The 45836-nt window shown below is 53.7% G+C and carries 40 protein-coding genes (1 of these 40 running past the window's edge); 19 read left to right on the top strand and 21 right to left on the bottom strand.

The window, feature by feature from the left end:
* Window positions 1-178 precede the first annotated feature (178 nt).
* On the top strand, window positions 179-1417 hold the full coding sequence (gene icd, locus EV680_RS00910) for an NADP-dependent isocitrate dehydrogenase (RefSeq protein WP_132952229.1): 1239 nt from the start codon (window positions 179-181) through the stop codon (window positions 1415-1417).
* Between the two features lie 299 nt (window positions 1418-1716).
* On the opposite strand, the gene trmB is transcribed toward icd, so the two are convergent.
* The 3 genes from trmB to EV680_RS00895 form a co-directional block, all read right to left on the bottom strand.
* Window positions 1717-2427, bottom strand: a complete 711-nt coding sequence (gene trmB, locus EV680_RS00905; RefSeq protein WP_132952227.1) for a tRNA (guanosine(46)-N7)-methyltransferase TrmB — start codon at window positions 2425-2427, stop codon at window positions 1717-1719.
* 118 nt (window positions 2428-2545) lie between these two features.
* Window positions 2546-3232 (bottom strand): DUF2062 domain-containing protein, encoded by a 687-nt coding sequence (locus EV680_RS12205; RefSeq protein WP_424580103.1) that lies wholly within the window; start codon window positions 3230-3232, stop codon window positions 2546-2548.
* Window positions 3233-3376: 144 nt separating this feature from the next.
* Window positions 3377-3733, bottom strand: a complete 357-nt coding sequence (locus tag EV680_RS00895) for a RidA family protein (protein ID WP_132952225.1) — start codon at window positions 3731-3733, stop codon at window positions 3377-3379.
* Between the two features lie 132 nt (window positions 3734-3865).
* Here EV680_RS00895 and ybaK point away from each other — a divergent pair, with 132 nt between their 5' ends.
* From ybaK to EV680_RS00875, 4 genes are all read left to right on the top strand, one after another.
* Window positions 3866-4351, top strand: coding sequence for a Cys-tRNA(Pro) deacylase (gene ybaK, locus EV680_RS00890; RefSeq protein WP_132952267.1), 486 nt, complete (start codon window positions 3866-3868; stop codon window positions 4349-4351).
* A gap of 27 nt (window positions 4352-4378) precedes the next feature.
* Entirely contained in the window at window positions 4379-4741 is a 363-nt protein-coding gene (locus EV680_RS00885; protein WP_132952223.1) for a DUF4870 family protein, read from the top strand.
* Between the two features lie 79 nt (window positions 4742-4820).
* Window positions 4821-5696, top strand: a complete 876-nt coding sequence (locus EV680_RS00880; RefSeq protein ID WP_132952221.1) for a DMT family transporter — start codon at window positions 4821-4823, stop codon at window positions 5694-5696.
* A 31-nt stretch (window positions 5697-5727) separates the two neighbouring features.
* Entirely contained in the window at window positions 5728-6837 is a 1110-nt protein-coding gene (locus EV680_RS00875) for a hypothetical protein (RefSeq protein WP_132952219.1), read from the top strand.
* Between the two features lie 296 nt (window positions 6838-7133).
* Here EV680_RS00875 and EV680_RS00870 read toward each other — a convergent pair whose 3' ends face one another.
* From EV680_RS00870 to EV680_RS00860, 3 genes are all read right to left on the bottom strand, one after another.
* Window positions 7134-8492, bottom strand: a complete 1359-nt coding sequence (locus EV680_RS00870; RefSeq protein ID WP_132952217.1) for a sodium-dependent transporter — start codon at window positions 8490-8492, stop codon at window positions 7134-7136.
* 237 nt (window positions 8493-8729) lie between these two features.
* Entirely contained in the window at window positions 8730-10205 is a 1476-nt protein-coding gene (gene trpE / locus EV680_RS00865) for an anthranilate synthase component I (protein WP_132952215.1), read from the bottom strand.
* A gap of 230 nt (window positions 10206-10435) precedes the next feature.
* Window positions 10436-11614: an acetyl-CoA C-acetyltransferase gene (locus tag EV680_RS00860; protein WP_132952213.1), complete on the bottom strand. Its 1179-nt coding sequence runs from the start codon at window positions 11612-11614 to the stop codon at window positions 10436-10438.
* A 296-nt stretch (window positions 11615-11910) separates the two neighbouring features.
* Between EV680_RS00860 and leuC the strand changes: the two genes are divergently transcribed.
* The 5 genes from leuC (at window position 11911) to leuD (ending at window position 14816) form a co-directional block, all read left to right on the top strand.
* Entirely contained in the window at window positions 11911-13320 is a 1410-nt protein-coding gene (gene leuC, locus EV680_RS00855) for a 3-isopropylmalate dehydratase large subunit (protein WP_132952211.1), read from the top strand.
* A gap of 141 nt (window positions 13321-13461) precedes the next feature.
* Complete coding sequence (locus tag EV680_RS00850) at window positions 13462-13605, top strand: entericidin A/B family lipoprotein (RefSeq protein WP_424580102.1); 144 nt, start codon at window positions 13462-13464, stop codon at window positions 13603-13605.
* A gap of 218 nt (window positions 13606-13823) precedes the next feature.
* The gene (locus EV680_RS00845) at window positions 13824-13946 is read left to right on the top strand and encodes an entericidin A/B family lipoprotein (protein ID WP_132952209.1); all 123 of its coding nucleotides are present in this window, start codon (window positions 13824-13826) and stop codon (window positions 13944-13946) included.
* A gap of 27 nt (window positions 13947-13973) precedes the next feature.
* Entirely contained in the window at window positions 13974-14114 is a 141-nt protein-coding gene (locus EV680_RS00840; protein ID WP_207894258.1) for an entericidin A/B family lipoprotein, read from the top strand.
* Window positions 14115-14171: 57 nt separating this feature from the next.
* Window positions 14172-14816, top strand: coding sequence for a 3-isopropylmalate dehydratase small subunit (gene leuD, locus EV680_RS00835; RefSeq protein WP_132952207.1), 645 nt, complete (start codon window positions 14172-14174; stop codon window positions 14814-14816).
* A 714-nt stretch (window positions 14817-15530) separates the two neighbouring features.
* Here leuD and putP read toward each other — a convergent pair.
* From putP to EV680_RS00810, 5 genes are all read right to left on the bottom strand, one after another.
* A complete protein-coding gene (putP, locus tag EV680_RS00830; protein ID WP_132952205.1) occupies window positions 15531-17024 on the bottom strand; it encodes a sodium/proline symporter PutP in 1494 nt (497 codons plus the stop codon).
* Window positions 17025-17270: 246 nt separating this feature from the next.
* Window positions 17271-19130 carry a monovalent cation:proton antiporter-2 (CPA2) family protein gene (locus tag EV680_RS00825; RefSeq protein ID WP_132952203.1) on the bottom strand — a complete coding sequence of 620 codons (1860 nt, stop codon included), beginning with the start codon at window positions 19128-19130 and terminating at the stop codon, window positions 17271-17273.
* A gap of 149 nt (window positions 19131-19279) precedes the next feature.
* Entirely contained in the window at window positions 19280-20578 is a 1299-nt protein-coding gene (locus EV680_RS00820) for an adenylosuccinate synthase (RefSeq protein ID WP_132952201.1), read from the bottom strand.
* 54 nt (window positions 20579-20632) lie between these two features.
* Window positions 20633-21787 (bottom strand): ATP phosphoribosyltransferase regulatory subunit, encoded by a 1155-nt coding sequence (locus EV680_RS00815; protein WP_132952199.1) that lies wholly within the window; start codon window positions 21785-21787, stop codon window positions 20633-20635.
* A gap of 24 nt (window positions 21788-21811) precedes the next feature.
* Window positions 21812-22120, bottom strand: a complete 309-nt coding sequence (locus EV680_RS00810; RefSeq protein ID WP_132952197.1) for a hypothetical protein — start codon at window positions 22118-22120, stop codon at window positions 21812-21814.
* Between EV680_RS00810 and gshA the strand changes: the two genes are divergently transcribed.
* Together gshA and EV680_RS00800 are read left to right on the top strand one after the other, a co-directional pair.
* A complete protein-coding gene (gshA, locus tag EV680_RS00805) occupies window positions 22119-23465 on the top strand; it encodes a glutamate--cysteine ligase (protein ID WP_132952195.1) in 1347 nt (448 codons plus the stop codon). The genes EV680_RS00810 and gshA overlap by 2 nt on opposite strands.
* A gap of 104 nt (window positions 23466-23569) precedes the next feature.
* Window positions 23570-24403, top strand: a complete 834-nt coding sequence (locus EV680_RS00800) for a DUF1444 domain-containing protein (protein WP_132952192.1) — start codon at window positions 23570-23572, stop codon at window positions 24401-24403.
* A gap of 273 nt (window positions 24404-24676) precedes the next feature.
* Here EV680_RS00800 and EV680_RS00795 read toward each other — a convergent pair whose 3' ends face one another.
* From EV680_RS00795 to ilvA, 4 genes are all read right to left on the bottom strand, one after another.
* The gene (locus EV680_RS00795) at window positions 24677-25873 is read right to left on the bottom strand and encodes an acetate kinase (protein ID WP_132952190.1); all 1197 of its coding nucleotides are present in this window, start codon (window positions 25871-25873) and stop codon (window positions 24677-24679) included.
* Between the two features lie 165 nt (window positions 25874-26038).
* The gene (locus tag EV680_RS00790; protein WP_132952188.1) at window positions 26039-26560 is read right to left on the bottom strand and encodes a C40 family peptidase; all 522 of its coding nucleotides are present in this window, start codon (window positions 26558-26560) and stop codon (window positions 26039-26041) included.
* Window positions 26561-26875: 315 nt separating this feature from the next.
* Window positions 26876-28390, bottom strand: coding sequence for a phospholipase D family protein (locus EV680_RS00785; protein WP_132952186.1), 1515 nt, complete (start codon window positions 28388-28390; stop codon window positions 26876-26878).
* Between the two features lie 199 nt (window positions 28391-28589).
* Window positions 28590-30113 (bottom strand): threonine ammonia-lyase, biosynthetic, encoded by a 1524-nt coding sequence (ilvA, locus tag EV680_RS00780; RefSeq protein WP_132952184.1) that lies wholly within the window; start codon window positions 30111-30113, stop codon window positions 28590-28592.
* 233 nt (window positions 30114-30346) lie between these two features.
* Here ilvA and EV680_RS00775 point away from each other — a divergent pair, with 233 nt between their 5' ends.
* On the top strand, window positions 30347-31579 hold the full coding sequence (locus tag EV680_RS00775) for a D-alanyl-D-alanine carboxypeptidase family protein (protein WP_132952261.1): 1233 nt from the start codon (window positions 30347-30349) through the stop codon (window positions 31577-31579).
* A gap of 255 nt (window positions 31580-31834) precedes the next feature.
* Window positions 31835-32992 (top strand): alpha-hydroxy acid oxidase, encoded by a 1158-nt coding sequence (locus tag EV680_RS00770; protein ID WP_132952182.1) that lies wholly within the window; start codon window positions 31835-31837, stop codon window positions 32990-32992.
* Between the two features lie 84 nt (window positions 32993-33076).
* Here EV680_RS00770 and ppsR read toward each other — a convergent pair whose 3' ends face one another.
* Window positions 33077-33895, bottom strand: coding sequence for a posphoenolpyruvate synthetase regulatory kinase/phosphorylase PpsR (gene ppsR, locus EV680_RS00765; protein ID WP_132952180.1), 819 nt, complete (start codon window positions 33893-33895; stop codon window positions 33077-33079).
* A gap of 461 nt (window positions 33896-34356) precedes the next feature.
* Between ppsR and ppsA the strand changes: the two genes are divergently transcribed.
* Together ppsA and EV680_RS00755 are read left to right on the top strand one after the other, a co-directional pair.
* Complete coding sequence (gene ppsA, locus EV680_RS00760; protein WP_132952178.1) at window positions 34357-36744, top strand: phosphoenolpyruvate synthase; 2388 nt, start codon at window positions 34357-34359, stop codon at window positions 36742-36744.
* A gap of 345 nt (window positions 36745-37089) precedes the next feature.
* A complete protein-coding gene (locus tag EV680_RS00755; protein ID WP_132952176.1) occupies window positions 37090-37878 on the top strand; it encodes a formate/nitrite transporter family protein in 789 nt (262 codons plus the stop codon).
* Between the two features lie 64 nt (window positions 37879-37942).
* On the opposite strand, the gene crcB is transcribed toward EV680_RS00755, so the two are convergent.
* A complete protein-coding gene (crcB, locus tag EV680_RS00750) occupies window positions 37943-38323 on the bottom strand; it encodes a fluoride efflux transporter CrcB (RefSeq protein WP_132952174.1) in 381 nt (126 codons plus the stop codon).
* 18 nt (window positions 38324-38341) lie between these two features.
* Window positions 38342-39031, bottom strand: a complete 690-nt coding sequence (locus tag EV680_RS00745) for an energy-coupling factor ABC transporter permease (protein WP_132952172.1) — start codon at window positions 39029-39031, stop codon at window positions 38342-38344.
* 207 nt (window positions 39032-39238) lie between these two features.
* Between EV680_RS00745 and EV680_RS00740 the strand changes: the two genes are divergently transcribed.
* A complete protein-coding gene (locus tag EV680_RS00740) occupies window positions 39239-42424 on the top strand; it encodes a DNA translocase FtsK (RefSeq protein WP_132952170.1) in 3186 nt (1061 codons plus the stop codon).
* A gap of 339 nt (window positions 42425-42763) precedes the next feature.
* Here the strand turns inward: EV680_RS00740 and EV680_RS00735 are convergent, their stop codons facing one another.
* Window positions 42764-43216 (bottom strand): DUF3465 domain-containing protein, encoded by a 453-nt coding sequence (locus tag EV680_RS00735; RefSeq protein WP_243650313.1) that lies wholly within the window; start codon window positions 43214-43216, stop codon window positions 42764-42766.
* Window positions 43217-43243: 27 nt separating this feature from the next.
* Complete coding sequence (locus EV680_RS00730) at window positions 43244-44035, bottom strand: hypothetical protein (protein WP_132952168.1); 792 nt, start codon at window positions 44033-44035, stop codon at window positions 43244-43246.
* A gap of 90 nt (window positions 44036-44125) precedes the next feature.
* Here EV680_RS00730 and EV680_RS00725 point away from each other — a divergent pair, with 90 nt between their 5' ends.
* Window positions 44126-44377, top strand: coding sequence for an NGO1151 family protein (locus tag EV680_RS00725; protein WP_132952166.1), 252 nt, complete (start codon window positions 44126-44128; stop codon window positions 44375-44377).
* Window positions 44378-44472: 95 nt separating this feature from the next.
* Window positions 44473-45264: a basic amino acid ABC transporter substrate-binding protein gene (locus EV680_RS00720; RefSeq protein WP_132952164.1), complete on the top strand. Its 792-nt coding sequence runs from the start codon at window positions 44473-44475 to the stop codon at window positions 45262-45264.
* A 554-nt stretch (window positions 45265-45818) separates the two neighbouring features.
* Here EV680_RS00720 and EV680_RS00715 read toward each other — a convergent pair.
* Window positions 45819-45836 carry the 3' portion of an amino acid aminotransferase gene (locus tag EV680_RS00715; protein ID WP_132952162.1) on the bottom strand. Its footprint extends 1173 nt past the window's final position, so 18 of the gene's 1191 nt are visible here — the last part of the coding sequence; its start codon lies off the right edge, out of view; it ends in the stop codon at window positions 45819-45821.

Genomic DNA, 45836 nt, shown 5'->3' with positions numbered 1-45836 from the left:
GCAAGGTGTCCAACCTTGCTGCGCTTTTCGCCTTGCAAGCGCGCTTTTGCGCTCAAAATCTTACGCACGGATGAAATGTGAACAGACCCTAGCGCAAACACTCAAAATCAAGCATAATCACCAAGGTTACGCGGCGGCCTGCCGCCAAAGAAAAACAGACCCGAAAACAGGAGACACCATGAGTCACATTCAAGCGCCCGCAGAGGGCCAAAAAATTGTAGCCGGCAAAGCCGTGCCGAACAACCCGATTATTCCGTTTATCGAAGGCGACGGCATCGGCGTGGACATCACGCCGGTGATGAAAGACGTAATCGATGCAGCGGTGGCCAAGGCTTATGGTGGCGAGAAGAAAATCCACTGGATGGAAGTGTTTGCCGGTGAAAAAGCCACCCGTGTGTATGGCGACAATGTTTGGCTGCCGGAAGAAACTTTGGCGGCACTGAAAGACTATGTGGTGTCTATCAAAGGCCCGATGACCACGCCCGTGGGCGGCGGCATCCGCTCGCTCAACGTGGCCTTGCGCCAAGAGCTCGATTTATACCAATGCGTGCGCCCGGTGCGTTATTTCAACGGTGTGCCCTCGCCCTTGAAAGACCCGAGCAAAACCAATATGGTGATTTTCCGTGAAAACACCGAAGACATTTATGCCGGCATTGAGTGGGAAGCTGAAAGCGATGCTGCCAAGAAAATCATTGCTTTTCTGCAAAACGAAATGGGCGTGAATAAAATCCGCTTCCCCGAAACTTCAGGCATCGGCATCAAGCCCGTGTCTAAAGAGGGCACTCAGCGCTTGGTGCGCGCGGCCATCCAATATGCAATCGACAACGACCGCAGCAGCGTGACCTTGGTGCACAAGGGCAACATCATGAAGTTTACCGAGGGCGGTTTCCGCGATTGGGGCTATGAGCTGGCGCAAAAAGAATTCGGCGCCGAATTGCTCGATGGCGGCCCGTGGTGCAAGTTTAAAAACCCGAAAACCGGCAAAGACATCATCGTGAAAGATGCGATTGCCGATGCTTTCTTGCAGCAAATCGTGTTGCGTCCGGCCGAATATGACGTAATCGCCACGCTGAACCTCAACGGCGACTACATTTCCGATGCGCTGGCCGCGCAAGTGGGCGGCATCGGCATTGCGCCGGGTGCGAATATTTCCGACAATTACGCTGTGTTTGAAGCCACGCACGGCACTGCGCCGAAATACGCCGGTCAAGACAAAGTAAACCCCGGCTCGCTGATTTTGTCTGCCGAAATGATGTTGCGCCATCTGGGCTGGAAAGAAGCGGCCGATTTGGTGATTTCATCGATGGAAAAAGCCATTGGCGACAAACAGGTTACTTACGATTTCGCCCGCTTGATGGACGATGCCAACGAGGTTTCCTGCTCGGAATTCGGCAAAGCCATGATTGAGCGTATGTAATCATCATAAGCTGATAAAAACCCGTGCCTGAAGGCACGGGTTTTTATTGGGTGTGGCTTCTGATTTGATAAGGCCGTCTGATACCCATTCGAAAAAATAACCTTACAAAACAAAAGCAGTTCGGCAGCATCATCCGCGTAGGTCGGATTCTCGAATCAGACGTTTGGCCATCGGCCAAAGCGATGTGCGTGTCTTGTTCTGCGAACAAGTGTCGGATTCGAGAATCCGACCTACAGGCTGCCTGTTTGTATATTATTTTTTTGAATGGGTATCAGACGGCCTTTGCGCTTGTGGCGGCATTATTTTTTCACAAACACCACATCCCACACGCCGTGCCCCAGCCGCTTGCCGCGCGCTTCGAATTTGGTTTCGGGGCGGTAGGCCGGTGTGGGCGCGTAATCAGCGGCGGTGTTTTGTAGCTGCTCAAAGCCGCGCAACACGTCAAGCATCTGCACGGCGTATTCTTCCCAATCGGTGGCTAAGTGGATATAGCCGCCGGTTTTTAATTTGGGCAAAAGCTTGGCGATAAAAGGCGCTTGCACGAGGCGGCGTTTGTTGTGGCGTTTTTTGTGCCAAGGGTCGGGAAAGAAAATGTGGATACCGCCGAGGCTGCCATCGGCGAGCATGTTTTCCACCACTTCCACCGCATCGTGGCGCATCACGCGGATGTTGTTTACATTTTCTTCTTCCATCAGCTTGAGCAGGTTGCCCACGCCCGGGCCGTGCACGTCGATGGCGAGGAAATCTTTTTGGGGCAGGCGCTTGGCGATTTCCACCGTGGCCACGCCCATGCCGAAGCCGATTTCGAGCACTTTATCGCTGTCGCGGCCGAAGCATGCGTTTAAATCGAGTGGCGCGGCTTGGTAATCCACGCCGAAATCCGGCCACAAAGTGTCGATGGCGCGCTGCTGCGCGGCGGTCATGTGGCCTTGGCGCAAAACAAAGCTGCGGATGCTGCGCGGGTGGGTTTCGGCAGCGCTGTTTTCAGAAGAGGGATTTTGCTCGGTCATATTTGCCCAATAGTAAGAATCGGTAAGGAAATCAATCAGCAGGCCGTCTGAATATGTTCAGACGGCCTTTTTAAGCGCTTGTTCAGCATTCATTTGGCGGCCATGTCGGCTCTAAATCTTATTCGCGGATGAAGTGTGCACAAACCTTATGGATTTGCGCATTATACCGCAGCGGCGGCATGGCGCGAAGATGGGGCTTGTTTGCATTTTGTCTGCATCTGGGTGTTAAACGTTGCGGCTTTCTTTTCGGCGCTGCCGGCGTTTGCGCCGGGCTTGCTTGCGGTTGATGCGCCAGCGCCAGATGATTTGCACCAGCGCATAGCCGGCGAGGGCAAAGGTAGTGCCCATGATGAGTATGCCGAAGGCCAGCGGCTGGCCGAATTGGAGCGTCCAGCGGCTGGCCGAATTGGAGCGTCCAGCGGCCGGCATCGGCCCAAAAGCCGGGCTCGCCCAGCGCGGGCATCACCAATTCGGCCTGAGCGGCGGTGCCGTAGAGCAGGCGACTGCCGAGCTTGTAGGCGGCTACATAAAGCGGAATCAGTGTGAGCGGGTTGGTGTAGAGCGTGCTGAAAAGGGCAATGGGCAATTGTGTGCGCAGAAGATAAGCCATCATCAGCGCGGAGAAAAATTGCGTTGGCGCGGGCAGCATGCCGCAAAAAAGGCCGATGGCCACGGAAAGTGCCACTTTGTCGCGCTTGAAGGCCCAATATTCGGGCTTATCAAACAAATGGGCGAAAGGTTTGAACCAGCGTGAGGCGAAAATTTTTTCGCGGGTGGGCAGTTTGTGTTTCCAGTTGTCGAACATAAGCGGGTGTGAGCAGCGGCGTTGTTATTGTGTGGCTGTATCTTATCGTATAAATGGTTGTGTAGGCGCTTGTGTGCGCGTGAAAATCGGCAAAAGGCCGTCTGAAAACACAAAGAGGGTTCAGACGGCCTGCGGATGAAGCTTTTATTTTTGAATCTGCACGGCCGAGAGCTTGATTTCCACTTTCCATTCGGGTTTGGCCAAGCGCGCTTCCACGCAGGCGCGGGCGGGCGCGTGGCCGGGCGCTACCCATTCGTCCCAAGCGATATTCATGGCATCGTAATCGGCCAGATCGGGCAGGTAGATGGTGGCTTCGAGAATGTGTTGTTTGCTTGAGCCGCATTGGGCCAGCCAATAATCGATTTGTGCCAACACATCGCGGGTTTGGGCGGTGGCGTCGGCATCGGTGTTTTCCGGCACCATGCCGGCCAGAAACACCAGGCCGTTGGCGGTAACGGCTTCGGAGAGGCGCGCGTTTTGGCCGTGATATTGAATGCTCATGTTTGCTCCTGAATCATGTTTGGGCGGGCGCTTATGGTAACATATCGCGAAATCGCCACAAAGCCGCACGGGGCTTTGGCGGCAACTTTATTTCAACCGGCTTCAGACGGCCTTTTTAAATACCAATCCGATATGAGCAAACCCGATTATCCTATCACCGCCGCCATCCGCTTTTTGCGTGCGCACAAAATCGATTACACGCCGCGGCTTTATCCTTATGTCGAGCACGGCGGCACGGCGCATTCTGCTGCCAGCTTGGGCGTGGGCGAGCATGAAGTGATTAAAACCATTGTGCTGCAAAACGAAGCGCGCCAAGGGCTGATTGTGCTGATGCACGGCGATAAGCAGATTTCCACCCGCAATTTAGCCCGAACGCTGGGCATGAAACACATCGAGCCGGCCGATCCGAAGCAGGCCAATAAATGGACCGGCTTTTTGGTGGGCGGCACCAGCCCCTTCGGCACCAAAACTGCACTGCCGGTGTATGTGGAGCAAAGCATTTGGGATTTGGACACCATTTATATCAACGGCGGCAAACGCGGCTTTTTGGTGGCGCTCGCACCCGCAGCGCTCAAAAGCCTCAATCCGGTGAGCGTGAATGTGGCCACGGATCATTAATTATCAAACACGGAAAAGGAGCAGCAAATGAGCAACGACATCATCCAACACAACGCCCCCGCGCCCGACAATCTGCGCACCTACAGCATGATTGTTTACGGCCTTTACGCCGCTTCGCTGGTGGTCGGCATCACCTTGCTGGTGGGCGTGATTATGGCTTATGTGAAGCGCGGCGAGATGCAGGGCACGGTGTTTTACAACCATATGCAGTATTTGATTAAAACCTTTTGGGTGAGCCTGATCGGCTTTTTTATCGGTGGGCTTACGCTGGCGCTGGCGGTGGGCGGGCTGATTCTGATTGTGGTGAGCGTGTGGTTTGTTTACCGCGTGGTGGCCGGCTTTATTAAGCTTTACGAGCGCAAGCCGGTGTCGGCCGAGGGCTGGTTTTAAGCGCCTGTTTGAGGTTTCAGACCCTAATATCTTTTTTGTCAGGCCGTCTGAAAGAATGTGTTTGATATGATTGCTTAATATGATTTATTTGATAATCAGCATTTTATGCAGCGTGGCGGTGTCGGTGTTGTTGAAAATCGCCCGCAGCAAAAAAATCGACATCGAGCAGGCGGTGGCCGTCAATTATCTGATGGCCATTGCTTTGTGCGTGTATTTTTTGCGCCCCGATTTAGCCGCTTGGAAAAGCTATCTGCCCACTTGGTGGCTGTTTGCCGCGCTTGGGGTGTTGCTGCCGGCGGTGTTTGTGGTGATGGGGCGCGCCGTGGAGCGGGCGGGCATTGTGAAATCCGATGCGGCGCAGCGGCTGTCGCTTTTTCTGCCGATTGCCGCTTCTTTTGCCATTTTCGGCGAAAAGCTCACGCAAGGGCGCTTAATCGGCATTGCGTTGGCTTTTTGCGCGCTGTTTTGCCTGCTGTGGAAAGGCGAGGGCGGCAAGAAATCGGGCGGCTTTGCCGGCAATGCCGCGCTGCTTTTAGGCGTGTGGGCAGGCTATGGCGTGATCGATATTTTGTTCAAGCAAGTAGCCGCCGCCGGCACGGCTTTTTCCGGCAATCTGCTGGTGGCTTTCTGCCTTGCCGCGCTGCTGATGTTTGGCTATTTGTTTTACAAAGGCAGCAAATGGAACGCCGCCGGCATCATCGGCGGCCTGACGCTCGGCAGCCTGAATTTTGCCAATATTTTGTTTTACATCCGCGCGCATCAAGCTTATAGCAGCAACCCCACGCTGGTGTTTGCCGGCATGAACATCGGCGTGATTGTGTTGGGCACGCTGGTGGGCGCGCTGGCGTTTAAAGAAAAAATCAGCACCATCAACGCCGCCGGCATTGTGTTGGCCGTGTGTGCCATTGCCTGTTTGTTTTATTGGCCGCAGCTGGCGCGGCTGGTGAATATTTGAGATAGGAATGTAAGATAAAGAGGAGCCAGCGATGTGGTGGAATAAGCGGAGAAAATCGGAAAACGATATTCAAAATCTGATCAGATTTGAAGAAAAAATTAAAAATGATGTGAAAAACCAGCTATGGCAAGAAATGGAGCCGCGGCTGGCAGAATTTGCGAAAAAAGAGGAGCGTGCGGCAAAGGTCAAGGATGGTTGGGTTTGGCTTGAGCGGTTGCCGAAAATTTTGCCGTTGGCATCATTGGCGGCTTTTGTGATTGGTGCCATTATTGTTTATAGCTATTTGTATGCAATAGATAGCGTGAGTTTGTTTGCGCAGGTGATGTCTAGCCCGTCATCACTAGTTTCTATTTTATTCATCTTGCTGATTTTATTGATATTTATTTTTGGAATACCATTTTATGCCCCTTATGACTTTGCCAGTTCGGTGAATAAAATCAGAAAAGATAGTTGGGAAGGCCATTTGTTATGCATATTAGGCTTAATAGCTTTATTAAGTACTCAAATTTTTATTGTAAATCAATTCGATATCAGTACATGGAAAAACGATTCAATTCCGTTTAGTGTATATTTGATTATTATTGTATATTTAATTGGTTTTATCACTATTTCTATGATTTTTTATAGTTTTATTATCAAGTTTAATAAAAATAAAATTAGATTCTCATTTTTTGAATTTTTAAAATTTACTGTCAACTATGGGCGATTGCTTTTGTTTAGTTCAACCTTACTATGGTTCTCTATCATACGGTTTAGTTCATGGTTTGATTCCCCTATTTGGTTTTGGGTAACATTAGTCGTAATTTATATAGTTAATATTTTTCCATCTTTTGCATTGGTAGGCGTAGGGGAAGTAGGCGAAAACCCTAGAATTATTTGGGGCTTTCCGATATTTTTTGTGGGCATATTAGGATTCACAATGATGACGATGCCGGGATCAAAAGTTGATCTGAATTTATTGCATAAACTAGGATATATAGAAAGTCATTCTCAAGCCCGTCTGTATTTGCTTGATAAGCGGTTTATTGATTGGACTGTTTTGCCGGAACAGCAAGATGGGAAAAATGTAGACAGCAAAAAATATTTACTGCAATTGCGTGAAAGGTTTTACCCTATTTGCAAGATGGAAAGTGAGAATTAGAGAAAAATTTGTGAAGACGCAATCAAAAAATGGGGTGAGTATAATAATGCACTGTATGGCTATATGATGTGGAATTTGGGTGAGACCAAAATTTTCTGCCCGAATAATATTAAATTACCACGATATACTAAAGAATTTAAAAATGAAAGCTTTAAGTGCTTAAAAATTAAAGGGGAATATTTGTATCAATTGCCTGCACCATAAATGGATGTGTATTGAACGTTGCAATTGCAACAAAAGGCCGTCTGAAAGCTTTTTCAGACGGCCTTTATATTTTACAAACAATCCGATAACACTCAACCCAACAGGCTGGCGACAAACACGATAATCACGCCGATGGGGGCGATAAAGCGGCTGACGATTTTCCAAACGGTGTAGGCGGCGCCGCTCAAGCCCAGCTCTTGGCGGATGCTTTCCTGATTCATAAACCAGCCGGCGAAGATGATGGTGGCCAAACCGGTGAGCGGCAGCATCAGCTTGCTGGTGAGCTTGTCGAGCGCGTCGAAAATATTGTTGCCGAAAATCATCACGTCGCTCCAGCTGTTAAACGAGAGCAGGCAGGCGATGCCCAGCAGCCAAATGGCGCCGCCGGCCACGGCGGTGGCGGCTTTGCGGCTCAGCGGGGTTTTTTCTTCCAAAAGCTCTACAGTCGGCTCCAACAGCGAAATGGAAGAGGTGAGCGCGGCAAAGGTGAGCAAGATGAAGAAAAGCACGCCCAGCAAAGTGCCGCCGGTCATGTTGCCGAAGGCAATCGGCAGGGTGATGAAAATCAGGCCGGGGCCGGATGAAGGTTCGAGATGATGGGCAAACACCAGCGGGAAAATGGCGAGGCCGGCAAAAAGGGCGATTACGGTGTCGAGAATCACCACGGTGCGCGCGGTTTTAATCAGGTTGACTTCTTGGCCCAAATAAGAGCCGTAAGCCATCATAATGCCCATGCCCAGCGAGAGTGTGAAAAAGGCGTGGCCGAGGGCGGCCAAAATCACGGTGCCGTTGATGGCGCTCCAATTGGGGGAGAAAAGATAAGCCGCAGCCGCACCGAATGAATTGGTGAAAAAAGCACCATAAGCCACCAACACCAGCAGCACAAGCGCCAAAGCGGGCATCATCAGTTTGGATGCGCGCTCGAGGCCGCCGGACACGCCCATGGCCACAATCACCACGGTGAGCAACATAAAGATGCTGTGCCAGGTTAAAAGCTGGCTCGGGTTGCCCAAAAAGCCGGTAAACAGGCTTTCTGTGGCTTGGCCGTCCATGCCGTTAAAAGCACCGGAAGCGGTGATGAAAATATAATCCACCGCCCAGCCGCCAATCACGCTGTAGAACGATAAAATCAAAAAAGAGCCCAACACGCCCGACACGCCCACCAGCTTCCACGCTTTGCTGCGCCGGTTTTGCTGCGCCACATCTTCCATGGCATGAATCGGGTTTTTCTGGCCGCGCCGGCCGATCAGCCACTCGGCCACCAAAATCGGCAGGCCGATAAAGGCGATGCATAAAAGATAGGTGAGCACAAAGGCCGAGCCGCCGCTCTGGCCGGTCATGTAGGGAAATTTCCAGATATTGCCCAAGCCCACGGCCGAGCCGGTGGCGGCCAGAATAAAGCCGACGCGCGAGCCCCATTGCGCATGGCTGCTTTTGTGGTTGCTGCTCATAGATTGCTCCTTTTGATGTGTTCCCGCCGCTCGTGGCTGTTTTACGGGTTGTGAACTTGTTAAAAGTAGTTAAATTTTGCTAATCATGCCACTTAATTCAAATTTGAACAAGCGTTTCCTTCATTAATTGTCGGCAATTTTTGCAGAGCGGGTTTTGCAGAAAACGGCAAGCGGTATGGCGGGATAAAAAAAGGCCGTCTGAAAGCATTCAGACGGCCTCGTAATTTTGGATAGACTTTATTTATCCAGCCCTTCCTGCACCATTTGCGCGGCGCGCAGCACGGCACGGGCTTTGTTTTGCGTTTCCTGCCATTCGGCTTCTTCATCGGAATCGGCCACAATGCCGCCGCCGCTTTGCACATAAAGCGTTTGATTTTTAATCACGGCGGTGCGGATGGCGATGGCCAAATCCATATCGTTGTTGAAGCCCCAGCAGCCGGCCGCGCCGCCGTAGATGCAGCGTTTCACCGGCTCGAGCGCTTCGATGATTTCGAGCGCGCGCACTTTGGGCGCGCCTGAAAGCGTGCCGGCGGGGAAGGTGGCGGCGAGCACATCCATATTCGACACGCCCGGTTTCAGACGGCCTTCCACATTGGACACAATATGCATCACATGCGAATAGCGTTCGACCACCATTTTTTCGGTAACGTTAACCTTGCCGGTTTCGCTCACGCGCCCCACATCGTTGCGGCCCAAATCAATCAGCATCACATGCTCGGCGATTTCTTTGGCATCGCTCAATAAATCCTGCTCTTGCGCCAAATCTTCGTCAGCGGTTTGGCCGCGTAGGCGGGTGCCGGCGATAGGGCGCACGATGATGTTGTCACGTTCGCGGCGCACTAAAATTTCGGGCGATGCGCCCACCACATGAAAATCGCCGAAATCGTAGTAAAACATATAGGGCGAAGGGTTGAGCGTGCGCAAGGCGCGGTAGAGGCTGAGCGGGTTGTCGGAAAAAGGCAGCTTCATGCGCTGGCTGGGCACCACCTGCATACAGTCGCCCTCGAGAATATATTGGCGGATTTTGCGCACATATTCTTTATAAAGGGCTTCGCCGGTTTCATGTTCGGGCTCGGTGGCGGGGCTGCCCAGCGAGAGCGGAATGGCGCAATTTTGGCGCAATTGCGTACGCAAGGTTTCCAAGCGCTCGCGCGCGGCCTGATAGCTGTTGGGTGCGGCCGGATCGGCATACACAATCAGATAGATTTTGCCGCTCAGATTGTCCACCACGGCCAATTCTTGCGATAGCATCAGCAGAATATCGGGCGTGCCGATGCTGTCGGGCTTGGCCGCCTGCTGGAAACGGTGGGCGAAATGCTCGAAATGGTAAATGGTTTCGTAGCCGAAATAGCCCACCAGGCCGCCGGTGAAGCGCGGCAGGCCGGGGATTTCGGGCGTGTGGAAGCGGGCGTGGAATTGCTCGATAAAATGCAATGGGTTGCCGTGGTGGGTTTCCACGATGCTGCCGTTTTCATACACCTCCACTTGCTTGCCCGATGATTTCAGATAAGTGGTGCAGGGCAGGCCGATAAAGGAATAGCGCCCGAAACGCTCGCCGCCCACCACCGATTCGAGCAAATAGCTGTAGGGGCGGTTGGCCAGCTTAAGATAAAGCGATAAAGGGGTGTCGAGATCGGCCAGCAGCTCTTGCACCAGCGGAATGCGGTTGTAGCCTGCGGCGGCTTGTTGTTGGAATTGTTGCAGCGTAATCATGTTTCAGACGGCCTGAAAAGATGTTTATTAATGTGAGCGCCTATCATAACTCTTTTTAAGACTTATCGGGCCATAAATCAATCTTCACAACAAGCAAACTGCGGCGATAGCCGTTTTATGGTTAAAGCAGCCGCACATAAAAATAAGCGCGATGCAAATGCAGCGCGCTCATATTTTGTGGAGGCCGTCTGAAAAAAAACGCAGCCGGAGCTTGTCAAATAAACTGTGTTTTACACCCGCTCAAGCGCCAATGCCAGCCCCATGCCGCCGCCCACACAAAGCGTGGCCAAGCCTTTGTGGGCGCCGCGCCGCTGCATTTCGTGCAGCAATGTCACCACAATGCGGCAGCCTGATGCGCCGATGGGGTGACCCAATGCAATCGCGCCGCCGTTGACATTCACTTTTGCCATGTCAAACCTGAGTGTTTCGGCCACGCCCAGCGCTTGGGCGGCAAAAGCTTCGTTGCCTTCGATTAAATCCACATCGGCCAATTGCCAGCCGGCTTTGCCCAAAGCCGCGCGCACCGCTTCAACCGGCCCCAGCCCCATGATTTCCGGTGCCACGCCGGCGGCAGCGTAGCCGCTAACCGCAGCCAAAGGCGGCAAGCCCAGCTCGGCGGCTTTTTCGGCCGACATCAGCAGCAATGCCGCTGCGCCATCGTTAATGCCGGAAGCATTGCCGGCAGTAACCGTGCCGTCGGTTTTGAAAGCGGGGCGCAGCTTGGCCAAGGCTTCGGCGCTCGCATCGGCTTTGATGTATTCATCTTGCGTGATGCTCAGAGGCCCGCCCTTGCGCTGCGGCACGCTCACGGGTGCGATTTCTGCGTCAAACCGCCCCTCGGCGCGCGCGGCGGCCGCTTTTTGCTGCGAAGCAAGCGCCAATGCGTCTTGCGCTTCGCGGCTGATGCCGATCTTTTCCACGATGTTTTCGGCGGTGATGCCCATGTGGTAATGATGATAAGCATCGGTGAGGCCGTCTGAAACCATGCTGTCGACCAGCTTGCCGTCGCCCATTTTCAGGCCGCCGCGCATATGCATGAAATGCGGGCTTTGCGACATCGATTCCTGACCGCCGGCCACCACGATTTCCGCATCGCCGCACATAATTGCCTGCGCCGCCATCTGCAATGCCTTCATGCCCGAGCCGCACACCACATTCACTGTGGTGGCCGGTTTTTCCATCGGAATGCCCGCGGCCAGCGCCGCTTGGCGCGCCGGATTTTGCCCCACTCCGGTGGTGAGCACATTGCCCATTATCACTTCATCCACCGCTTCGGGTGCTACGCCGGTTTCGGCCAGCAGTGCTTTGATGGCCACTGCGCCCAGTTGCGGCGCGCTCACGCCGGCCAGGCTGCCTAAAAAGCTGCCGATGGGCGTGCGCTTGGCCGCCACGATGACCACTTGTTTCATCTTTAATTTGCTCCTGATTGGGTTTGTTTTTTGAATGGGGCTTGTCGGCCGTTGGTGTTGTGCGAAATAATCGACAGTTGCACAAAGCCACAGATTAAACCAAATCAGGCATTCAGCACAATCTGCACTTGATAGAAAGCATGCAATCCATCATAAAGGCCGTCTGAAATAAGACATATTGTCTAAAATAAATAGAGGTTTATTTTAAAGCGTAAAACAGATTGCCAACAAAGTCCAAAAAGTCTAATATGCATCTTTGTTTCCCCATCCAACCCTGATAAAAAAAGCAGCCCACTATGAACGCACAAACCCTTTACGACAAACTCTGGAGCAGCCATATCGTCCGCGAAGAAGAGGACGGCACGGTGCTGCTTTATATCGACCGCCATTTGGTGCACGAAGTCACCAGCCCGCAGGCCTTCGAAGGCCTGAAACTGGCCGGCCGACCGCTTTGGCGCATCGACAGCGTGGTGTCCACCGCCGACCACAACACCCCCACCGACCATTGGGATGAGGGTATTAAAGACCCGATTTCCAAGCTGCAAGTCGACACCCTCGACCACAACATTAAAGAATTCGGTGCTTTGGCCTATTTCCCGTTTAAAGACAAAGGGCAGGGCATTGTGCATGTGATGGGCCCCGAGCAAGGGGCTACATTGCCCGGCATGACGGTGGTGTGCGGCGACTCCCACACCTCCACCCACGGCGCATTCGGCGCATTGGCGCACGGTATCGGCACTTCCGAAGTGGAGCACACCATGGCCACCCAATGCATCACCGCCAAAAAATCCAAAAATATGCTGATTAAAGTGAATGGCCGTCTGAAAGCCGGTGTTACCGCCAAAGACGTGGCGCTTTATATCATCGGCCAAATCGGCACCGCCGGCGGCACCGGCTATGCCATCGAATTCGGCGGCGAAGCCATTCAAAGCCTGAGCATGGAAGGGCGCATGACCTTATGCAACATGGCCATCGAGGCGGGCGCACGCTCAGGCCTCGTGGCCGTGGATCAAACCACCATCGATTATGTGGAAGGCAAGCCGTTTGCGCCCAAAGGCGAACATTGGGCACAAGCCGTGGCCTATTGGCGCACCTTGGTTTCCGATGAAGGTGCTGCGTTTGACAAAGTGTTTGAATTCAACGCTGCCGATATCGAGCCGCAAGTCACTTGGGGCACATCGCCCGAAATGGTGCTTAACATCAACGGCCAAGTGCCCAATCCCGCCCATGAAGCCGACCCGGTCAAGCGCGGCGGCATGGAGCGCGCGCTCGAATACATGGGCTTGCAAGCCGACACGCCTTTAAATGAAATTGCGGTAGACGTGGTGTTTATCGGCTCGTGCACCAACAGCCGCATCGAAGATTTGCGCGAAGCGGCCGCCGTGGCCAAAGGCCGCCGCAAAGCCGCCAATGTGAAACGCGTGCTCGTGGTGCCCGGCTCAGGCTTGGTGAAAGAGCAGGCCGAGCAAGAAGGGCTTGACAAAGTGTTTACCGCCGCCGGTTTTGAATGGCGCGAGCCGGGTTGCTCGATGTGTTTGGCCATGAATGCCGACCGCCTCGAGCCGCAAGAGCGCTGTGCATCCACCTCCAACCGCAATTTCGAAGGCCGCCAGGGCAACGGCGGGCGCACCCATTTGGTGAGCCCCGCCATGGCTGCTGCTGCCGCCATTGCCGGCCATTTCACCGATGTGCGCACATTGGCTTGATTTTTCCGGCGGCTGTTGTGCACACCCAAAGTGCACAGGCCGTCTGAAAAGCGGAATGCAGGCCGATTTCCATTGAACTTCTTTGAGGGAGTCACCTCTAACACAGGCTGGTTGTACTTTTATTTTTAACCCAAGGAGCTCATGATGAAAAAAATCGTTTTAATCGCCATTGCCGCCGCATCTTTTTTGGCCGGTTGCAACACCATTGCCGGTGCCGGTGAAGATGTAAGCGCAGCCGGCTCTGCCGTTACCCGCAGCGCAGACAAAGTGCAATCTGATATGTAAGCAGGTTTCTCGGCCTTTGCTCGAGAAAACATGCATATGCCTCCGTCCAACACTTGATGGGTGGCAGCTTCAGAAGGCCGTCTGAATGTTCAGACGGCCTTCTGAAATAAGCAACAGATAGAGTTGTCATTTGAAAACGCAAAGGCTATGATAGCAAACACCACATTCGATTTAACGTGGCGTGTATATTTGAATCTTTCTTTAAGGAGCATTTTGCCATGAAAAAAATCATCTTGATCGGCTTGACCGCGATCACATTGTTATCCGCCTGCAACACCGTTTCCGGCTTTGGCAAAGATGTGCAGAAAGTCGGCGATAAAGTTGAAAAAGCAGCAGATTAAATCAATTTCCACCCAAAGGAGCGCACTATGTTGAAAAAAACCGTATGGCTGGCCATGGCTGCCGCCGTTTTGCTGAGCGCCTGCAACACTGTTTCAGGCTTTGGCGAAGATGTTCAAAAAGCCGGCAACAAGCTTGAGCAATCTGCCGACCGCCACGGCGCAAACTAATCAGCCGGAAGCGCCCGCCCGCTGCGGGCGCTTTTTGCCATATCAAGAGTACACAGCATGAAAGCCTTTACCCGCATCAACGCGCTGGTTGCCCCGCTCGACCGCGCCAATGTCGACACCGACGCGATTATTCCCAAACAATTTCTCAAATCCATCAAGCGCAGCGGCTTTGGCCCCAACGCCTTTGACGAATGGCGCTATCTGGATCACGGCGAGCCGGGCATGGACAACAGCACGCGGCCGCTCAACCCTGATTTTTCGCTGAACCAGCCGCGCTATCAAGGTGCGCAAGTGTTGCTCACCCGCAAAAATTTCGGCTGCGGCTCCAGCCGCGAGCACGCCCCGTGGGCGCTTGACGACTACGGCTTCCGCGCCGTAATCGCTCCCTCATTTGCCGATATTTTCTTCAACAACTGCTATAAAAACGGCTTGCTGCCCATTGTGTTGGATGAAACAGTGGTCGACCAATTGTTTCAAGAAACCGAAGCCGAAGAAGGCTATGCACTCGATATCGATTTGGCCGCGCAAACTGTTACCACGCCCGACGGCCAATCGTTTGCATTCGACATCACCGAGCACCGCAAACACTGCCTTTTAAACGGCCTTGATGAAATCGGCCTCACCTTGCAGCATGCCGATGAAATCAAAGCTTTTGAAGACAAGCGCAAGCAGGCGCAGCCGTGGCTGTTTAACCAAGTTTGATATTTGCCTTGTTAATAAGTTTTGGCCGTCTGAAACTTTTCAGACGGCCTTTTCGTATTCATACCCATTCAAAAGCAAGCTTATACCAATTCAAAAGAATAACCTTGCAAAATAAAATAAAAGCAGCGGGTAGGTTGGCTTGTAAACCCAACAAACCCACAGGCCGTCTGATACCAATCCAAAAAAATAACCTAACTTCGTTACCTCGCCTTGCCGTACTATCTGTACTGTCGTAGGCTTCCGCCTTGTTAGTTTACTTTTTTGAATGGGTATGATACCAATCCAAAAAAATAACCTAACTTCGTTGTCTCGCCTTGCCGTACTAGTTGTACTGTCTGCGGCTCGCCGCCTTGTTAGCTTACTTTTTTGAATTGGTATGAAACGTTGGGTTAATTAACCCAACCTACGCCGTTGCAGAATGCAGTTTGTATAACTTTTCTTGCATTTCACTATGCACTTTACAGGCAGACTGTGCTTGCTCATTTCCAACTATTGGCAGACAACTGTAGGTACGATTAGCCGCCACAAGCGGCGTAATCGTACGCATGACTATGGTGCCCTGTATCGTTTTATTCTTTATTCCACAATGCTCGAGGCCGTCTGAAACGTTTCAGACGGCCTCGAGCATTGTGCTAGGGTCTGTTCACATTTCATCCGTGCGTAAGATTTTGAGCGCACGGATGAATTGTGAACAGACCCTAAAGCTTGATGCACTTATTTTGCCGCTTGATACGTTTTATCAGCTTCTTCAAAATTTTTCACCACACCGGCGGGCACTTTGTCCAACAACGACACCACCACCACCGCGATGGTGCAGGCGATGAAGCCCGGCACGATTTCATAAAGGCTGCTGCCGGTGGCTTTCCAGGCCACCACGGTTACAGCACCGGCAATCATGCCCGCCAGCGCGCCGGCGGCGGTCATGCGTTTCCAAAACACCGATAAAATCACCACCGGCCCGAATGCCGCGCCAAATCCTGCCCAGGCATACGACACCAAGCCCAGCACTTTGCTTTCCGGGTCGGCCGCAATAATAATGGCAATCACCGCCACGGCCAGCACCATTAAGCGGCCGATCCACACCAATTCCTGTTGGGCGGCATTGGGGCGCAGAAAGCCTTTGTAGAAATCTTCGGTGATGGCGCTGGAGCAAACCAGCAATTGGCAGGAAAGGGTGGACATTACCGCCGCCAAAATAGCGCTCAAAATCACGCCGGCAATCCACGGGTTAAACAGCAAAGTGGTCAGCGCGATAAAAATGCGCTCGTTGTTGCCGCCCAAAGCGCTCACTTGGTCGGGATGGTTGCCGAAATAGGCAATGCCGAAATAGCCCACGGCACATGCACCGGTGAGGCACAAAATCATCCAGGTCATGCCGATGCGGCGGGCTTTCACCAAGGATTTCACATTTTCGGCCGCCATAAAGCGCGCCAAAATATGCGGTTGGCCGAAATAGCCCAAGCCCCAAGCAGCGGTGGAAATAATGCCCATCAGCGTGGTGCCGGCAATCAGGCTGCCGTATTCTTTGCCGGTGGTGGCGGCCACGCTTTGAATGGCGGCGCTCATTTCATCGGCGCCGCCCAGCGCCAAATACACCATAATCGGCGTGAGAATCAGCGCAAAAATCATCAGGGTAGCTTGAATGGTGTCGGTCCAGCTTACGGCCAGAAAGCCGCCGATAAAGGTGTAGGCAATGGTGGCACCGGCACCCAGCCACATGGCTTCGGTGTAGCCGATGTCAAACAGGCTTTGAAACAGGCGCGCGCCGGCCACAATGCCCGATGAGCAATAAATGGTGAAGAAAAACAAGATAATGGCGGCTGAAATCACTTTCATCACCTTGTTTTTTGCGCCAAAGCGGTTGAAAAAATAATCGGGCAAGGTGAGCGCATTGTTGTTGTATTCCGTGTGCACACGCAATCGGCCGGCCACCAAGCGCCAGTTGAAATAAGCGCCTATGGTCAGGCCGATGGCAATCCAGGCTTCGGAGAGGCCGGCCACGTAAATCGCGCCGGGCAAGCCCATCAAAAGCCAGCCCGACATATCGGAAGCGCCCGCCGACATGGCGGTAACAAAGCTGCCGAGGCTGCGGCCGCCGAGAATATAATCGTCAAAACTGCGGGTGGAAAAATAAGCCGCCAAGCCGATTAGCAGCACGGCAATCAGGTAAATCCCGAAAGTGACATACATCGGGTTGAAGTTTCCCATAAAAGACCTCTGATTTCTTGATATGTGGGGGATATGCAGCGCTTATGTGCTGCATTGGTGAAAGCATTTAACAGGAAACATCAGATTCAGTCAAGGTAGGTTAAGTTATGTTTTAACGATATGAGTTGGATTGAACAGTTAAATTGACAAGGCCGTCTGAAAACCTTTCAGACGGCCTTTTTCCTATGATTAAATTGAAAACAATATGACAAGCCTTGCCGGCGGCGGCTGATTTGTGCGGCCGTTTTATTGTTCTTGTGCCGGCCAATCCACTTCTTCGCCCCGCAGCAGCGCCTGCATCATCTCGGCCGTTTCCGCATCCACCGCACGGGCGATATTGGCCATTTTCGTGTTGCCGAAGCGCGGCGCTTCCGGGTCGTAAGCTTCGGCCATCCGGCGCACGCTGTGGCGGTCGCGGTGGTAGTAAAACGTGCTCAATTTTTCAGCCAGCGCTTTGTCCACCCCTAGAAATTGCAAGGCCTCGCGGCCGCTGCGCACGGCGGCATCAAAGGTTTCACGCACAATCATTTGCGCGCCGGCATGGTGCAGGGCATAAGTGTGCAGGCGGTCGTAAGCGCGTGCCACTATCGGCAAGTCGGGGCGGATGCGGTGCACATGCTCCACAATCTGCAAAGCCTGCTCACGGTTATCGATGGCCACCACCAGCAAGCGCGCCTTATTGATGCCAGCCGTTTCCAACAGCTCGGGGCGGCTGGCATCGCCGAAATAAGTTTTGATGCCGTAGCGCGACATGCCGTCCACGGTGTCTGCATCATAATCAATCACCGTGGTCGGATAGCCGCAGGAAATCAGCAGGCTGTTAACCATTTGGCCGAAGCGGCCGTGTCCGCAGATAATCACCGGGTTTTGCTCGTTGATTTCATCATGTTGCCGCTGTCCGCCCCGATAAGCACGCGGTGCCAGAATTTTATCGTAAACAATAAACAATAAAGGCGTGAGCACCATCGACAAAGCCACAATCAGCAGCACGCGCTCTGCGGTGGCCGCCGGCATCACCGCGCTTTGCACCACCAAGGCCAACAACACAAAACCAAATTCACCGGCTTGCGCCAAGCTCAATGCAAACAATTGATTGTCCGGCCCGCGCAGCTTGAAAATCCGCCCCAAAATCAGCAGCACCGCAATTTTCAGCAACATCATGGCCAACGTGAGCCCCAAGATGATGCCGAATTCATCAAACAGCAGGTTGAAATTGATGCCGGCACCCACTGTGATAAAAAACAAACCCAGCAGCAAACCTTTAAAAGGCTCGATATTGCTTTCCAACTCATGCCGGTATTCACTGTTGGCCAGCACCACGCCGGCGATAAATGCGCCCAGCGCCGGCGAGAGGCCGATGGCCGTCATCAGCGCGGCAATGCCCACCACCAAGGTGAGCGCAGATGCGGTAAACACTTCACGCATACGCGAAGCGGCGATAAAGCGGAACACCGGCCGCGATAAAAAATGGCCACCCACCACAATCGCCGCAATCACGCCCAGCGTCACCACCGCTTTCAGATAATCATTCATGCCGGTGAGCAAATTCGCTTCGTCATGCCCGCTTGCGCCATGCGCCTGTCCGAGCAATTCCGGCATGGCCAGGAGCGGCAAAAGCGCCAGCATCGGAATGGCGGCAATATCTTGAAACAGCAACACCGAAAAGCTTGCCTGCCCGCCGGGGCTGCCGAGCAGGTTTTTTTCGCCCAAGGTTTGCAACACAATCGCGGTAGAGGAAAGCGCCAATATGCAGCCCGCTGCCACGGCCACCTGCCAAGGCTGCCCCAGCGCCATCGCCGCCAGCGCAATCACCGCCACCGTGGCGCCCACTTGCAGGCCGCCGAGCCCCAAAAGCTTGTTGCGCAAGCGCCAAAGCATGCCCGGCGCGAGCTCGAGCCCGACCAAAAACAGCATCATCACCACGCCGAATTCGGCCACATGCTGGATTTCCTGCGTTTCACGCCCCACCAACCCCAGCGCGGGGCCGATAATCATGCCCGCCAGCAAATAGCCGAGCACCGAGCCCAAACCCAAACGTTTCGACAAAGGCACGGCCACCACGGCGGCAAACAGATAAATAAATGCGGTAAATAATAATGAGCCCATGATGGTGCTTTCTAAGCCGGTTTTAATTTAAGAAAGGCCGTCTGAACACGTTCAGACGGCCTTTTTGTGTGCAGATAATGCAAAACAATTATCCTGTATGTGCATGCGGGCAGGCAAACAGAATAATCGTTTTGATTTCAACTGCTTTTTCAGGCAAACGGGTGCTGCAACACAATGGTTTCTTCACGATCGGGGCCGGTCGACACAATCGCCACCGGCGCACCGCACACTTCTTCGATGCGCTTCAGATAAGCTTTGGCATTTGCCGGTAGCTTGTCGTAATCTTTCACGCCCACGGTGGATTCGCTCCAGCCGGGTAGGGTTTCATAAATCGGCACGCAGTCGGCCACCGCATCGGCACCGAAGGGCAGAATATCGGTTTGGCTGCCGTCGGGCAGCATATAACCCACACAGATATTGATGTTTTCAATACCGTCCATCACATCGAGCTTGGTGATGCACATGCCGCTGATGCCGTTTACCTGAATCGAGCGTTTCAATGCGGCAGCGTCAAACCAGCCGCAGCGGCGCGCACGGCCGGTAACTGAGCCGAATTCGTGGCCGCGCTCGGCCAAACCGGCACCCACTTCGTCAAACAATTCGGTGGGGAAAGGGCCCGAACCCACGCGGGTGGTGTAGGCTTTTACAATGCCCAACACATATTGCAGCATTTGCGGTGCCACCCCCGCACCGGCCGAAGCCGCACCGGCTAAGCAGTTGGACGAGGTAACAAACGGATAAGTGCCGTAGTCGATGTCTAAAAGCGTGCCTTGCGCGCCTTCAAACAAAAGCTTGCCGCCTTTTTCGTTGATGTCGTGTAAGGTGCGCGACACATCGGCGAGCATGGGCAAAATGCGCGGCGCCACTTTTTCAATCACCGCCATCACATCTTCCAGCTTCACGGGCTCGGCTTGATGCAGGTGTTGCAGCTGCACATTGTAATAAGCCAGATTGGCTTCTACCTTGGCTTTGAGCTTGTCGGTGTCCAGCAAATCCACCATGCGGATGGCGCGGCGGGCCACTTTGTCTTCATAAGCCGGGCCGATGCCGCGGCCGGTGGTGCCGATTTTTCCGGCGCCGCGCGAAGCTTCACGCGCTTGGTCGAGCGCCACATGGTAGGGCAGAATCACGGTGCAGGTGGGCGCGATTTTCAGACGGCCTTCTACGTTTTTCACGCCGGCGGCATTCAATTCATCAATCTCGCCCAACAAGGCTTCGGGGCTCACCACCACGCCGGAGCCGATAAAGCAGTCGAGTGTTTCATGCAGAATGCCGCTCGGAATCAGGCGCAAAATGGTTTTTTTGCCGCCCACCACCAGCGTGTGGCCGGCATTGTGGCCGCCCTGAAAGCGCACCACGCCGGCGGCTTCTTCTGCCAGCCAGTCTACAATTTTACCTTTGCCTTCATCGCCCCATTGAGCGCCGATTACCACTACGTTTTTAGCCATGTTTGGATACCTTTGAAATTTAAACTCACAAAATAAATGATATGTTTTTGGAAATTATGCGTTTTTAACCACTGCCCATTTGCCTTCTTGCGCCACCAGACGGTGGCTGCAATCGCGACTGGCGTTGGATTCGATGCCGTAGTCCACCACCACGCATTGGCCTTCGGCACGCAGCTGCTCGATGAATTCGCGTGCCTGCACGGCATCTTGCTGCGCCACCGCAATGGCCGGAGGGCGGGTGCTTTGCGGCAGGCGGCCGGTGAAAGTGCGCAGATCGAAGCTGAAGCCGGTGGCCGGACGGGCGCGGCCGAAATATTCGCCCAAGCCGTCGTAACGGCCGCCGCGCGCTACTGCATCGTGACAATCGCTGCCATAGGCGGCATATAAAAGGCCGGTGTGGTAATTGTCTACCCGCACTTCCGATAAATCGATGTGGATTTGCTGCGCACCGAATGCATCGCACACGGCCTGCAAATCATCCAGCGCTGCGCCCACGGCAAATAAATCCGGCAGCTGCGCACGCGCTTCCTGCAACACTTCGCGACCGCCGTAAAGCGTGGGCAAGAGCGCGAAAGCTTTGGCCCACATGCCGTCTAAATGCCAGACGGCCACTTGGCTGCGCACGGCTTCGGCGTCTTTATCCTGCATCAGTGCGAGCAATTGCGCCGATTGCTTGCCGCTCAATTCGGCTGCGGCGGCCAAGGCGCGGAACACGCCGATGTGGCCCAGCGAGAGCATCACTTCGCCGATGTCGCCCAGCTTGAGGCTTTTGAGCATCAAGTCGATTAATTCGATATCCGCCGCCACGCCGGCATAGCCGTAAAGCTCGGCGCCCACCTGCAAGGGCTCGCGCGTGCTTAAAAAGCCGTCGGGGCGCGCATGCAACACGGAGCCGGCATAGCACAAACGGTTGATGCCGTTGTTGGCAGAGAGCAGGTGCGCATCAATACGCGCCACTTGCGGCGTGATGTCGGCGCGGATGCCGAGCTGGCGGCCGCTGAGCTGATCGACCAAGCGGATGGTTTTGAGCGATAAGCCCGCGTCGATGTGGGTGAGCAGGGAATTGCTGTATTCCATCAGCGGCGGATGCACCAATTCGTAGCCGTGCACGCGGAACAAAGCCAAAAGCCGCTCTTTCGCGCTTTCGAGCTGGCGCGCGGTGGAGGGCAGAATATCGGCAATGTGTTCGGGAAGCTGCCAAGACTGCATGAGATTCTTTCTCTGTGAACGTAACTAAAGGCGGAAAAATCCGCCCACGTTATTAAAACCAAACTTTACCATAAAAAACTTTTTGCGGCAGCCTGTTTGTGTGCATTTGCGCACAGCACCTTTTTCCCGCAAGGCCGTCTGAACAGCCTTTAAGGGCTGTTCACCATTCATCTGCGCGCAGAGCCTTTTCCCTGCAAGGCCGTCTGAAGCGCATATAGCGTTTGCCTGTGCTTGATATAAAAATATAATCTTTGCGCTTGGGGTGAAGTTGCTATAATTACGCTTATCGTTTACAGGCCGTCTGAAGCGGCCGCCCAGTGAAGGAAACATCATGTCATTACCCGTATTGTCGCCCGAACATATGCAGCAACTGCAAGCGTTTGAAACCCAAATCCTTGCCAACCAAACCAAAATCGAAGCCTGGTTCCGCACGCAGTGGAGCGAGCACAAGCCGCCGTTTTACGGCTCGGTGGATATCCGCAATGCGGGCTATAAAATGGCTTCGATCGACATGAATCTTTTCCCCGGCGGCTTTAATAACCTTAATCCGCAATTTATTCCGCTCGCGGCGCTGGCGGCGCAAGATGCACTGGATCGCGCTTGCGAAACCGCCAAATCGGTGCTGATTGTGCCCGAAAACCACACCCGCAATACGTTTTATCTGCAAAACGTGTTTGCATTAAGCCATATTTTGCGCAGCGCCGGCTTTGAAGTGCGCTTGGGCAGCCTCAACCCGGAAATCACCGAGCCCACCGAATTCACCACCGCCGGCGGCGACACTTTGTTGCTGGAGCCTTTGCTGCGCACACGCGGGCGCGTGCATCTGGCCGACGGCTTTTCGCCCTGCGTGGTGCTGCTCAATAATGATTTATCGGGCGGCGTGCCCGATATTTTGAAAGACTTGCAGCAAACCGTGGTGCCGCCCTTGCACGCAGGCTGGACCACGCGCCGCAAAACTGCCCATTTCGCCGCTTACAATCAAGTGGCGGCCGAATTTGCCAAGCTGATTAATATCGATGAATGGCAGATTAATCCTTATTTCGAGCAAATCAGCGGCCTGGATTTTCAGGAGCGCGAGGGTGAAGATGCGCTGGCCGATGCGGTGACGCGCATGTTAGCGAAAATTCAGGCCAAATATGATGAAAAAGGCATCACCGACAAACCGTTTGTGATCGTGAAAGCCGATGCCGGCACTTACGGCATGGGCGTGATGAGTGTGAAATCTGCCGATGAAGTGCGCAGCCTCAACCGCAAAAACCGCAACAAAATGGCCAAGGTGAAAGAGGGCCTGGAAGTGAGCGAAGTGATTGTGCAAGAGGGCATCTACACTTACGAAACGCTCAATGGCGCGGTGTCGGAGCCGGTGGTGTATATGGTGGATCGTTTTGTGGTGGGCGGTTTTTTCCGCGTGCACGAAGGGCGCGGGGTAGATGAAAACCTGAATGCTTCGGGCATGCTTTTTGTGCCTTTGCAGCAAATTATTCCCGTGGCCGGCGATGAAGAAGGCGGCGAGGAGCGCAGCAAGCGCATTTTCCAGCAATGGGACAGCTTGGGCGTGCCGCAAACCAGCGGGCATTGCGATTGCGAGGGCAATCGTTTGTATGTGTATGGCGTGATGGCGCGTCTCTCGTTGTTGGCCGCTTCGTTGGAGTTGGCGCAAACTGAGCCGCAGGCATAAGGGGCAGGCCGTCTGAAAACTGTGTTCAGACGGCCTGTTTTATTTTAAGGGGCGCGTAAAGAGCCCTTGATTGAAAATATTTTATTGAAGTTAAAGGAAGGAATATGTCGTTTTTCAAAAAATGGCTGGGCAACCCCACCGAGCTGAAAAGCCATGCCGAAATTGCCGCCATGCTGCATCAGGCCGTGCAGGATGCGGGAATGGATTGCGGCGTGCCCGAGCTGGGCGCCACGGCAAACGACACTTATCTGCCGCTGGCTTCCGGCCGGGTGGCGGTGGGCCATTTTTACCGGCTTTATGCCCAAGCGCCCGAGCAGCTCGATGCTTTGGTGGCGGAATTTGTGCGGCTGAACGCGGCCGCGCCGCCGCCCTTGCCCCTGCAAGCGGAGCAAGTGATGCCCATGGTGCGCAATGTGGCCTGGTTGCAGGATTTATACCAAACCCTGAGCGAAGCGGGTGAGGCAGAGAATTGGCGCAAACATGTGCTCGCCGTGCGCTTGGAAGGTGATTTGTTGCTCACTTTTGTGCAAGACAACGGCGATAAAATCCGCACCTTGGGCGAAGCGGATTTGCACGCATTGAATCTTGCCGATATGTCGGCTTTGTATGAATTGGCGCTGGACAACCTTTTGCGGCGCGCCGAGCAGAAAATCGACATCAAAGGCGGCAACGGCCGCTATCGCGTGCGGCTGGACGGCGTGTTTGATGCGGCGCTGATTACCTTGGCCGATGCCTTGGCCGAGCAGATGCAGTTTCGCGGCCACCCTGTGTTTGCCTTGCCCTCGCGCAATGAATTGTTTGTCGGCGACAGCGCCGATGTAGAGGTGATGGCGCAATTGCAAGCGTTGGCCGCCAAGCGTTATGCCGCCGCTGCTTTTAACATCAGCCGCAAACTGTATGTGTTGGAAAACGATGGTTTGGCAGAGTGGGGCGTTTGAGTTGCTATAGTGGAATGAAAGAAAAACTTATACAGACGCATGTAGCAAGCCATATGCAGAAGCCGTTTAAACCGCGTGCGTGGCTGCGCCACACACCCTACACATGATGCTAAATTTCTTATTTTTGTATAAGTTTTTCATTCATTCCACTATAGATGCCGCATGAAAAACCGAGAGGCCGTCTGAAACTTTTTCAGACGGCCTCTCGGTTATATGCAGATCATTACGGCACGCGGTGTGCTGCGCACCCTATGATTTTAGCTGAAGATGCGTTTACAGGCCGGAAAGGCGGGCGGTGTCGTGCGCAATCATCAATTCTTCGTTGGTGGGAATCACCACGGCGCAAACGGGGCTGCCCTCTGCGCTGATGATGCCGGCATTGCCGAAGCGGGCGGCTTCATTGGCTTTGGCATCTTCTTTCAAGCCCAAAAAGCCCAAATAGCCCATCACTTTGCTGCGGATTAAATTGGAATTTTCACCGATGCCGCCGGTAAACACCAAGGCATCGATGCCGCCGGAGGCCACGCTCATGCTGGCCACATATTTGGCCAGGCGGTAGGCAAAAATTTCCAGCGCGAGCTTGGCACCTTCGTGGCCTTTGGCGGCTTCTTCTTCAATGGTGCGGCAATCGTTGGACAATTCGGAAATGCCCAACAGGCCGGATTTTTTGTTGAGCAAATCGGTGATTTGGGTGATGTTCATATTGGCGTTTTGCGCCAAAAATGAAAACACGCTCGGGTCGATGTCGCCGCTGCGGGTGCCCATCACCAAGCCTTCCAGCGGGGTGAGGCCCATGCTGGTGTCTTGGCACTGGCCATTGGCCACGGCGGCAATGGAGGCGCCGTTGCCCAAGTGGGCAATCACCATGCGCAGATCTTTTTTGTCTTTGCCGAGGAAGCGGGCGGTTTCATCGGCCACAAAACGGTAGCTCGTGCCATGTGCACCGTAGCGGCGCAGGCCGTATTTGCGGTAGAGCTCGCGCGGAATGGCATAGGTGTAGGCATGCTCGGGCATGGTTTGGTGGAATGCGGTGTCGAACACGGCCACGTTGGGCAGGCTGCCAAACACTTTCATGGCCGCGCGGATGCCCAAAAGGTGGGCGGGATTGTGCAAGGGCGCTAAGGTGATGCATTTTTCGATGCCGGCAATCACGTCGTTATCAATCAGCACCGATTCGCTGTAAAGCTCGCCGCCGCTCACCACGCGGTGGCCGATGGCGGCGATGCGATCGCGCAGGCCGTGGGCTTCGAGCTCGTGCAAAAGCGCTTCTACTGCGCCGGTGTGGTTGGGCTTGTCTTTCAGATCGACGGTGTGTTTTTCACCGTTGATTTTAAATGTGATAAAGGCATCGGGCAGAATCAGCTTGTCGCCCAGGCAGCTGAGCAACACTTCGCCGGTGTCGTTATCCAGCACGGCACCCTTCATGGATGAGCTGCCACAGTTTAAGACCAAAATAAGTTTGTTTGACATACGGGCTCCTAAAGTTTTCAGACGGCCTTAAACGCTATTCGGAAAAGGCATGAAAAAGAATGGCTAATATTTTAGCAAAAATTACCGCTGCGCGTGCGCATTGGCTGAAATTAAACTACATATCTTGATGCGCATCAGTTATTCAGCCTGCGCAAACGGCTTGGCTCAGAAAAAGGTGTGCGCACCGGTGAAGCGCTGGGAAAAATAGGGGTTGCTGAGCTTTTCGGTGCGTATGGTGCCGCGGCTCGAGGGCGCGTGGATAAATTCGCCGTTGCCGATATAAAGACCCACATGCGAATATTTGCTGCTGCCGCTGGTGTTGAAAAACACCAAATCGCCGGTTTGCAAGCGGGCGGGCGCAATGCTGCGCGAGGCGGCGGCCATATCGCGGGCGGTGCGCGGCAGGCTCACGCCCAGCGCGTTTTGATACACATATTGAATCATGCCGCTGCAATCAAAGCCGGTGGCGCTGCTGCTGCCGCCGTATTTATAAGGTGTGCCGACCAGGCTCATGCTGTGCAGCATCAATTCTTGCGCACCTTGCTCTTGCTTGATATGGCTGATGCGCACTTGGCCGGTTTTTTTGGCCTGCACCGAAGGCTTGGTTTTGGGTGCGCTTTTGCTGCTGCAACCGGCCGCAAGGCCAAGCGCGGCGGCGACAATAAAAAAGGAGAATAATGGTTTCATTGGCAAATCTTTCTGTTTCAGACGGCCTGAGACCTTTGCAAAACCAGATATCTGTCGCACCCGCGTAGGCGGGTGCCCAGCGCAAAGCAGCGCTTTGCTTGTCTCACACTTTTCTGAAAATGATAAACACCCTATAAAATCAAATATTTGATTTCTCATATTTTGATGGCGACTACCTGCCCGATAACTGAAGCTGCGCTTCAGACTGGGCTCCTGCCTGCGCAGGAGCGACGGAAAGGGTGTTTTGCAAAGGCCTCGGCCTGATAATAAAAGTGAATATAAAAGAATCAAGGCCGTCTGAAAAGGCGGCCGGCTTTATAAAAGCCCTTCAATCGGCAACACCGACAATAATTTCACCGTGAGCCGCTTCCAAAAGCCGGCTTCCGGCTCTTTTTGATGGGTCTCACCACTTTGCGGATCTTGCCATTGCAGCTTTTGCTGTTGATTGAGGGTAACTTGATAGGCGTGCTGGGGCGTGGCTTCAACCAGGCTGCGCTGAATTTCGCCGGCAATTTCGGGGCTGTCGATCAACACGCCCATTTCGGTGTTGAGGCGGGCGGAGCGCGGGTCGAGATTAAACGAGCCCACAAACACGCGCGCGCGGTCGACCACAAAAGTTTTGGCGTGCAGGCTGGTGGACGAGCTGCCGGTGAGGCCGCGGTCGCGCCCTTTCGGCACAGCGCTGCCGGGCTTGAGCTCATAAAGCGTGATGCCCGCCTGCAAAAGCGGCTTGCGGTATTTGCTGTAGCCCGAATGCACGGCAGCCACATCGGTGGCTTGCAGTGAATTGGTGAGCACGGTTACTTTTATCCCTTGCTGCGCCATATCGGCCAAGGCTTCGGTGCCGCTTTGGGTGGGCACGAAATAGGGCGACACCAAATAAATTTCCTGCTCCGGCATCAGCGCTTGAGACAATTTTGCGCCGATGGCCGGCTTGTGGCGATCGCGGTCGAGCCCTTTGGCCGGGTCGTCGCTGATCAGGCGGGTGTGGGCGGGCTGCCAGGGCACGTTGTTGTTTTTAATCGCTTCGAGCAGGTGAGATTGCGCCAAATCTTGATGATAGCGCTGCAACACCGCGCCGTTTTCGCGGCCGCCGGCATTAAGCTCGGCCATGCCTTTGGCCACCTCGGCCTTGGGAATCACACGCTCCAGCGGATAAGCCGATTCGCTGGCCCAATAGCGGTCGAAATCTTGCGACACTTCGCCCACAATCTTGCCGGTGGCCAGCACATCCATGTCGGCAAACACCGTGTCGCCCGCCACATTGAAATATTCGTCGCCGATATTGCGCCCGCCCACGATGGTGGCACGGTTGTCGGCGGTGAGCGATTTATTGTGCATGCGCCGGTTGAGGCGGGGAAAATCAGTGAGATAGCCCAGCGCACGCCATTTTCTGTTCATAAAAGGGTTGAACAGGCGGATTTCGATATTGGCGTGATGATTGAGCGCGGCGAGGATATTGTCCATGCCGTTGGTGTTGTTGTCATCAAGCAAAAGGCGCACGCGCACGCCGCGATCGGCGGCGCGATAAAGCATATTGAAAAGCAGATTGCCCGACACATCGTTGTGCCAGATATAGTATTGGATATCGAGCGCGTGATCGGCCGATTCAATCAGCGTGGCGCGTGCCACAAAAGCATCGTGCGCATCATCGAGCAGATAAATGCCGGAATTCTGCCGCTCGGCCTCTGCCGGGCGCAAAGCAGATTCCAGCCGCGGCGCGGCAGCGGCATCCACATAATGGCTCACGCTGCGCCCATCCAGCGCGGGCAGGCTCTGGCAGGCGGAAAGTAAACATAAAGGCAGCAAAAGGGTGGTGTGTTTGTTCATGAATCAATCGGCAGGTTTCGGACGGCCTGTGAAGGTCTGCTCACAATTTATCCGCGAATAAGCTTTTGAGGGTAAAAGCGTGCTTGCAAGGTGAAAAGCTTTTTTGCAAAAGCATCAGGCCGTCTGAAAATGAGGCGGATTTGCCCCAAGCTTTCAGACGGCCTGCATTTATTTCACATCATTTCAACATGCAACCCCCTCAGCCTAAAAACAATTTATAGGCGGCATTGTCGGTTTCATCTTCATAAACATAGCCAAGGTTGTCGAGAAAGGCGATAAAGGCGGCATCGTCTTGCGGCGGCACATCCACGCCCACCAGCACGCGGCCGTAGTCGGCGCCGTGGTTGCGGTAGTGGAAGAGGGTGATGTTCCAGCCGGTTTGCATATGGCTGAGGAAATTGGCCAGCGCGCCGGGGCGCTCGGGAAACTCAAAGCTCACCACGCGCTCGTTCGCCACTTTGTGGGTGCGCCCGCCCACCATGTAGCGGATGTGGATTTTGGCGATTTCATCGTTGGTAAGGTCGGTGTTGGGCAGGCCGGCGGCGCCCAGTTCGGCGCTGATTTTGGCCAAATCCTGCGTGCCGGCGGTTTGGATGCCCACGAAAATATGCGCCACTTTGTCGTCGCCGTAGCGGTAGTTGAATTCGGTGATGTTGCGGTTGCCCAACACGTTGATAAATTTCAAAAAGCTGCCGGGTTTTTCGGGAATCGACACGGCAAAAATGCCTTCGTTGCCTTCGCCCAATTCGCTGCGCTCGGAAACGTGGCGCAGGCGGTGGAAATTCATGTTGGCGCCGCTGGTAACGGCAATCAGGGTTTGGCCTTGCGCCCGGTTGCGGGCGATATAGGTTTTGAGGCCGGCCAGCGCCAATGCGCCGGCGGGCTCGGTGATGCTGCGGGTGTCGTCGTAAATATCTTTGATGGCGCTGCAAATGGCGTCGGTGTCGACGGTGATGATGTCGTCGAGCAGGTCGCGGCAGATGCGGAAGGTTTCTTCGCCCACGAGCTTCACAGCGGTGCCGTCTGAAAACAGGCCCACGTCTTTCAATTCCACCCGCTCGCCCTTGGCGATGGAGAGCTTCATGTCGCAAGAATCGTTGGTTTGCACGCCGATTACTTTGATTTCGGGGCGCACCTGCTTGATAAATGCGGCCACGCCCGCGGCCAAGCCACCACCGCCGATGGGCACAAACACGGCATCAATCGCGCCGGGGTTTTGGCGGATGATTTCCAACGCCACCGTGCCCTGGCCGGCAATCACATCGGGGTCGTCAAACGGCGGAATATAGGTGAGGCCGCTTTTTTCTACCAGCTCCATGGCATGATCATAAGCATCGTTATACGACACGCCTTTGAGCACCACTTCGCCGCCGAAATTTTTCACCGCATCGATTTTGATTTGCGGCGTGGTTTCGGGCATCACAATGGTGGCGCGACAGCCGAGCTTGCGCGCCGACAAAGCCACGCCTTGGGCATGGTTGCCCGCGCTGGCAGCAATCACGCCTTTTTCAAGCGCCTCTTGCGGCAGCTTGGCCATTTTGTTGTAGGCACCGCGGATTTTAAAGGAAAACACCGGCTGCAAATCTTCGCGCTTGAGCAACACATGGTTGCCGGCGCGCTGCGAAAGGCTGCGGGCGGTGTCGAGCGGGGTTTCAACGGCCACATCGTAAACCGATGCGGTGAGAATGCGGGTGAGATAGTGTGCGTAGGGCTTGGTATTCATGGTGTTTTTAAGAAGATGCCGCAAGTTAAGCAAAGGTAAAACCATACGCTGCAGGCCGTCTGAAGGCAAGAAAAATGTTAGCAACAGTAATGATTAACGGTATAATGCCGCCTGAAATGCGCTTATTGATGCGATTTGCGAAGATAAGCGGCAGATAAACAAGATTATCGTCAGGCCGTCTGAAACGGGCGGCCTGATTTTTTGCCATTTGAAAATAAAGTTTACCCGAAATGATGAAAAAAACGCTGCTCGGCCTGTTTGTGGCCGCCCTGTTCAGCGGCCATGTGGCCGCTGCCGATCCCGCTGCTTCAGCCGCTTCTGTGCCGCAGGCCGCTGCTTCTGCACCTGCCGCACCTGCTTCACCGGCAAGCGCGGCCGCTGCATTGCCGCAAGCGCCGCAAATTGCCGCCACGGCTTTTGTGGTAAAAGATCTGCAAAGCGGCCAAGTGTTGGCCGGCAAAGATTTGAATGCGCCGGTGGAGCCGGCTTCGCTCACCAAGCTGATGACGGCTTATCTCACCTTTAAGGCGCTCGACAACGGCACGCTCAAGCCCGACCAAATGCTCACTGTGTCGGAAAAAGGCTGGAAAGCCGAGGGCTCGCGCATGTTTTTGGAGCCGCGCAAGCCGGCCAGCGTAAGCGATTTGATTAAAGGCCTGATTGTGCAATCGGGCAACGATGCGGCCATCACCTTGGCCGAAGCCATCGGCGGCAGCGAAGAGGGCTTTGCCGATATGATGAATGCCGAAGCCAAGCGCTTGGGCATGAGCGGCACGCATTTTCTCAACAGCACCGGCCTGCCGGGCGAAAACCACCTCACCACCGTGAACGATTTGGTGATTCTGGCCGGCGCAATCATCAATGATTTCCCCAAATATTATCCGATTTATTCGATTAAATCGTTTAAATACAATAATATCGAGCAACCTAACCGCAACTTGCTGCTTTATCGCGACGCCAGCGTCGACGGCTTGAAAACCGGCCACACCAGCAGCGCGGGCTACAATTTGGTGGCTTCCAGCAAGCGCAACGGCCGCCGCGTGGTGTCGGTGGTGGTGGGCACGGAGAGCGCCGAAGCGCGCGCTGCCGAGAGCAGCAAGCTGCTCAACTGGGCACTGCAATCGTTTGACACGCCCAAGCTTTACGATGCCGGCCAAACCATTTCACAAGTGAAAGTGTATAAAGGCGCGGCCAACGCGGTGAACGTGGGCTTTTTAGAAGCCGCCTACATTACCATTCCGCACGGCAGCGGCGGCAACATCAAGCCTGTGCTGGAAACCGTGCAACCGGTGGTGGCACCGATTCAGAAAGGCCAAGTTCTGGGCACACTCAAAGTGATGAGCGAGGGTCAAGTGCTGGCCGAGAAAAACGTGGTAGCGCTCAATGCGGTGGAAGAAGCCGGCTGGTTCGGCCGCATGTATGACGGCATTGTGTTGTGGTTTAAAAATCTGTTTGCCGATAATTAACCACACCGGTTTTGACCATCTAAGCCGTTTCTTTTCAGAAGCGGCTTTTTATATGCATTCAAACCCTTGCCGATATTGCCGCAAAAGCGTTTGCATTATCGGCAGGCTTGGTATAAATTTATAGAGCTTCGTTTTTTGTTTGAATATGAATCTTAATGCCGTCTGAAAACTGTAAGACGGCATTAAACATTTATTATAGAAACAAACCGCGGCGCACAACGATAAAATACACAGCAACCGATAAGAGAGATTGAAATGAAACGCGATTTGAGCAAAATGACCTGCATCGAAGACTTGCGCCGCGTGGCGCAGCGCAAAGTGCCGCGCATGTTTTACGATTATGCCGATTCAGGCTCGTGGACAGAAAGCACTTATCGCGCCAACAGCAGCGATTTTCAAGACATCAAATTCCGCCAGCGCGTGTTGGTCGATATGGAAGGCCGCAGCCTGGCCACCAAAATGATCGGCGAAGAAGTAAAAATGCCGCTGGCCATCGCGCCCACCGGCTTCACCGGCATGCAGCATGCCGACGGCGAGATTTTAGCCGCGCGCGCCGCCGAAAAATTCGGCGTGCCTTTTTCGCTTTCCACCATGTCGATTTGCTCGATTGAAGATGTGGCCGAAAACACCAGTGCGCCGTTTTGGTTTCAGCTTTATGTGATGCGCGACCGCGAATTTATGGAAAACCTTATCAAGCGCGCGCAAGCGGCCAAATGCTCGGCGCTGATTCTCACCGCTGATTTGCAGGTGCTCGGCCAGCGCAACAAAGACATCAAAAACGGCCTCTCCGCACCGCCCAAACCCACCATCGCCAATATGATCAATCTGGCCACCAAGCCCGAATGGTGCATGAAAATGCTCAACACCGAGCGGCGCACCTTTCGCAATATTGTCGGCCATGCCAAAAATGTGGGCGATTTATCGTCGCTCTCATCTTGGACCGCCGAACAATTCGACCCGCGCCTGAGCTGGGACGATGTGGCCCGCATCAAAGATATGTGGGGCGGCAAGCTGATTATCAAAGGCATTATGGAGCCGGAAGATGCTGAATTGGCGGTAAAAAGCGGCGCCGATGCGCTGATTGTTTCCAACCACGGCGGCCGCCAACTCGATGGTGCGCCTTCCACCATTAAAGCCTTGCCCGATGTGGTGAGCGCTGTGGGCAGCGATATCGAAGTGTGGCTCGACAGCGGTATCCGTAGCGGCCAAGATATTCTGAAAGCCTGGGCACTGGGCGCACGCGGCACCATGATCGGCCGCGCTTTCCTCTATGGCCTGGGTGCTTACGGCGAAGAAGGTGTCACCCGCGCGCTGGAAATTCTGTATAAAGAAATGGATATTTCGATGGCTTTCACCGGGCATCGCGATATTCACAATGTCACCGAAGATATTTTGGTTAAAGGCACTTATTAATCGCTTGATAAGCTGCATTTAAATGCAGATAAACAGGCCGTCTGAAAGCGTTTCAGACGGCCTGTTTATCTGCATCACACCGGTTTAAAAGCGCCGCCGCAGCTGGCAGGCCTGCATAATGTTGACCGCCAATTCTTCCACCGATTTATCCGTGGTGTTGGTAAACGGAATGCCGTGTTGGCGGAACATCGCCTGTGCATCGGCCACTTCGCGCCGGCAGGTGTTGAGCTGCGAATAAGTGGAATCGGGGCGGCGTTCGTGGCGGATGGCTTGCAGGCGCTCGGGCAAAATGGTGAGGCCGAAGAGCTTGTTTTTATAGGCTTTAACCATGCGCGGCAAATCGGTGCTTTCCAAATCATCGGGAGTGAGCGGGTAGTTGGCGGCACGTATGCCGTATTGTAGCGCCAAATAAAGGCAGGTGGGCGTTTTGCCCGAGCGCGATACGCCCATTAAAATCACATCGGCATCTTTTAAATCTTTGCCGCTGATGCCGTCGTCGTGGTTGAGCGAAAAATTCACCGCTTCCATGCGCGCATCGTAGCGCTCGGTGTCAGTGATACCGTGGTTGCGGCCCACGGCATGGCGGGCAGCCACGCCGAGCTCGCATTCGATTTTGCCCAGAAAAGCATCAAAAAAGCTCAAGTGCAGGCCGGAGCTGAGCTTGATGATTTCGCGTATCTGATTATCAATGATGCTGCTGAACACCAGCGGACGCAGGCCGCTTTGCTCGGCGGCGCTGTTGATAATCTGCACCATGGCATGGGCTTTTTCGGGCGTGTCGACAAAAGGATAGGTGGTGCGCTTGAAATTAATGCCTTCAAACTGATCAAGCAGGGCTTCGCCCATGCTCTCGGAGGTAAGGCCGGTGCGGTCGGAAATAAAAAAAGCGGGGCGGCGTGCCATAAAGTGAGCTCACATTTCTCTGAATAATCGTCATAATTTTCGGCAGTAAGGCGGCTGTGTTTCAGACGGCCTCAGCACTTATCATCATATCAAGCCCTATCCGTTGAATAAAGCCCTATCGCAAAAACTACACACCACTACAAATAAAAATAAATAAATTGAAATACCCATTTTTTGTGTAAATTTTTCAAATTATTGGCAGAAAATGCCATAAATAAAACATTAAATGCCGTCTGAAAAATCATTAATGAGTTCTGAAAGCCCTGATTAACAACGATTAACAAAAAATCAGCGCTATGGAATTATCTGTTTCATTTCACTACAAATGCGGCTTCCCGCAATTTTCAAGACTGCGCGGCCTTTTAGCAACGCGATAAAACACATGACAGCTCAAGCCGCTGTGGTTAGAATAGCGGCGGAGATTCATTTCTTTTTTAACTGACTTTAAGCTTGGATTAAAAATGGCTGCAAATTACGTGATTTGGTTTGAAAACCTGCGCATGACCGATGTGGAAAGCGTGGGCGGTAAAAACGCCTCTTTGGGCGAGATGATCAGTCAGCTGACTGAAAAAGGCGTGCGCGTGCCCGGCGGCTTTGCCACCACCGCAGAAGCCTATCGCGCCTTTTTGGCACACAACGGCCTGGCCGAACGTATTTCCGCAGCGCTGGCCGCTTTGGATGTGGAAGATGTTATCGAGTTGGCACGCGTGGGCAAAGAAATCCGCCAATGGATTTTAGACACCCCGTTCCCCGAGCAGCTCGATGCCGACATCAAAACCGCATGGGATAAAATGGTGGCCGATGCGGGCAGCGAAAACATCGCCGTGGCTGTGCGCTCTTCAGCCACCGCCGAAGATCTGCCCGATGCATCTTTTGCCGGCCAGCAAGAAACCTTCCTTAATATCAATGGCTTGGAAAATGTTAAAGAGGCGATGAAGCATGTGTTTGCCTCGCTTTATAACGACCGCGCCATTTCCTACCGCGTGCACAAAGGCTTTGCCCACGATGTGGTGGCTTTGTCGGCTGGTGTGCAGCGCATGGTGCGCTCCGACAGCGGCGCGGCCGGCGTGATGTTTTCCATCGACACCGAAAGCGGTTTCGACCAAGTGGTGTTTGTCACCTCTTCATACGGCTTGGGTGAAACCGTGGTGCAAGGCGCAGTCAACCCGGATGAATTCTATGTGCACAAGCCCACTTTGAAAGCCGGCAAACCGGCGATTTTACGCAAAACCATGGGCTCCAAGCTGATTAAAATGACCTTCACCGACCAAGCGCAAGCGGGTAAATCTGTGCAAGTGGTGGATGTGGACGAGGCGGCGCGCAAGCAATTTTCTATCAGCGATGCCGAAGTGGCCGAGTTGGCGCAATATGCGTTGATTATCGAGCAGCATTACGGCCGCCCGATGGACATCGAATGGGGGCGCGACGGCACCGACGGCAAGCTCTACATCCTGCAGGCGCGCCCGGAAACCGTGAAATCGCAAGAAGAGGGTGGTCGCAGCCTGCGCCGCTATGCGATCAACGGCGAGAAAAAAGTGTTGTGCGAAGGTCGCGCCATCGGCCAAAAAGTCGGCCAAGGCAAAGTGCGCCTGGTGAAAGACGCCTCGGAAATGGACACCGTAAAAGCGGGCGATATTTTGGTTACCGACATGACCGACCCCGATTGGGAGCCGGTGATGAAGCGCGCTTCGGCAATTGTGACCAACCGCGGCGGCCGCACCTGCCACGCCGCCATTATTGCGCGCGAGCTGGGCATTCCGGCCGTGGTGGGCTGCGGCGATGCCACCAGCGTGCTTTCCGAGGGACAGGAAGTTACCGTGTCGTGCGCCGAAGGCGACACCGGCTTGATTTACGCAGGCTTGCTGGATGTGGAAGTTACCGATGTGGCTTTGGATAAAATGCCCAAATCGCCGGTGAAAATCATGATGAACGTGGGCAACCCGGAGCTGGCTTTCTCGTTTGCCGGCCTGCCCAGCGAAGGCATCGGCTTGGCGCGCATGGAATTCATCATCAACCGCCAAATCGGCATCCACCCCAAAGCCTTGATTGAATTCGACAAACAAGACGCCGATTTGCAAGCTGAAATCAACGAACGCATTACCGGCTATGCTTCTCCGGTGGCTTTTTATGTCGACAAAATCGCCGAGGGCGTGGCCACGTTGGCCGCATCGGTGTATCCGCGCAAAGCCATTGTGCGCATGTCTGATTTCAAATCCAACGAATACGCCAATCTGCTCGGCGGCAATATTTACGAGCCGCACGAAGAAAACCCGATGCTGGGTTTCCGCGGTGCGGCGCGTTATGTGTCCGATGATTTCAAAGATTGCTTTGCGCTCGAATGCGAAGCGCTCAAACGCGTGCGCGACGATATGGGGCTCACCAACGTTGAGATTATGGTGCCGTTTGTGCGCACCCTGAGCGAAGCCGAGCAAGTGATTAAAGCGCTTAAAGCCAACGGTCTCGAGCGCGGCAAAAACGGCCTGCGCCTGATTATGATGTGCGAAGTGCCGAGCAATGCTTTGTTGGCCGAGCAATTTCTGCAATATTTCGACGGTTTCTCCATCGGTTCCAACGACATGACCCAGCTCACTTTGGGTGTGGATCGCGATAGCGGCGGCCCGATTGCCAGCACGTTTGACGAGCGCAATCCGGCGGTGAAAGTAATGCTGCACTTGGCGATTTCCGCTTGCCGCAAGCACAATAAATATGTCGGCATTTGCGGCCAAGGCCCGTCGGATCATCCTGATTTTGCCAAATGGTTGGTGGAAGAGGGCATCGATACCGTGTCGCTCAATCCCGACACCGTGATTGAAACTTGGCTGTATCTGGCTAAAGAGTTGAATCAATAATCAGGCCGTCTGAAAGGCTTGCAGAAACCGCTGTGGCACTTGCCCGGCGGTTTTTTTGATTGCTCGAAAAAACAGATAATACTGAATCTAAAATGTTACTGCGCCTTGCCTTATTATTGTGCGATCTGCTTTATGTCACTTTATTTTTCATTTCGCGATAGATTGCTAAACAGCCGTCTGAAGCTTTTCAGACGGCTTTTCACATTATTGCTTTTACGGTTTGTCTGAACAGCCACAAGCTTAAATGTAATTTACCTACAAGAAAATGAGCTAAATCAAAATCGCGGTTTGAAAACCATTTACAATATGCGCCATCGAAAAACCTCACACACAGGCAAACAAAAAATGAGCGCTTTATATCCACATGAGATTTTGCAGGCCACCATTGTAAAAGGCGAGGCCAAAGCGGCATGCAGCACGCTTTCTTTGAGCATTTTGGGCTTTCTCGGCGGCGCGTTTATCTCGTTGGGCTATCTGGCCTATATCCATGTGGTCGGCGGCATGCCGCACGAATGGAGCGGCTTGGCCGTGTTGATGGGCGCAGCGGTGTTTCCTATCGGCCTGATCTGCATCTTAATCGGCGGCGCTGAACTGATTACCGGCAATATGATGGTGTTGCCCGCTGCATGGCTGGCAAAGAAAATCTCATTGGCCGCGCTCGGGCGCAATTGGCTGATTGTAACCCTGGCCAATCTGCTCGGCGCTTTTTTCGTGGCCTGGTTTTTCGGCCATTATGTCGGCCTGACCGAAGGAGAATTTCTGCACAAAACCATAGCGGTGGCCGAGAGCAAAGTGTCTGCCGATTTCGGCCGGGCGCTGGTTTCGGGCATAGGCTGCAACTGGATGGTGTGCATGGGCGTGTGGTTGTGCTACGGCACGCAGTCGATGTCGGGCAAAATATTAGGCATTTGGTTTCCGATTATGATTTTTGTGCTCATCGGCTTCCAACACGTAGTGGCCAATATGTTTGTGATTCCGGCAGCGATTTGGGGCGGGGCGGATATCAGCTGGACGCAATTCGGCTGGAATATGCTGTCGGTTTATATCGGCAATGTTATCGGCGGCGCGGTGTTTGTCGGCGCGGTGTATTGGTATTCATACCGCAACCAGCTCAGCAGCAAAAGCGCACATTAAAATAGAAAAACCAAAGGCCGTCTGAAAACTTTTCAGACGGCCTTTGGTTTTTTGAAGCACATACTCAACCGCGCAGCGCCGACACCGTGGCCATGCCCAACACCGTCAGCAGCAGTGAGCCAAACAAATGCAAAGCCGATGTGGCCACCGCCGCGCCCCAGCGCTGCGCCTGCAACATGCCGACCACCTCAAGCGAAAAGCCGGAAAACGTGGTCAAGCTGCCGAGAAAACCGGTAATCAGCAGCAAGCGCCAATGCGGCGGGAAAGCCGGCCAAAATTCAATCATCGCAGCGGCCACGCCGATAATATAAGCGCCGATCCAGTTGGCCATTAAAGTGCCGAGCGAGAGCCAGGCCGCATGAGAAGTGAGCCACAAGCCCAAAGCCCAGCGCATCAACGCACCAAAAGCTGCGCCGATCACAATCACAACCACATTGGCAAACATGGTTTCCGTTCCTTTAAATCAAGATTTCCAGATTTGATGACGCGGCTGCAAATAATGCGCGTCATCATAAGTGGCCAAAAGCTGCGGTGCCAGCGCCACAAAAATGGCCGCAAACAAGCCGCTTAAAAAAGCCTCGCCCCAAGAGAGCAGAAAAAACACCGGAAAGGCCGAATGCCACAACACCTCAGCCGGATACACCGAAGCTGCTTGCAGCAAGCCCGATAATAACGCACCCGTTGCCAGCATGCCCGCTGCCGCAGCCAGAAACCCATTTACAAAAATATAGATAAAAATATTCGGCGGCAGTTTGCGGCCAACGCAGCGGATAAGCACATTTATTATGATAGCCGGCAGCAATAAAACCAATGCATTCAAGCTGATAATATTCAGATTGCTCGAGCCGTGCAAAAGCCAAGTGTAGGGCAGCAGCATCAACGTGCCCAGCCATAAAGCAGCGGGCGCGCCCAGCATCAAGGTAATCAGGCTGATGCCGAGCAAATGATAAGTCAGGCCGGCGAGCTGGCCGCTGCTCAATTCGGCATGCAGCCCCCATAAAACCGCCAGCAAAAGCGCAGCGGCCGCCGCAGCCGCACCATGGCTGCGCAAAGCGCGCCAAGCAGGCTTTGCACAGCCGGCGAGCAAGGCCAGCAACACCACATGCGCGACCAGCGCCAGCGGCAAAGGAAACCAAGCGGCAAGAAAATTCATGTCGGCATTCCGGTGCAAACAAAAGGATAAAGCAGGCCGTCTGAACGCCTTTCAGACGGCCTGAAGCTTGATGATTATACGCGAATCCGTCCATAGGGCAGGGTGCAGATTCCGAAAAACACAGCTGATGGTGAAATCAGTTTGGTTTACCGGCAAAACACGTTAAAATAACACATTTGCCGAAACCGACTCAGGGTTGCCTTATTTATGTTGTGGACGTTGTTATTGATTTTGCTGCTGGCCGCGATTGCCGCAGTGCTGTGGATGCGCCGGCAGCAGGAGCGCGAATGGCTGCGCGAGCTCACTTATCTGAGCCGCCACGAAACCCAGCCGGCCTTCAGCCCTGAAGACATGGCCGCCAAACCGCCCAAAGCTTTGCGCGGCGTTGATCCCAATCTGCAAAACACCCGCCAAAGCCACAAAGCAGCCGAAGAAGCGCGCGCCGTATACGATAAAACCGTTGCTAAGCTGCGCGAATTGTCTCCCAAACACAGCCGCAAGCTCGATGCCACTTCCGGCAAAAACACCTTACAACCCAACGACAATCTCGATGATTTGCCGATTTTTGCCGCGCCCACACAAGACGCTTCGGCCGAGCTTCCGGCAGACATTGATGAAGTCGCTGATGAAGCACCCATCCGCGCCCTCAAAGCCGAACCCTTGCGTATTGGGCAAGCTGAGCCGGCAGCGCCTGATGGCGTACCGCCCGGCCACGATATTCCGATGTTTGGCGCGGTGATTGCGCCTACTGCGCCCGCCGCGAAGCCTCGCCCCAGCAGCGGCAAAGCCATTGCACCGGCGCCTTATCTGCAATTTGATGAAAGCGAATACCGCAGCGCCAAAGCCGTAGATGCCGAATTGCCGGTGATTACACTCGAAGAGGCCACCCGCGCCCTATATGAAACACCGTTGGCCGATTTGGCACAGCCGCAAAACACGCCCGCCCACCAAGCCGAGCTGCAAACGCACGCGCCGGCGCCTGATTTGGAAGTGGTGGATGTGAATTGGCAATTCAAGCCCGCGCTCGAAGCCGCCGGCGTGCAAGCACCCAAGCCGCCTGTGGAATTGAAAACCATCAGCCTCGACGACCCTGCGCTGATACGCACCCGCGCCCGCACTTTGGCAGAAGTGCAAAAAATCAGCCACCAAACCCCGAAAACCGAGCTGGCCGAATCGGTGCGCCAAGCCATGGGCGCGCCCGAAACCATAGGCGAAGAAGACATCCGCGCCAATCTGCTGCGCCAGCGTATGGCGCGCCGCCGCCAAGTTTCGGCGCAAGAGCCGCTGCAAACCGCGCAACCCAATGTGATTCCCGAGGGCGAAATATTGGCCAATCTGGCCAAAACCGATTCGCCGGTCAACCGCCGCATCCGCCGCGTCAACACCACTGTGCGCGAAAGCGTGATTCCAGAAGCCGCACGAGTGGAGCAAAGCCACGCCATCAAGCTGCAAGTGCCCAAGGCAGCTGCGCCGATTTCCACCCGCTTCACGCCTTATGCCGCTATGGCTGCGACAGCCGCGCCCACGGCTACCGTGGTCGAGCCGCCGCCTATGCCGGAAGTGGATATGATGCCACTTGATATACCCGAACCGCCCGTATTTAACGGCAGCGCTTATGATGAGCGTTATGATGCGTTCGACGCTTACCAGCCACCCGAGCCCGCTGCAAACGCACACATCAGCGATGCCCCGCGCTGGTCGATTACCGACCGCTTGATTAGCGAATCCGCACCGATTGAGCCTGCAATAAGCATTCAGACGGCCTCAGAAGAAGCTGTTTGGCTGCAAAACGGACAATCTGGCGCAATGCCGTCTGAAGCCGCATTCGAGCAATCGGCCAACCTTGTTATGCCGTCTGAAAGTATGACGCCGCCGCGCATAATAGAGCAGGGCGCAGGCACCCACCTGCCTTCGCTCGGCCTGCTTTTGCCGCCGCAATTCGACCCCAGCGCCACCCAAACCGAAGATGCGCTGCTGGAAAACAGCATCACGATTGAAGAGAAGCTGGCCGAATTCAAGGTTAAAGTCAAAGTGATGGATGCATACGCCGGCCCCGTAATTACCCGTTACGAAATCGAACCCGATGTCGGTGTGCGCGGCAATGCCGTGCTAAACCTTGAAAAAGACCTGGCCCGCTCGCTCGGCGTGGCTTCGATTCGCGTGGTGGAAACCATACCCGGCAAAACCTGTATGGGGCTGGAGCTGCCCAACCCCAAGCGCCAAATGATACGCTTGAGCGAAATCTTTGATGCGCCGGTGTTTCAAGATTCCAAATCCAAGCTCACGCTGGCGCTGGGGCAAGACATTACCGGTCAGCCTGTGGTTACCGATTTAGCCAAAGCCCCGCATCTTTTGGTGGCCGGCACCACCGGCTCGGGCAAATCGGTGGGCGTGAATGCCATGATTTTATCCATGCTCTTCAAAGCCACGCCCGAAGAAGTGCGCATGATTATGATCGACCCGAAAATGCTCGAATTAAGCATTTACGAAGGCATCCCGCACCTGCTCGCGCCCGTGGTGACCGATATGAAATTGGCCGCCAACGCGCTCAATTGGTGTGTAAACGAAATGGAAAAACGCTACCGCCTGCTCAGCCACATGGGCGTGCGCAACCTGGCCGGTTTCAACCAAAAAATAGCCGAAGCCGCCGCGCGCGGCGAAAAGCTCGCTAATCCGTTCAGCCTCACACCCGGCGATCCCGAGCCGCTGGAAAAGCTGCCTTTTATCGTGGTGGTGGTAGATGAGTTTGCCGACTTAATGATGACGGCCGGCAAAAAAATCGAGGAGCTGATTGCCCGGCTGGCCCAAAAAGCACGCGCCGCCGGCATTCACTTGATTTTGGCCACGCAGCGCCCCAGCGTAGACGTGATTACCGGGTTGATTAAAGCCAATATTCCCACCCGCATCGCGTTTCAAGTGTCCAGCAAAGTCGACAGCCGCACCATTCTCGACCAAATGGGCGCCGAAAACCTGCTCGGGCAGGGCGATATGCTGTTTCTGCCGCCCGGCATCGGCTATCCGCAACGCGTGCACGGCGCATTTGCTTCCGATGACGAAGTGCACGGCGTGGTGGAATATCTCAAGCAATTCGGCGAACCGGCTTATATTGACGACATTCTCACCGCCGGCGTAGGCAGCGATGATATATTCAGCAATGCCAACAACGGCCGCAACAACGATGGCGAGCTCGACCCGATGTATGATGATGCAGTAGCTTGCGTGGTGAAAACCCGCAAAGCCAGCATCTCATCAGTGCAGCGCCATTTGCGTATCGGCTATAACCGCGCCGCACGCCTGATTGATCAGATGGAAGCCGACGGCATCGTGTCCGCACCCGAAAGCAACGGCAACCGCACCGTGCTGGCACCGCCTGGCAATGAACATTTGGATTGATGGCTTGAGCAAGTGCCTAAATTATAGATTCTGATTTATGGCAGAAGGAAGACAGCTCTTTATCTATCTTGTTAAACCAAGGCCGTCTGAAGTTTTTTCAGACGGCCTTGGTTTAAGTGTATAAGAAAAAAGGAATAAATAAATGAGTGTAAATTACTTTAGCTACATGCACATTTGTCAGCACATAATTTCCATGTCAATAATTTAACATAATACAGATTATGCGAAACTAGCACCATGTCACGGTAATGCCCACACAGGGGGTTCTATAGATTTTCACCATCAAGCAATCAAACTACAATTACTTTTTTCAGCATTGATGTTTTATGGCCGCCTGCTTCACTGATAAATGATTCCGCGATGTTCAAGCCAGCCATCTGCATGGCGGCCTTTGGGGTCGTGATGGGTCCAGTGAATCACGCCGCCTTGTGCCGACCATTCGTATTCGCCATAAAAAGCAACGGCGTCGCCTTTTTTCAACTGGGGAATTCTGGGAGCCAAATCAATATTGTGCGCCACCAATAAGGTTTGGCCGTTGGCAAGCTTTAGAATAAAGCGCTGATGACGCGAGCCTTTGTTATCGTCGGGCAAGGTTTTGCTGACCACGCCGCTGCCTTGAATTTGCAGATTGCTCTGCCTGCCATCAAATGCTGCCTGCAATTTGGCATCGGTGTCGGCAGGCGCGGCAGCATGGTTCGGCGCATCCGTTTTACCGGGCGTTTGCTGCTGCCAAAGTTGGTAGCCTATTATGGCGCCCACCACTAAGGCAATCCAAATCCAGTTTTTCATCATTCCGGACTATCTTGATTAAAGCTTGCTTTATTGGCGGCGCTTGAATTTTAAGTCGTATTTGATTTCCGACATCACCGCTTTTAAATTGTATTCGAGAATTTCATCAACCAGGGCCGGTGTTTGCTCGTTGAGGTTTTGTTGCAGCTGATAAGTGAGCGCGGCCGCCTGTTTTTGCACGGCCACGCGCACCATGCCGTTTACTGCATCGGTCAGGTGCGGGCGCAGGCGCTTGCTCAGGCGCGCCATAAGTTCGCTTTCCGATAAACACATCACCGGTTGATGCGCGGCCACCTGCGGATCAAGCACTTGCACGATAACCGGCATGCCCTCTGAATCAGGCAATGCTTCATCTTCCGGCACATGTTGTGTCGGGTTTTGTGTTTGCGCAGGCTCAGTCGCGTTTTGCCGTTTCGGGTTCAGCCAAACGGTATGGGTTTTGAGCACTTGCCCCTCATCGGCGGCCTGCAAGGCGGTTTGGGCGGCAAGCCAATCTTCTTGCAGCAGCACGGTGGTGTCGGTTTCCGCGCCCTCTTCTTCCGGGATGCTTTCATTGTACGTTTTCTGCCATTGCAACAAGTATTCGCGCAATGCTTTTTCTTGTGCTTTCGCATGGCTTTTGTCGACAGCGCGCACCGGTTTCACGGCAACCGGAGTAGGTTCGACACGGGTTTCCGATTGCGGTGCATCGCTGTGGCGGCGCTCGCGCAATTGCTCGAGGCCGCGCTCCCAATCGAAATCTTCTTGCTGCGGCTCAACCGGTGCGCCGGCCGGCTCTTCTAAGGTAAAGGTTAACTCTGATGGCGAACGTTTGCTGTCCATTTTCTGATGCTCCGGTGCAGGTAGCGGCTGTTTAAAGCCGTATGGTTCGGTATAATGCGCTTATTCTAACAGATTATTAAAGGAAACATCATGAGCAGCCTCGAACAACGCCTCGACTATCTCGAAGAAGCCAATGATGTGTTGCGCATGCAAAATCAGGTGCTGGCCACGGCCTTTAAAGGCATGATCAGCGCCCTGCCCGCCGATATTGCGCAAGATGTGGTGGAATCGGTGCAACTGGCTTTTGAAGATACGCTGGCCGAGCTGCAATATGAAGACAGCCCCCATGTGGATTTATTCCATGATGTGACTTATGCCTTTTTCCGTGAAAAAGAGCGTTGAATACATCAAACAGGCCGTCTGAAAGCATTATTGCATTTTGTAAATTTATGCTAAAATTGCAAGCCTGATAACCATTGCTTGATAAGGAAAACACCATGAATATGAAAAAATGGCTGGCGGCGGCTTTTGCCTGCTCTGCTCTGATGTTGGGCGCATGCGGCGGCCAAAGCAGCAACACCGGCGCGGCCGCTTCGGCCGACAACAGCAATAAAGTTTACCGGGTGGCAATGAATGCCGAATTTGCCCCGTTTGAATCGCTTGATTCCAGCAATCAGGTGCAAGGCTTTGATGTGGATTTGATGAATGCGCTGGCTCAGGCGGGCAATTTCAAAGTGGAATACAAGCATCAGCCTTGGGATAGCCTCTTCCCTGCGCTGGCCAACAGCGATGCCGACATGCTTATTTCTGCGGTGACGATTACCGATGAGCGCAAACAAACCATGGATTTCACCGAGCCTTATTTTGAAATCACCCAAGTGATTTTGGTGCCCAAAGGCAAAGAAATCAAATCGGCAGATGATTTGAAAAATGCCACCAAAGTGGGCGTGGTTACCGGCAACACCGGCGACTTTGCCGCTTCGAAAATTTTGGGCAACAACAGCCCGAAAATCGCCCGTTTTGAAAACCTGCCCTTGCTGATTAAAGATCTGGAAAGCGGCGGCTTGGATGCGGTGGTCAGCGACAGCGCCGTGGTGGGCAATTACATTAAAAATAACAGCGACAAAGGCTTCAGCATGGTTGCCGTGCCTGATTTTGAAGTGGAAAACTACGGCATTGCCGTGCGCAAGGGCGATACCGCCACCTTGAATATGCTCAATGAAGCGCTCAAACAAGTGCGTGCCAATGGCGAATATGACAAAATTCACGACACTTATTTTACCAAGTAAAACTCGGTTGAAATCAAGAAAAAGCCCAATTTCGGGCTTTTTTTCTTTCTGAAAAGTTAATGTTTCAGACGGTCTTGGCTTCTGTAACGACCGGTAAAACGTGTGCACATTCAAATGGGCATCATACCAATTCAAAAAAATAACCTTACAAAATAAAAGTAGTTCGATAGCACCAACCGCGTAGGTCAGATTCTTGAATTCGACGTTTATCGGCCAAAGTGATGTGCGTGTCTTGTTCTACGAACAAGTGTCGGATTCAAGAATCCGACCTACGGGCTGCCTGTTTATATAGTGGAATGCAAGAAAAAGTGACACAAAACTACGCACTATAACAGGTAGGTTGGGTTGCCAAACCCAACGTTTCAGACGGCCTGTGGGCTTGTTGGGTTTTCAACCCAACCTACCCGTTGTGTCACTTTTTCCCGCATTTCACTATATATTATTTTTTAGAATTGGTATAAGAGTTTGAAACTATTTTTCAAGCATTTGTTTTGCCTATAAAAAAGGCCGTCTGAAACTTTTTCAGACGGCCTTTTCACCCTTGGCTATTGCTTTTACAACACTTTCACAAT

It is taken from the genome of Uruburuella suis, assembly GCF_004341385.1.
GTDB classification, from domain to species: Bacteria; Pseudomonadota; Gammaproteobacteria; order Burkholderiales; family Neisseriaceae; genus Neisseria; species Neisseria suis.
Note: the sequence above shows the minus strand (reverse complement) of the source record. Positions and strands in the feature narration are given on the sequence as shown.

Excerpts from the sequence above, each read along its gene's own strand:
- icd (WP_132952229.1), top strand. The coding sequence starts at position 179 with ATGAGTCACATTCAAGCGCCCGCAGAGGGCCAAAAAATTGTAGCCGGC.
- trmB (WP_132952227.1), bottom strand. The coding sequence starts at position 2,427 with ATGACCGAGCAAAATCCCTCTTCTGAAAACAGCGCTGCCGAAACCCAC.
- EV680_RS12205 (WP_424580103.1), bottom strand. The coding sequence starts at position 3,232 with ATGTTCGACAACTGGAAACACAAACTGCCCACCCGCGAAAAAATTTTC.
- EV680_RS00895 (WP_132952225.1), bottom strand. The coding sequence starts at position 3,733 with ATGAGCATTCAATATCACGGCCAAAACGCGCGCCTCTCCGAAGCCGTT.
- ybaK (WP_132952267.1), top strand. The coding sequence starts at position 3,866 with ATGAGCAAACCCGATTATCCTATCACCGCCGCCATCCGCTTTTTGCGT.
- EV680_RS00885 (WP_132952223.1), top strand. The coding sequence starts at position 4,379 with ATGAGCAACGACATCATCCAACACAACGCCCCCGCGCCCGACAATCTG.
- EV680_RS00880 (WP_132952221.1), top strand. The coding sequence starts at position 4,821 with ATGATTTATTTGATAATCAGCATTTTATGCAGCGTGGCGGTGTCGGTG.
- EV680_RS00875 (WP_132952219.1), top strand. The coding sequence starts at position 5,728 with ATGTGGTGGAATAAGCGGAGAAAATCGGAAAACGATATTCAAAATCTG.
- EV680_RS00870 (WP_132952217.1), bottom strand. The coding sequence starts at position 8,492 with ATGAGCAGCAACCACAAAAGCAGCCATGCGCAATGGGGCTCGCGCGTC.
- trpE (WP_132952215.1), bottom strand. The coding sequence starts at position 10,205 with ATGATTACGCTGCAACAATTCCAACAACAAGCCGCCGCAGGCTACAAC.
- EV680_RS00860 (WP_132952213.1), bottom strand. The coding sequence starts at position 11,614 with ATGAAACAAGTGGTCATCGTGGCGGCCAAGCGCACGCCCATCGGCAGC.
- leuC (WP_132952211.1), top strand. The coding sequence starts at position 11,911 with ATGAACGCACAAACCCTTTACGACAAACTCTGGAGCAGCCATATCGTC.
- EV680_RS00850 (WP_424580102.1), top strand. The coding sequence starts at position 13,462 with ATGATGAAAAAAATCGTTTTAATCGCCATTGCCGCCGCATCTTTTTTG.
- EV680_RS00845 (WP_132952209.1), top strand. The coding sequence starts at position 13,824 with ATGAAAAAAATCATCTTGATCGGCTTGACCGCGATCACATTGTTATCC.
- EV680_RS00840 (WP_207894258.1), top strand. The coding sequence starts at position 13,974 with ATGTTGAAAAAAACCGTATGGCTGGCCATGGCTGCCGCCGTTTTGCTG.
- leuD (WP_132952207.1), top strand. The coding sequence starts at position 14,172 with ATGAAAGCCTTTACCCGCATCAACGCGCTGGTTGCCCCGCTCGACCGC.
- putP (WP_132952205.1), bottom strand. The coding sequence starts at position 17,024 with ATGGGAAACTTCAACCCGATGTATGTCACTTTCGGGATTTACCTGATT.
- EV680_RS00825 (WP_132952203.1), bottom strand. The coding sequence starts at position 19,130 with ATGGGCTCATTATTATTTACCGCATTTATTTATCTGTTTGCCGCCGTG.
- EV680_RS00820 (WP_132952201.1), bottom strand. The coding sequence starts at position 20,578 with ATGGCTAAAAACGTAGTGGTAATCGGCGCTCAATGGGGCGATGAAGGC.
- EV680_RS00815 (WP_132952199.1), bottom strand. The coding sequence starts at position 21,787 with ATGCAGTCTTGGCAGCTTCCCGAACACATTGCCGATATTCTGCCCTCC.
- gshA (WP_132952195.1), top strand. The coding sequence starts at position 22,119 with ATGTCATTACCCGTATTGTCGCCCGAACATATGCAGCAACTGCAAGCG.
- EV680_RS00810 (WP_132952197.1), bottom strand. The coding sequence starts at position 22,120 with ATGATGTTTCCTTCACTGGGCGGCCGCTTCAGACGGCCTGTAAACGAT.
- EV680_RS00800 (WP_132952192.1), top strand. The coding sequence starts at position 23,570 with ATGTCGTTTTTCAAAAAATGGCTGGGCAACCCCACCGAGCTGAAAAGC.
- EV680_RS00795 (WP_132952190.1), bottom strand. The coding sequence starts at position 25,873 with ATGTCAAACAAACTTATTTTGGTCTTAAACTGTGGCAGCTCATCCATG.
- EV680_RS00790 (WP_132952188.1), bottom strand. The coding sequence starts at position 26,560 with ATGAAACCATTATTCTCCTTTTTTATTGTCGCCGCCGCGCTTGGCCTT.
- EV680_RS00785 (WP_132952186.1), bottom strand. The coding sequence starts at position 28,390 with ATGAACAAACACACCACCCTTTTGCTGCCTTTATGTTTACTTTCCGCC.
- ilvA (WP_132952184.1), bottom strand. The coding sequence starts at position 30,113 with ATGAATACCAAGCCCTACGCACACTATCTCACCCGCATTCTCACCGCA.
- EV680_RS00775 (WP_132952261.1), top strand. The coding sequence starts at position 30,347 with ATGAAAAAAACGCTGCTCGGCCTGTTTGTGGCCGCCCTGTTCAGCGGC.
- EV680_RS00770 (WP_132952182.1), top strand. The coding sequence starts at position 31,835 with ATGAAACGCGATTTGAGCAAAATGACCTGCATCGAAGACTTGCGCCGC.
- ppsR (WP_132952180.1), bottom strand. The coding sequence starts at position 33,895 with ATGGCACGCCGCCCCGCTTTTTTTATTTCCGACCGCACCGGCCTTACC.
- ppsA (WP_132952178.1), top strand. The coding sequence starts at position 34,357 with ATGGCTGCAAATTACGTGATTTGGTTTGAAAACCTGCGCATGACCGAT.
- EV680_RS00755 (WP_132952176.1), top strand. The coding sequence starts at position 37,090 with ATGAGCGCTTTATATCCACATGAGATTTTGCAGGCCACCATTGTAAAA.
- crcB (WP_132952174.1), bottom strand. The coding sequence starts at position 38,323 with ATGTTTGCCAATGTGGTTGTGATTGTGATCGGCGCAGCTTTTGGTGCG.
- EV680_RS00745 (WP_132952172.1), bottom strand. The coding sequence starts at position 39,031 with ATGAATTTTCTTGCCGCTTGGTTTCCTTTGCCGCTGGCGCTGGTCGCG.
- EV680_RS00740 (WP_132952170.1), top strand. The coding sequence starts at position 39,239 with ATGTTGTGGACGTTGTTATTGATTTTGCTGCTGGCCGCGATTGCCGCA.
- EV680_RS00735 (WP_243650313.1), bottom strand. The coding sequence starts at position 43,216 with ATGATGAAAAACTGGATTTGGATTGCCTTAGTGGTGGGCGCCATAATA.
- EV680_RS00730 (WP_132952168.1), bottom strand. The coding sequence starts at position 44,035 with ATGGACAGCAAACGTTCGCCATCAGAGTTAACCTTTACCTTAGAAGAG.
- EV680_RS00725 (WP_132952166.1), top strand. The coding sequence starts at position 44,126 with ATGAGCAGCCTCGAACAACGCCTCGACTATCTCGAAGAAGCCAATGAT.
- EV680_RS00720 (WP_132952164.1), top strand. The coding sequence starts at position 44,473 with ATGAATATGAAAAAATGGCTGGCGGCGGCTTTTGCCTGCTCTGCTCTG.